The organism is Gaetbulibacter sp. NE (assembly GCF_025548475.1).
Lineage (GTDB): Bacteria > Bacteroidota > Bacteroidia > Flavobacteriales > Flavobacteriaceae > Gaetbulibacter_B > Gaetbulibacter_B jejuensis.
Window position 1 is genome coordinate 1 of the sequence record NZ_JAOQHY010000001.1, and the last position, 57,671, is coordinate 57,671.

At 33.4% G+C, this 57,671-nt stretch carries 55 protein-coding genes (1 of these 55 running past the window's edge); 23 read left to right on the top strand and 32 right to left on the bottom strand.

What is annotated here, in order from left to right; translation table 11 throughout:
* Positions 1 to 1,955 (bottom strand): PKD domain-containing protein (locus tag OD803_RS00005; protein ID WP_262731911.1); only part of this gene is annotated, 1,955 nt, incomplete at its 3' end.
* Positions 1,956 to 1,964: 9 nt separating this feature from the next.
* Positions 1,965 to 2,432 carry a hypothetical protein gene (locus OD803_RS00010; protein WP_262731912.1) on the bottom strand — a complete coding sequence of 156 codons (468 nt, stop codon included), beginning with the start codon at positions 2,430 to 2,432 and terminating at the stop codon, positions 1,965 to 1,967.
* Between the two features lie 194 nt (positions 2,433 to 2,626).
* Here OD803_RS00010 and folE point away from each other — a divergent pair, with 194 nt between their 5' ends.
* The 5 genes from folE to OD803_RS00035 all read left to right on the top strand — a co-directional run bounded on the left by folE (position 2,627) and on the right by OD803_RS00035 (position 6,433).
* Positions 2,627 to 3,304, top strand: a complete 678-nt coding sequence (gene folE / locus OD803_RS00015; protein ID WP_129758972.1) for a GTP cyclohydrolase I FolE — start codon at positions 2,627 to 2,629, stop codon at positions 3,302 to 3,304.
* 23 nt (positions 3,305 to 3,327) lie between these two features.
* Complete coding sequence (cysS, locus tag OD803_RS00020; protein WP_262731913.1) at positions 3,328 to 4,809, top strand: cysteine--tRNA ligase; 1,482 nt, start codon at positions 3,328 to 3,330, stop codon at positions 4,807 to 4,809.
* Between the two features lie 2 nt (positions 4,810 to 4,811).
* A complete protein-coding gene (gene yidD / locus OD803_RS00025) occupies positions 4,812 to 5,045 on the top strand; it encodes a membrane protein insertion efficiency factor YidD (protein WP_131505695.1) in 234 nt (77 codons plus the stop codon).
* A gap of 66 nt (positions 5,046 to 5,111) precedes the next feature.
* Positions 5,112 to 5,936 (top strand): prolipoprotein diacylglyceryl transferase, encoded by an 825-nt coding sequence (lgt, locus tag OD803_RS00030; RefSeq protein WP_129758975.1) that lies wholly within the window; start codon positions 5,112 to 5,114, stop codon positions 5,934 to 5,936.
* Positions 5,936 to 6,433 (top strand): DUF192 domain-containing protein, encoded by a 498-nt coding sequence (locus tag OD803_RS00035; RefSeq protein ID WP_262731914.1) that lies wholly within the window; start codon positions 5,936 to 5,938, stop codon positions 6,431 to 6,433. Before lgt ends, OD803_RS00035 begins: the two co-directional genes overlap by 1 nt.
* 94 nt (positions 6,434 to 6,527) lie before the next feature.
* On the opposite strand, the gene secDF is transcribed toward OD803_RS00035, so the two are convergent.
* The 8 genes from secDF to asnB form a co-directional block, all read right to left on the bottom strand.
* Positions 6,528 to 9,524 (bottom strand): protein translocase subunit SecDF, encoded by a 2,997-nt coding sequence (gene secDF / locus OD803_RS00040; protein WP_262731915.1) that lies wholly within the window; start codon positions 9,522 to 9,524, stop codon positions 6,528 to 6,530.
* A 179-nt stretch (positions 9,525 to 9,703) separates the two neighbouring features.
* On the bottom strand, positions 9,704 to 10,354 hold the full coding sequence (locus OD803_RS00045) for a hypothetical protein (protein WP_262731916.1): 651 nt from the start codon (positions 10,352 to 10,354) through the stop codon (positions 9,704 to 9,706).
* 41 nt (positions 10,355 to 10,395) lie between these two features.
* Positions 10,396 to 11,322: a malate dehydrogenase gene (gene mdh / locus OD803_RS00050; protein ID WP_129758979.1), complete on the bottom strand. Its 927-nt coding sequence runs from the start codon at positions 11,320 to 11,322 to the stop codon at positions 10,396 to 10,398.
* A 122-nt stretch (positions 11,323 to 11,444) separates the two neighbouring features.
* Complete coding sequence (locus OD803_RS00055) at positions 11,445 to 12,458, bottom strand: DUF6588 family protein (protein ID WP_262731917.1); 1,014 nt, start codon at positions 12,456 to 12,458, stop codon at positions 11,445 to 11,447.
* Between the two features lie 162 nt (positions 12,459 to 12,620).
* Positions 12,621 to 14,558 (bottom strand): DNA topoisomerase (ATP-hydrolyzing) subunit B, encoded by a 1,938-nt coding sequence (gene gyrB / locus OD803_RS00060; RefSeq protein WP_131505702.1) that lies wholly within the window; start codon positions 14,556 to 14,558, stop codon positions 12,621 to 12,623.
* Positions 14,559 to 14,849: 291 nt separating this feature from the next.
* A complete protein-coding gene (locus OD803_RS00065) occupies positions 14,850 to 15,569 on the bottom strand; it encodes a CPBP family intramembrane glutamic endopeptidase (RefSeq protein ID WP_262731918.1) in 720 nt (239 codons plus the stop codon).
* 23 nt (positions 15,570 to 15,592) lie between these two features.
* The gene (locus tag OD803_RS00070) at positions 15,593 to 16,162 is read right to left on the bottom strand and encodes a helix-turn-helix domain-containing protein (RefSeq protein WP_262731919.1); all 570 of its coding nucleotides are present in this window, start codon (positions 16,160 to 16,162) and stop codon (positions 15,593 to 15,595) included.
* 232 nt (positions 16,163 to 16,394) lie between these two features.
* Positions 16,395 to 18,056, bottom strand: a complete 1,662-nt coding sequence (asnB, locus tag OD803_RS00075) for an asparagine synthase B (protein ID WP_262731920.1) — start codon at positions 18,054 to 18,056, stop codon at positions 16,395 to 16,397.
* A 168-nt stretch (positions 18,057 to 18,224) separates the two neighbouring features.
* On the opposite strand from asnB, the gene OD803_RS00080 reads away from it, so the two are divergent.
* Both OD803_RS00080 and OD803_RS00085 read left to right on the top strand, forming a co-directional pair.
* Positions 18,225 to 19,493, top strand: a complete 1,269-nt coding sequence (locus OD803_RS00080; protein WP_262731921.1) for a YCF48-related protein — start codon at positions 18,225 to 18,227, stop codon at positions 19,491 to 19,493.
* A 93-nt stretch (positions 19,494 to 19,586) separates the two neighbouring features.
* A complete protein-coding gene (locus OD803_RS00085) occupies positions 19,587 to 20,120 on the top strand; it encodes a DUF2911 domain-containing protein (protein ID WP_262731922.1) in 534 nt (177 codons plus the stop codon).
* A gap of 50 nt (positions 20,121 to 20,170) precedes the next feature.
* Here the strand turns inward: OD803_RS00085 and OD803_RS00090 are convergent, their stop codons facing one another.
* Positions 20,171 to 20,800, bottom strand: coding sequence for a 7-carboxy-7-deazaguanine synthase QueE (locus OD803_RS00090; protein WP_129758985.1), 630 nt, complete (start codon positions 20,798 to 20,800; stop codon positions 20,171 to 20,173).
* A 104-nt stretch (positions 20,801 to 20,904) separates the two neighbouring features.
* Here OD803_RS00090 and OD803_RS00095 point away from each other — a divergent pair, with 104 nt between their 5' ends.
* The 6 genes from OD803_RS00095 (at position 20,905) to rluF (ending at position 26,068) form a co-directional block, all read left to right on the top strand.
* Positions 20,905 to 22,440, top strand: coding sequence for a helicase HerA-like domain-containing protein (locus OD803_RS00095; protein WP_134198838.1), 1,536 nt, complete (start codon positions 20,905 to 20,907; stop codon positions 22,438 to 22,440).
* A gap of 50 nt (positions 22,441 to 22,490) precedes the next feature.
* Positions 22,491 to 23,045: a hypothetical protein gene (locus tag OD803_RS00100; protein ID WP_129758987.1), complete on the top strand. Its 555-nt coding sequence runs from the start codon at positions 22,491 to 22,493 to the stop codon at positions 23,043 to 23,045.
* Positions 23,046 to 23,070: 25 nt separating this feature from the next.
* Positions 23,071 to 24,045, top strand: a complete 975-nt coding sequence (locus OD803_RS00105; protein ID WP_131505710.1) for a YitT family protein — start codon at positions 23,071 to 23,073, stop codon at positions 24,043 to 24,045.
* 68 nt (positions 24,046 to 24,113) lie between these two features.
* Positions 24,114 to 24,473 carry a cupin domain-containing protein gene (locus OD803_RS00110; RefSeq protein ID WP_262731923.1) on the top strand — a complete coding sequence of 120 codons (360 nt, stop codon included), beginning with the start codon at positions 24,114 to 24,116 and terminating at the stop codon, positions 24,471 to 24,473.
* Entirely contained in the window at positions 24,474 to 25,301 is an 828-nt protein-coding gene (locus OD803_RS00115; protein ID WP_262731924.1) for an alpha/beta hydrolase, read from the top strand.
* 20 nt (positions 25,302 to 25,321) lie between these two features.
* Positions 25,322 to 26,068 carry a 23S rRNA pseudouridine(2604) synthase RluF gene (rluF, locus tag OD803_RS00120; RefSeq protein WP_129758991.1) on the top strand — a complete coding sequence of 249 codons (747 nt, stop codon included), beginning with the start codon at positions 25,322 to 25,324 and terminating at the stop codon, positions 26,066 to 26,068.
* Here the strand turns inward: rluF and OD803_RS00125 are convergent.
* From OD803_RS00125 to OD803_RS00135, 3 genes are all read right to left on the bottom strand, one after another.
* Positions 26,065 to 26,943 (bottom strand): bifunctional 5,10-methylenetetrahydrofolate dehydrogenase/5,10-methenyltetrahydrofolate cyclohydrolase, encoded by an 879-nt coding sequence (locus OD803_RS00125; protein WP_262731925.1) that lies wholly within the window; start codon positions 26,941 to 26,943, stop codon positions 26,065 to 26,067. The two genes, rluF and OD803_RS00125, sit on opposite strands and share 4 nt — an antisense overlap.
* Positions 26,944 to 26,998: 55 nt before the next feature.
* Positions 26,999 to 28,327: a signal recognition particle protein gene (gene ffh / locus OD803_RS00130; protein ID WP_129758993.1), complete on the bottom strand. Its 1,329-nt coding sequence runs from the start codon at positions 28,325 to 28,327 to the stop codon at positions 26,999 to 27,001.
* 197 nt (positions 28,328 to 28,524) lie between these two features.
* Entirely contained in the window at positions 28,525 to 30,519 is a 1,995-nt protein-coding gene (locus OD803_RS00135; RefSeq protein WP_262731926.1) for a hypothetical protein, read from the bottom strand.
* A gap of 96 nt (positions 30,520 to 30,615) precedes the next feature.
* Here OD803_RS00135 and OD803_RS00140 point away from each other — a divergent pair, with 96 nt between their 5' ends.
* The 6 genes from OD803_RS00140 to OD803_RS00165 all read left to right on the top strand — a co-directional run bounded on the left by OD803_RS00140 (position 30,616) and on the right by OD803_RS00165 (position 36,024).
* Positions 30,616 to 31,131: an RNA polymerase sigma factor gene (locus OD803_RS00140; RefSeq protein ID WP_129758995.1), complete on the top strand. Its 516-nt coding sequence runs from the start codon at positions 30,616 to 30,618 to the stop codon at positions 31,129 to 31,131.
* A 52-nt stretch (positions 31,132 to 31,183) separates the two neighbouring features.
* Complete coding sequence (locus OD803_RS00145; RefSeq protein ID WP_262731927.1) at positions 31,184 to 32,083, top strand: FecR family protein; 900 nt, start codon at positions 31,184 to 31,186, stop codon at positions 32,081 to 32,083.
* Between the two features lie 37 nt (positions 32,084 to 32,120).
* A complete protein-coding gene (locus OD803_RS00150) occupies positions 32,121 to 34,388 on the top strand; it encodes a TonB-dependent receptor plug domain-containing protein (RefSeq protein ID WP_262731928.1) in 2,268 nt (755 codons plus the stop codon).
* Positions 34,389 to 34,461: 73 nt separating this feature from the next.
* On the top strand, positions 34,462 to 34,884 hold the full coding sequence (locus tag OD803_RS00155) for a DoxX family protein (protein WP_262731929.1): 423 nt from the start codon (positions 34,462 to 34,464) through the stop codon (positions 34,882 to 34,884).
* Between the two features lie 19 nt (positions 34,885 to 34,903).
* Positions 34,904 to 35,467, top strand: coding sequence for a hypothetical protein (locus OD803_RS00160; protein ID WP_262731930.1), 564 nt, complete (start codon positions 34,904 to 34,906; stop codon positions 35,465 to 35,467).
* An 11-nt stretch (positions 35,468 to 35,478) separates the two neighbouring features.
* The gene (locus OD803_RS00165; RefSeq protein ID WP_262731931.1) at positions 35,479 to 36,024 is read left to right on the top strand and encodes a YfiT family bacillithiol transferase; all 546 of its coding nucleotides are present in this window, start codon (positions 35,479 to 35,481) and stop codon (positions 36,022 to 36,024) included.
* Between the two features lie 2 nt (positions 36,025 to 36,026).
* On the opposite strand, the gene OD803_RS00170 is transcribed toward OD803_RS00165, so the two are convergent.
* From OD803_RS00170 to OD803_RS00205, 8 genes are all read right to left on the bottom strand, one after another.
* On the bottom strand, positions 36,027 to 36,254 hold the full coding sequence (locus OD803_RS00170) for a DUF3820 family protein (RefSeq protein ID WP_129759937.1): 228 nt from the start codon (positions 36,252 to 36,254) through the stop codon (positions 36,027 to 36,029).
* Between the two features lie 3 nt (positions 36,255 to 36,257).
* Complete coding sequence (locus OD803_RS00175; protein ID WP_262731932.1) at positions 36,258 to 36,806, bottom strand: DUF922 domain-containing protein; 549 nt, start codon at positions 36,804 to 36,806, stop codon at positions 36,258 to 36,260.
* A 42-nt stretch (positions 36,807 to 36,848) separates the two neighbouring features.
* Positions 36,849 to 38,759, bottom strand: coding sequence for a LysM peptidoglycan-binding domain-containing protein (locus OD803_RS00180; protein WP_262731933.1), 1,911 nt, complete (start codon positions 38,757 to 38,759; stop codon positions 36,849 to 36,851).
* Between the two features lie 59 nt (positions 38,760 to 38,818).
* A complete protein-coding gene (gene guaA, locus OD803_RS00185) occupies positions 38,819 to 40,354 on the bottom strand; it encodes a glutamine-hydrolyzing GMP synthase (RefSeq protein WP_129759002.1) in 1,536 nt (511 codons plus the stop codon).
* A 57-nt stretch (positions 40,355 to 40,411) separates the two neighbouring features.
* Entirely contained in the window at positions 40,412 to 42,013 is a 1,602-nt protein-coding gene (gene bshC / locus OD803_RS00190) for a bacillithiol biosynthesis cysteine-adding enzyme BshC (RefSeq protein WP_262731934.1), read from the bottom strand.
* A 78-nt stretch (positions 42,014 to 42,091) separates the two neighbouring features.
* A complete protein-coding gene (locus OD803_RS00195) occupies positions 42,092 to 44,215 on the bottom strand; it encodes a hypothetical protein (protein ID WP_262731935.1) in 2,124 nt (707 codons plus the stop codon).
* Between the two features lie 17 nt (positions 44,216 to 44,232).
* A complete protein-coding gene (locus OD803_RS00200; RefSeq protein WP_131505727.1) occupies positions 44,233 to 44,880 on the bottom strand; it encodes an outer membrane beta-barrel protein in 648 nt (215 codons plus the stop codon).
* Positions 44,881 to 44,884: 4 nt separating this feature from the next.
* Positions 44,885 to 45,382 (bottom strand): T9SS type A sorting domain-containing protein, encoded by a 498-nt coding sequence (locus OD803_RS00205; protein ID WP_131505728.1) that lies wholly within the window; start codon positions 45,380 to 45,382, stop codon positions 44,885 to 44,887.
* Positions 45,383 to 45,612: 230 nt separating this feature from the next.
* On the opposite strand from OD803_RS00205, the gene OD803_RS00210 reads away from it, so the two are divergent.
* The 3 genes from OD803_RS00210 (at position 45,613) to OD803_RS00220 (ending at position 49,199) form a co-directional block, all read left to right on the top strand.
* Positions 45,613 to 47,541, top strand: a complete 1,929-nt coding sequence (locus tag OD803_RS00210) for a tetratricopeptide repeat protein (RefSeq protein ID WP_262731936.1) — start codon at positions 45,613 to 45,615, stop codon at positions 47,539 to 47,541.
* 228 nt (positions 47,542 to 47,769) lie between these two features.
* On the top strand, positions 47,770 to 48,708 hold the full coding sequence (locus OD803_RS00215) for a cadherin repeat domain-containing protein (RefSeq protein WP_262731937.1): 939 nt from the start codon (positions 47,770 to 47,772) through the stop codon (positions 48,706 to 48,708).
* 152 nt (positions 48,709 to 48,860) lie between these two features.
* Positions 48,861 to 49,199, top strand: a complete 339-nt coding sequence (locus tag OD803_RS00220; RefSeq protein ID WP_262731938.1) for a hypothetical protein — start codon at positions 48,861 to 48,863, stop codon at positions 49,197 to 49,199.
* 75 nt (positions 49,200 to 49,274) lie between these two features.
* Here the strand turns inward: OD803_RS00220 and rimO are convergent, their stop codons facing one another.
* A complete protein-coding gene (gene rimO, locus OD803_RS00225; protein WP_131505731.1) occupies positions 49,275 to 50,579 on the bottom strand; it encodes a 30S ribosomal protein S12 methylthiotransferase RimO in 1,305 nt (434 codons plus the stop codon).
* A 116-nt stretch (positions 50,580 to 50,695) separates the two neighbouring features.
* Here rimO and OD803_RS00230 point away from each other — a divergent pair, with 116 nt between their 5' ends.
* Positions 50,696 to 51,784, top strand: coding sequence for a serine hydrolase domain-containing protein (locus tag OD803_RS00230; RefSeq protein ID WP_262731939.1), 1,089 nt, complete (start codon positions 50,696 to 50,698; stop codon positions 51,782 to 51,784).
* On the opposite strand, the gene OD803_RS00235 is transcribed toward OD803_RS00230, so the two are convergent.
* The 9 genes from OD803_RS00235 to OD803_RS00275 all read right to left on the bottom strand — a co-directional run.
* A complete protein-coding gene (locus OD803_RS00235) occupies positions 51,781 to 53,436 on the bottom strand; it encodes an amidase family protein (RefSeq protein ID WP_262731940.1) in 1,656 nt (551 codons plus the stop codon). The two genes, OD803_RS00230 and OD803_RS00235, sit on opposite strands and share 4 nt — an antisense overlap.
* A 43-nt stretch (positions 53,437 to 53,479) precedes the next feature.
* A complete protein-coding gene (locus OD803_RS00240) occupies positions 53,480 to 53,833 on the bottom strand; it encodes a hypothetical protein (RefSeq protein ID WP_262731941.1) in 354 nt (117 codons plus the stop codon).
* A gap of 30 nt (positions 53,834 to 53,863) precedes the next feature.
* Positions 53,864 to 54,817, bottom strand: a complete 954-nt coding sequence (ftsY, locus tag OD803_RS00245; protein WP_262731942.1) for a signal recognition particle-docking protein FtsY — start codon at positions 54,815 to 54,817, stop codon at positions 53,864 to 53,866.
* A 139-nt stretch (positions 54,818 to 54,956) separates the two neighbouring features.
* The gene (locus tag OD803_RS00250; RefSeq protein WP_129759011.1) at positions 54,957 to 55,109 is read right to left on the bottom strand and encodes a DUF4295 domain-containing protein; all 153 of its coding nucleotides are present in this window, start codon (positions 55,107 to 55,109) and stop codon (positions 54,957 to 54,959) included.
* A 7-nt stretch (positions 55,110 to 55,116) separates the two neighbouring features.
* Positions 55,117 to 55,299, bottom strand: coding sequence for a 50S ribosomal protein L33 (rpmG, locus tag OD803_RS00255; RefSeq protein ID WP_091426518.1), 183 nt, complete (start codon positions 55,297 to 55,299; stop codon positions 55,117 to 55,119).
* A gap of 27 nt (positions 55,300 to 55,326) precedes the next feature.
* Complete coding sequence (gene rpmB / locus OD803_RS00260; protein ID WP_129759012.1) at positions 55,327 to 55,563, bottom strand: 50S ribosomal protein L28; 237 nt, start codon at positions 55,561 to 55,563, stop codon at positions 55,327 to 55,329.
* Between the two features lie 89 nt (positions 55,564 to 55,652).
* Positions 55,653 to 56,891, bottom strand: coding sequence for a competence/damage-inducible protein A (locus OD803_RS00265; protein WP_262731943.1), 1,239 nt, complete (start codon positions 56,889 to 56,891; stop codon positions 55,653 to 55,655).
* Positions 56,891 to 57,232 carry an Hpt domain-containing protein gene (locus tag OD803_RS00270; RefSeq protein ID WP_131505737.1) on the bottom strand — a complete coding sequence of 114 codons (342 nt, stop codon included), beginning with the start codon at positions 57,230 to 57,232 and terminating at the stop codon, positions 56,891 to 56,893. Before OD803_RS00270 ends, OD803_RS00265 begins: the two co-directional genes overlap by 1 nt.
* Positions 57,233 to 57,671, bottom strand: the 3' portion of a protein-coding gene (locus tag OD803_RS00275; RefSeq protein WP_129759015.1) for a fumarylacetoacetate hydrolase family protein. Its footprint extends 173 nt past the window's final position; the window shows 439 of its 612 coding nt (coding positions 174-612); the start codon falls outside the window, past its right edge; its stop codon occupies positions 57,233 to 57,235.

The window sequence follows — 57,671 nt, forward strand, 5'->3', positions numbered from 1 at the left end:
ACAAAATCTGTAGAAGGTTGTGCGCCTAAAATACCTAAATCTTGAACCGTTAAATCAAAATCCTCAAATCCATCATTGCTGTCATCATCGCAGACTTCTAGGTCTAAAACTGGATTAATTATAGGCTGACCTGAAACATTTAAAGTGAAAGTCAATATTTCATAACAATCTGATGTTAAATATTCAATTCTGATGTAAATAACTTGTCCATCAGTACCAGAATATGCTCCAGGGTTTGCAATTGCATTTGTATCATCATCGGCATCAAAAGCGGTTTCATGATAAGTGACAACCATATCTCCTGGTATTGGAGAGGAAGCTAGAACAACAGGAGTATTAGAACTTAAATCAAATATATATGGAGGAACTCCTGTATCACAAATGAATAAATCATTTGGTGGATCTGTAACTATTTCAGGTAGTACATTAATACAAACTTGCTCAGTATATTCACATCCAAAGTCATCAGTAACTCTGTAAGTATAACAATGTGTACCTTCAGTAGCAGGTTGAACTGTTATAACATTTCCTGCTGTATTAGTAATTGATGGATCTGCATCCCAAGCTTCAGAAGTAATTACTGGAGTAAATGATAATTCAGGAGGTTGAATATTTGGGTCAAAATTCATTCCCCAAGAAAACACATATCCATTATCTATAGCTAAATTATCTACAATTCTAATACACCAATCTCCATTAAGTGGGCTACCAACTAAACTTGCAAAAGATTCTACAGGTAAATATGTACCTGGTGCCCATGAGTTTCCTGGAGGGTTAGATCCTGCTGTAATAGTTGGAGCATTTTCTAATAAAACAGTTCCTGACATTGAAAAACAATAATCCGCTCCAACACCAGGCGTATTACTTCCATCATCATTAGCACCTCCAAAATAGGTGCCTCCTCCTGCTTGTGTAAATAAGTCAGCTTCTTGACCATTAGGTGAAATTATAGTTATATCTAAATCTCCAGAATATGAGTGCTCCATATTAACACAGACATTCAAAAGCTGATTTGGATCTGTTAATGTTTGAGCTGAATCAAAACAATCTACAGTGATACAAGTTTCATAAACAGCACCAGAGCCATCTGGTAAGAATGTTGTACCACTTACTGGAGGCGTACAGTCGTTTATAAAAGGTACTGCATTTACCACACCTTCGATAGTAGTAGATTCTCCAAAACAAATTGTACTTTCAGCAGCTTGAGTACCTGTAAAATCTGGCTCAGTAGCTACCTGAATAACTTGATTTATTAAATTAGTATTTGGACAACCATCAGGATCAACACTTGTATTTGCATCTCTAATATCAAGATTTACAATATACACTCCTGGTGTTGCATACGAAAACGTAGCTGTCTGTCCTGCAATAGTATTACCATCTCCTAAATCCCACTCGTATGTTGCTCCTGTACCATCAAACTCAAAGTTACCACTACCTGTAAGTGTAATTTCCTCATTAGGACAAACTCTTATATAACCATCTCCATTTGGAGCTGGCGTAGCTGAATCAATTTGAGAGGTAATAACCTGACAAGGTGTTAAACAAGAAATATCTGCAGCCCAACCTGTTGTTGTACCAGATCCATCTGAAGTAAACTCAATTGTAAGACACCCTGTAGGGTTAGATTCTGTAGCACTTACAAAACCTGGGTTATTAACTCCATCAAACGACCCAAAAGCAGGAGATGCTGTACTATCTCCATTATAAATAGTCATTATATCTGCACCTAACTGGGTGTTAAAAGCTGTAAAGTTTAATTGAACTAATTGACCTGGATTTTCAGGACAAATAGTGAACACCAATGTTTCATTACTTGAATAAGGCCCAGATGCACCTCCTGAATCATAAAACGTTCCAGAGCATTGGCTTACTGTACCATTCTGCATTGAAACATCTTGAGAGTATGCTGTAAAAGAAAATATAAACAGTATTAAAAATGTAATTTTTTTCATTGCAATTTTTTATTGGAATTGAGACTTAATTATGATAAAGTAATTAGTGTTATCTACTCGGTACATTTCACCAGACAGACCATTAACATTGAATAAGTACTTTAAAGGATTAAACTTTTGAGGATTAAAAACCGTATCTCTTCGTAAATCACTAACATAATAGTTTAACAATGGTACTTCTGAAAGTAATGGACATTGTTTTTGGTCGTTAGGATTAGAAATAAGTTTTATTTCAATTCTATTCCTTAATAAGTTTTTAATGTCCTTTAATCTTTGAGGTCTGTTTAACACATACTCATTAGACTTATCTCCATAAACTTCATTAATTTGTTTTAACTCTTTACTATTTAAAGGAGCATTTACATTATCATTATACTTAATGAGCGAAATTGAAGGTTTAATGTTTTGAGAATTTGCTGAGTAAAATGTCATAAAACACACACATACAGCAAGTAGAAACGGTAATTTAATTTTCATTGCTTTATCAATTTTTAAAAGACGTGAAATTTAAGAATTTTTTAATAAAGACTATGTTAATATGTTAATGAAATTAACTTTTACACAGCTTATTTATATAACAACTGAAATTAAAAAACACCTACCTTGTGTTCAATTTTTTTAATTGCTTATCTTTGCCTTCTGTTTAAATTGACCTTATTTTTAAAATTGTAATGAAAATAGAAAAAGACATAGAAGATTTTGATTCTATTGGTAATGACCACATTGGCACTTCTGCCGACACTCCAATGAGATCTGATGCTTTTAACCTTACTAATGATGAAAAAATAGACATTATTAAGGATGACGTTAGACACATAATGGAGACTTTAGGTCTAGACCTAACTGATGACAGCCTTAGCGGCACACCTATGCGTGTTGCTAAAATGTTTGTGAAGGAAATTTTTGGAGGTTTAAACCCTGATAAAAAACCTAGCGCGTCAACCTTTGACAATAAATATAAATATGGTGAAATGCTAGTAGAAAAAAACATAACTGTTTATTCTACTTGCGAACATCACTTATTACCAATTGTTGGTAGAGCTCATGTAGCCTACATATCTAACGGTACAGTTGTAGGTCTTTCAAAAATGAATCGTATTGTCGATTATTACGCAAAGCGACCTCAAGTACAAGAACGTCTTACCATACAAATCGTAAAAGAACTTCAAAGTGTTTTAAATACTGAAGATGTAGCTTGTGTTATTGATGCAAAACACTTGTGCGTTAACTCTAGAGGGATTAGAGACATAGAAAGCAGCACAGTCACTTCTGAATTTGGAGGAAAATTTAAAAATGAAGAAACTCGTAGAGAATTCTTAGATTATATTAAATTAGACACTCAATTTTAGTTTAAACATCACACAAAAAGCAAATGCATCTTTACGACCAGCAAAACATTAAAATTTACAACTCATTAAGCGGACAAAAAGAACCTTTTAAATCTATTACCGAAGGATATGTAGGTATGTATGTTTGTGGACCTACAGTTTACAGTAATGTACATTTAGGTAATGTAAGAACTTTTATGTCTTTTGATATGGTTTTTAGATACCTAAAGCATTTAGGGTATAAAGTACGTTATGTAAGAAATATTACTGATGCTGGTCATTTAGAAAACGATGCTGATGCTGGTGAAGACAAAATCACAAAAAAGGCGCGTTTAGAGCAAGTTGAACCTATGGAAGTTGTGCAACGCTACACTGTAGACTTTCACAACATTTTAAGTATTTTCAATTTTTTACCACCAAGTATTGAACCTACAGCTACAGGTCATATTATTGAACAAATTGAACTTATTAGTACCATAATAAAAAACGGTTTTGCTTACGAAGTAAACGGATCGGTATATTTTGATGTACACAAGTTTAATGAAACGAATGATTATGGCAAGTTAAGTAAACGTAAGTTGGACGATTTAATCCACAACACACGTGAACTTGATGGACAAAGTGATAAAAAAAATCCGCAAGATTTTGCCCTTTGGAAAAAAGCCGAACCACAACACATTATGCGTTGGCCTTCTCCTTGGAGCGATGGTTTTCCTGGTTGGCACTTAGAATGTACAGCAATGAGTACCAAATATCTTGGTGACCGTTTTGATATTCATGGTGGTGGTATGGACTTAAAATTTCCACATCACGAGTGCGAAATTGCTCAAAACGAAGCTGCTAAAGGACAATCGCCTGTTAACTACTGGATGCATGCTAATATGCTTCATCTTAATGGACAGCGTATGTCTAAATCTACAGGAAACACTGTAAACCCTGACGAGTTACTTTCTGGTGACAACAAATTTTTTAGTAAAGCATATTCACCAAGTGTTATACGTTTTTTTAATGCTCAATCGTCTTACAGAAGTGTATTAGACCTTACTGACGATGGCTTATTGGCTAGCGAAAAAGGGTTTCATAGATTAATGGATGCTATTAATTTACTAGATAACATATCGTCTGCTTCTACATCTACATTCAATGTTTCTGAATGGAAACAGAACTGTTATGATGCTATGAATGATGATTTTAATTCTCCAATATTAATAGCTCATTTATTTGACGCTGCTAAATACATCAACCAAATAAAAGACGGTAAAGCCTCTATTACTTCTGATGATTTAAAACTTCTAAAACAAACTATGTACGCATTTACATTTGATGTTTTAGGGTTACAAAACGAATCAAAGAAAGAATCTGGTACTGATAAATTATCTGCTGCTGTTGATATTTTAATTAAATTACGACAAGAAGCCAGAGCTAATAAAGACTTTGCTTTATCTGATAAAATACGTGACGAATTAGCTGAAGCTGGAATTCAGCTTAAAGATGGTAAAGAAGGAACTACTTTTACGACAAACTAGTCATGAAAAAAATTATAATAGCTCCTTTTTTATTTTTAATAAAGGTCTATCAAACATTAATTTCACCTTTTCTACCTTCAACATGTAGATACCAACCTACTTGTTCTTACTACACAAAGGACGCATTATTAAAACATGGCTTATTAAAAGGTGGAAAACTGGCAATAAAAAGGATTTTTAGTTGTCATCCTTGGGGAGGTTCTGGTTTTGACCCTGTTCCTGAAAAGGAAAACTAATTTTCAAAAATACTTAACACTTAGTCACACTCAAAGTAGTATATTTACCTTTGAAAAAATAAACACATGCATTTTTTACATATAGACTGGAACCCATCAAAAGGAATAGACTTAAGCTTTTTTACACTACATTATTACAGTATGATGTGGATAGTAGCTTTTATACTTGGTTTCTACATCATGAAACGCATTTATAAAAATGAAAACGAAAGCAACGAATCTTTAGACTCGCTCTTTATCTATTCTGTAGTAGGTATTATGCTTGGTGCTAGATTAGGTCATGTTATTTTTTACCAACCTGAACTTTTTAAAGAAGATTTTTGGAGTGTCTTTTTACCTTTTAGCTTTAAAGGAGGTATTCATTTTACAGGGTTTCAAGGACTAGCAAGTCATGGTGCTGCTATGGCTATGATTGTCTCAATGTATTTATACAATAAAAAAGTGCTTAAAAAATCGGTGCTTTGGATATTAGACAGAGTTGTAATTCCTGTAGCTTCTGGAGCTGTTTTTGTTCGATTTGGGAACTTTATTAATTCTGAAATCATAGGAAAACCAACCAACTCTGATTACGGAGTAGTTTTTACAAAATTAGGTGAAGATTTTCCAAGACATCCAGCACAACTTTATGAAGCAATCTGTTATGTGTTCGTGTTTTTTATACTATTCTATTTCTATTGGAAAACTAAGAAAAGTGAACAAGAAGGGTTTTTATTTGGCTTGTTTTTAGTGTTATTATGGACTGTTAGATTTTTTGTTGAGTTTGTTAAAGAGGCACAAGTTGAAGAACGTGCTACATGGGCTTTAAACACAGGTCAATGGTTAAGTATTCCTTTTATTTTAATAGGACTATACTTTATGTTTGTTTACAAGCCTAAATCAAAGCTTTCTTAATGAGAAAGAAAATTTACAACATAGTATATGTTGCTAGTTTAAGCATATTTTGTTTAGCAAACACATCTTGTAAAGAAGACAAAAAAGCGATTAAACCAGTAGTTATTTCCTTTAAAAAAGAAGGTGAACTAACACTTTACAAAGGCACTTCAGACTCTATAGTTAAAAGCTTAGATATAGAAATAGCTGATGATGATTACCAAACACAAACTGGTTTAATGTATAGAGATAGTATGAAAGATTCTCAAGGGATGCTATTTATTTTCCCTGATGAGAAATACCATAGTTTCTACATGAAGAATACCAAAATTCCTTTGGATATTATTTTTTTAAATGCTGATAAAACCATTATCAATATCCAAAAAAATGCTAAGCCTTATGACGAAACATCGTTACCGTCAAAAGCGCCTGCTAAATATGTTCTTGAAATAAACGCAGGTTTAAGTGATGAATGGAAACTTACTGCTGATGATAGCATTTCATTCACTACTTTATAAATTTCCAAACTATAAAATAAAAACTTAAACAACTATAAAATAAAAAGCCACTCTTTTAGAGTGGCTTTTTATTATTCAGAATAGTATATAATTCTTACTCTTTATCTTCAGCTGTTTCTCCTTTGTTTTTTAAAGTATCATACATAACTGGAGTTGCAATAAATACAGAAGAATATGTACCTACAACCACACCAACTATAAGTGCAAATAATAAACCTCTTAAAGAATCAGCTCCAAAAATAAACATTGCCAATAATACCACTAACGTTGTTAAAGAGGTATTCAATGTTCTACTTAAAGTGCTGTTAATTGCAGAGTTAATATTTTTTCCACCTTTAAAACCAGCTCTTTCTGCTATCACTTCTCTAATTCTATCAAACACAACTACTGTATCGTTTAGAGAGTAACCAATTACGGTTAAGATAGCTGCAATAAACGCTTGGTCAATTTCCATACTAAATGGCATAAATGAATAAGTAATAGAGAACACTCCTAATACAATAATAATATCATGGAAAACCGCAGCAACTGCTCCAGTTGAGAATTGCCATTTTTTAAATCGTAATAAGATGTATAAGAATACAACTACTAATGACCCAAGTACAGCCCAGAAAGACTCTTTTTTGATATCATCGGCAATTGTAGGACTTACTTTACCAGAGAATACTTTACCTACATTGTTTTTAGCTTTAGAGAAATCGTCATACGATGTTCCCTGTGGTAAGTATTTGCTTAGTGATTCGTATAATTTAGTTTGAACGATAGAATCTGCTTCAGCTGAATTTTCATTTACCATGAACTTTGTAGATATTTTCAATTGGTGAGAATTACCAATTGTTTTTACCTCAGCACTTTCAAAAACGCTTTCTACATCAGCTTTAACCTCTTCAGGATTCACATCTTGGTCAAAACGTACTTGGTAAGTTCTACCTCCAACAAAATCAATACCTTGATCTAATCCTTTAGTAGCTAAAGAGCCAATACTAACAACAATTAAAATTGCTGAAAACACATAAGCCACTTTTCTCTTACTAATAAAATCGATGTTCAAGTTTTTAAATAATCCTTTTGTTAACGCAGTAGAGAACTCTAGTTTACCACCTCTGTTTACATACCAATCAACTAATAATCTAGTGATGAATATTGCAGTAAACAAAGACGTAACAATACCAATTAATAATGTTGTAGCAAATCCTTTAATTGGACCAGTACCAAACACAAATAATATAATTGCAGTTAAACCTGTTGTAATGTTAGCATCTAAGATAGAAGACAATGCATTAGCAAAACCATCTTTTACAGCTTCTTTTTGTCCTTTACCTTTTGATATTTCTTCACGCACACGTTCAAAAATAAGTACGTTGGCATCTACCGACATACCAATTGTTAATACAATACCTGCTAAACCAGGAAGCGTTAACACAGCTCCTAACCCTGAAAGCACTCCAAATATTAAAAGAATGTTGAATAACAAGGCAATATCAGCAAAAATACCTGACTTACCATAGTATAGTATCATCCATAATAATACTAATGACAATGCAATTAAGAATGATTTAATACCACTATCAATAGCTTCTTGTCCTAAAGTTGCACCAACTTCTTCAGCTTGAACAATATCAGCCGAAGCAGGTAACTTACCAGCTCTTAATACGTTAGCTAAATCTACTGCCTCGTTTAATGTAAATGAACCAGAAATTTCAGAGTTACCTCCAGAAATTGGACCAGTTGTTACACCAGGAGCAGAATACACAATATCATCAAGAACAATTGCTATTTGGCTTTGTTGCTGATACGCTTTTCCTGTCATTTCTTCCCAAATCTTAGCTCCTTTGCTATCCATTTGCATACTTACAGATGGCTTACCTGTTTGGCTATAAGATTGACGTGCATCAGAAATAACAGCTCCACTTAAAGGTGGCTGATTTTCTCTGTTTCCTACAAGTGCATATAAATCTACATAGTCGCTATCTTTTGGTTGGATTCCCCAAACAAATTTCACATAACGTTGTTCAGCTGGCAATAATGCTCTTACCTGTGGATTGTTTAAGTATGAAGTAACAAGTTCTTTATCTTTTGCTTCAAAAGTTGCTACTACAGGTCCTCCTGAACCATAACCTCTTAATAAATCAAAAATTGGGTTTACTGTTACATCTGTAGAATCAGTAGTTGTTTCACCTACTAAATCATCAATTAAACTATCAGTTTTTTCAGCTACAGTAGAATCAACAGCTACCTCAGTATCTTTTTCAGTATTAACTATAGGCTTCAAAGTTTCATTAGCTTGCGCTAAGAATGGAAGAAATTGCTCTCCTCTATACGCATCCCAAAACTCTAACTGTGCAGTACTTTGTAAAAGTTTTTTAACACGCTCAACATCTTTAGCTCCTGGAAGTTCTACTAAAATACGTCCTGAGTTTCCTAAACGCTGAATATTTGGTTGAGTAACACCAAACTTATCAATACGCTTACGTAATACCTCAAATGCAGAAACGATAGACTCATCAACTTTAGTTTTGATAATGCCTTTAACGTCATCGTCAGACATATCGTTTGTAATGTCTGGGTACATTGTTCTGTTAGCAAAAATATCAGGAGAAGCTAATTTTTGGTCTCCTTTTATAGCATCAAAAGCTTTGTAGAAAGACTCTAGATATGGCTCTTGAGCGTCTTTTTGAATTTCCTCAGCATCACTTAATGCCTTGTTAAAAACTGGGTCTTTAGAGTCGTTTGCTAATCCTACTAAGATATCTTTTACAGATATTTCAAGGATAACGTTAATTCCTCCTTTAAGGTCAAGACCAAGGTTCATGGCCTTGTCTTTTACCTCGTTGTACGTGTAGTCGGCAATTCCTATATCGAAAACTTTAATGCTTTCTTGTTTTCCGTCTACATCAACTTTGTTTGTTTTAAGAGAGTCTAGGTATCTTACCTCTTCGGCTGCTCTTTCTTCTGGTGTATCAAATTTACTTATTGCTAATTCTTCAGCAGTACTGTCAATTTGATTAGCTTTGAATGTAAATGATAATTGGTATATACTTACCAAACCAAATAACACTGCAAATAGCTTTACTAATCCTTTGTTTTGCATTACTTTATTTTTTGGTCAAATTTTTTAAAACGAGCAAATATAGAATTTACTCAGAATTTGACAATTATTTTTTATGATTATAAGTGGTTTTAAATGCGCTTTTCGATAAAACACGAAAAACTATCTTTAATAGGAGTGATAAGCTTTTGGGTATAGAAAACTTATCTTTTAATAACTGATTAAGCTAAAGGTCCTGCTCTAACTTCAGGAATTTTGTAGGAATACTTGTCTATTGCGTTAGCAATATATCTTCTAAACACATAACCAGACGCTCTTAAATGCTCAGTGGCATCAATATTAAGGTAATATGAAGGCGCAAATACATTTGGGTTTATTAATCGGTCGTGGTCAGATTTTAATTCTACAGCAAGTTTACCGCTTAATCCAATGTCGTAGTTACTATGAATTTCGTAAACATCAACATTGTAGTCAATTGATGTATTACTTGATGGAAGTTTATTACTGTTCGATTTGTCATCAAAAGCAGTAACACCTAAATCTAGAACATTATCTTGAGATAATTGCTTTTTAATATTGGTAACGTCAGAAGTACTGTAATAGGTAATTTTTAGTTGACCGTTATCTTGCTCTACAACCTTAATATTTTCAGCTCCTGCATGTTGCAACTGCTGCTTTACATTAGCTATAGCATTTTGTGTATCTTCATGACTTACATGTTCTCCTGTAAATTGTAAAACAACTTCCTGATTAGGTACAGACGATTGCTGCTGGCTAGAAAAACCACCTAATACAGATAAAATGATTACCAGAGTACTAATGTACCATCTCAAATTCATGCGCCAAATATATGAAAAAAATAAAGACTGCATATAGCAGTCTTTAAGTCTATTTTAATTGTGAAAGCTAAGATTTATAATTCTAACAATCCGTTAGTTTTACTTACACCTTCAGCACTTTCTTGCATGTGTGCTTTTTCGGCATCACTAAGCTCAATGTTTACAATTTCTTCAATACCATTACGTCCTAAAATTACAGGAACACCAATACATAAATCGTTTAATCCGTACTCACCTTCTAATAAAGCTGAACATGGGAACATTTTCTTTTGATCGCAAGCGATAGCTTGTACCAATCCACTTACTGCAGCTCCTGGAGCATACCAAGCAGATGTACCTAATAATTTTGTAAGTGTTGCTCCACCAACTTTAGTATCTTCTTTTACTTGGTCTAATCTTTCTTCTGATAAGAACTCAGATACTTTAATACTGTTTCTTGTTGCATGTGCAGTTAAAGGCACCATACCTTTATCGCTATGACCTCCAATTACCATTCCGTCAACATCACTAATAGGAGCTCCTAAAGCTTCAGCTAATCTGTATTTAAAACGAGCAGAATCTAAAGCTCCACCCATTCCTATAATTCTGTTTTTAGGTAAACTAGTAGTTTTGTGTACTAAATACGTCATAGTATCCATAGGGTTACTTACAACAATCATTATAGTGTTAGGAGAATGCTCTATTAAACTAGATGAAACCGATTTTACAATACCAGCATTGATACCTATTAACTCTTCACGAGTCATTCCTGGTTTACGAGGAATACCTGAAGTAATTACACAAATATCACTATTAGCTGTTTTGCTATAATCGTTAGTTACACCTGTAATTTTTGTATCAAAACCGTTTAAAGATGCGGTTTGCATTAAATCCATAGCTTTACCTTCGGCAAAACCCTCTTTAATATCTAATAATACAACTTCAGATGCAAAGTTTTTAATTGCAATATATTCTGCACAACTTGCACCTACTGCTCCTGCTCCAACTACTGTTACTTTCATATATAAATAATTTTTAAAATTGTGTTGATTTTTAAGACTGCAAAATTACAAATTATTATACTGTAAATGAAAAAAGCACAAGAATAATCTTGTGCCTTTGTTAAATCTATTATTAACCAAGTTTAAAACGAAAAATTAAGACCTAAACTTGCGCTATCAAACTCTGCTACTGTATAATCGGCATTGATACCAAAAAAACCTAATTTTAAATTGGCTCCAACAGTTGCTCTAATTCCTGATATATCTTGTTCAACCGAAAATGGGTCAATTATTTCTTCTGAAAATAAAACACCATCGGTTACTCTATAAGTTCCTAATAAATCGGTTGTTGATGTTCCTGTAATATACCCTAAACCACCATAAAAGTTGATTACTTTTAATTTAGTACCAACTATTAATTCAAAAAGCATTGTGTTAACTTCAGTATCTATTTTTTGGTTTTCTCCTTCTACATATTCACCATCAGTAAAATCATAGCTTCCATCTAAATGCGTATAGGCTATTAAACCAGAAATAGCAACAGGAAATACTTTGTCTGCTGGTAACCATGATGTAAATTCTTGTTGTATACCAAAACCATAGAATCCTACTTTAACATCATCAGTATCTACCTTAGGAAAAAAGCGTCCTTTTAGCTGAGTACCTTTAAAAGGTGAAAAACTAGCTTGTAAAAATGCTGTTGGTATTAAGTTTATGTTTTCTGAACCAATACCTGTAGGTAAGGTTATTTCCACTTCTTGTGCTCCAAAAATAGGATCGTCATAGGTTGCAATAACTGTAATATCAGGATCATTATGCCCTAAAGCTGTAGCTACAGTTTTTGTTGGACTATTATCAGGAAATCTAATATTTTCATAATCTGCTACATTCATTTCAAAAGATTTTTTTTCATCTTTAATCAAAGAAGCATTTCCCACAATAGAAATTTCAAAGCCAAAACGTTTTGGTGCTTTTGCATTGTTAAACCAACCATTGTTGATTCCAAAAGCCACTCCTTCAGAAGCTGGAGCTATATAATCTGCCGTAAATCGTTGGGCATCCTCAACACCTGCTGTTAATAGGTCATTTACGTTTTCTTGTGCATTTGTAATTGTAACTGCAATTACAAACAGCATGAACAGAACACATTTTTTCATAATACTAAGTAGATTAAATTTTTGGTGAAAATAGTAAAATTTATGATTATAACGTATTTTATCGTTAAAAAATTGCACTTTATCGATGTTTTATTTTTTTCAGCACAAAAAAAAGCGAATACAAAATGTATTCGCTTTTAGTATAATAATAGCTACTATTAATTACGCATCAATATTAGCGTAAATAGCATTCTTTTCAATAAACTCCCTACGAGGTGGTACTTCGTCTCCCATTAACATTGAGAAGATACGATCTGCTTCTCCACCATTATCAATATTTACTTGACGTAGTGTTCTAAACTCTGGATTCATTGTTGTGTCCCAAAGCTGCTCAGCATTCATCTCTCCAAGACCCTTATAACGTTGTACACTTACACTACCTCCAAATTCTTCGGCAATTGCATCACGTTCTTTATCAGTCCAAGCATAGCTTTTCTTTTGACCTTTCTTAACCAAATATAAAGGTGGTGTTGCAATGTAAATATGACCGTTCTCAATAAGTTCTTTCATGTATCTAAAGAAGAACGTTAAAATAAGTGTTGCAATGTGGCTACCATCAATATCCGCATCACACATAATAACTACTTTGTGATAACGTAATTTCGATAGGTTTAACGCTTTACTATCTTCCTCAGTACCAATGGTAACTCCTAGTGCTGTGAAGATGTTTTTAATCTCCTCGTTTTCAAACACTTTGTGCGTCATTGCTTTTTCAACATTCAATATTTTACCACGTAGTGGAAGAATAGCTTGAAATGCTCTGTCACGACCTTGTTTTGCAGTTCCACCTGCCGAATCTCCCTCTACAAGGAATACTTCACATTTTTCTGGGTCTTGCTCTGAACAGTCACTCAGTTTTCCTGGTAAACCTCCAATGCTCATTACAGTTTTACGCTGTACCATTTCACGTGCCTTTTGCGCTGCATGACGTGCTTGAGCTGCAAGAATTACCTTTTGAACAATGGTTTTAGCGTCTTCAGGATGTTCTTCTAAATAATCAGTTAACATTTCAGAAACCGCTTGACTTACTGAAGCAGATACTTCTCTGTTTCCTAGTTTAGTCTTTGTTTGCCCTTCAAATTGAGGCTCTGCAACTTTTACAGAAACAATAGCTGTTAATCCTTCACGGAAATCATCTCCTGCAATATCAAACTTTAGCTTATCTAACATTCCTGATTCGTCAGCATACTTTTTTAAAGTATGTGTCAAACCACGACGGAAACCAGAAAGATGCGTTCCACCTTCGTGGGTATTAATATTGTTTACATACGAATGTAAGTTTTCTGCATACGACGTATTGTAAACCATAGCAACCTCAACAGGAACTCCGTTCTTTTCTCCTTCAAAAGAAATAACATCGTTCATTAAAGGCTCTCTGTTACCATCTAAAAACTTCACAAATTCTGAAAGTCCTTCTTCTGAATGGAATGTTTCCCCTTCAAAACTTCCGTCTTCTTTTTTGTGACGTTTGTCAACTAAATGTACTGTAATACCTTTATTAAGGTATGCCAACTCACGCATTCTACTAGCTAAAGTATCGTAATTGTACTCTAGTGTTTGTTGAAATATTTGTGGGTCTGGTTTAAAAGTTACAATGGTTCCTGTTTTATCAGAATCACCAATAGTTTTTACAGGGTATAATGTTTTACCTCTTTCGTATTCTTGTTCCCAAATTTTTCCTTCTCTATGAACTGTGGCTTTTAAGTGTTCAGATAATGCATTAACACAACTTACACCAACACCATGAAGTCCACCTGATACTTTATAAGAATCTTTATCAAACTTACCTCCAGCTCCAATTTTAGTCATTACAACTTCTAGTGCCGAAACACCTTCTTTTTTGTGTAATCCAACTGGAATACCACGACCGTCATCCTCAGTGGTAATTGAGTTATCCTCATTTATAGTTACTGTGATATTATCACAATGTCCTGCTAAAGCTTCATCAATGGAGTTGTCAACTACTTCATAAACCAAATGGTGTAAACCTCTTACACCTACGTCTCCAATGTACATCGATGGACGCATACGCACGTGCTCCATTCCCTCAAGGGCTTGGATACTGTCTGCACCATACTGTTTTTTGTTTTCTTCGCTCATTTTTATTTTAATATGATTTAGTTCTTATTTTACAGAAAAAAAGACGCTAACTGCGTCTCTTTTGAGATACTAACAAAGATAACAAATTATCATGCCTTTTAAAAGTATTTTAACGAGTTAGTTAATAAATTATCAACATTTGTTAATTACTCAAAAGTGCCTTAAAACGTCTAAAAAGCACCTTAAATTTGATTTTGGGATTTTTTTAGGCTCATTCAAAATCAATAAAACACAAAAATGCATTAGAGCGGTTTTAATGCGTTTATAATTTATTAGAATTACCTTAATAAATCATGATTTTGAGTTGTTGTTCCTTAAATTAATTACACAACTTGATTTAATCAAATAATTAACAAATACCAATGTTATGATAGATGGAAATAATCCTTTAAATAAATTAAAGAAAATCCAATTCCAATCTTGCGGAGCGGTTTTTGATTGTTCTATAAACATCAATTCGCCATACGGATAGGATTCATAAAAGAACGTCATTAAAAAGTTATAGCCTAAGTGAAATCCTAAACCTAACATAATTGACTTTGTATTATAAAATGTATAGGCCCAAACATAGCCTGTAAATCCTGTTACTAAAATCACATACACGATAGGTATTATTCTTTCTCCCATCATACCATACGAGAATACATGGTAAACTCCAAAACACAATGCTGATAGCAGAATAGCCTTTTTTGACCCAATTCTTTGAATTAGTACATATAGCAACGCTCCACGAAAGACTAAATCTTCGGTCAAAGCTGATTTGATGTGATAGAAGAAAGATTGAAATATTAAACTGAAGTCAACAGTCTCTTTTAGTTTCCACTTCACATTTAAAATATATGTTTCAGCAGCTACCATCAAAAAACACAGAAGCATCATAAACACAAGTCCTATGAAGAATTGAAGCACTCTATTTGAATAAGGAATGACACCTAAAACATCAATATTTTTTTTCTCAATAAAGCGTAAGAGTGCCCATGAGATTACTAGTATTATTAATAATCCTAACATTTGAAATTACGTTTAAATTAAAGTTATGCTTCTTTTGGTTTCAAAAAAGGGATTGAAAATGGATACTTAAAAGTTCCCGTTTGTAGCGATCTTGAAATATTATATATCGTAGTGATAATAGCAAAAAGCACAATCGCTCCTGAAATAAAAAAATTGTAACCAGGAATAATAAAAAAAGATAGTAACGACAAAAAGAACAGCAAGGTAATTGTCCCATGAAAATTTACAATTGCTCTACCATGAACATCATACACCTTACTATCTTCAGCTTTATGAATCCAAAGAAACAATGGAAACAAAATACTTCCAAACGGAATAATCAATCCTAAAAAAGGAGAACCATGAAGCAACAACATCCATTTGCGTTGTATGACTTCCTCCTTTGGGTCATCAAGAATTAGTAATTCATCAATCTCTATTTCAAGACCTGCTGCCAACAGTTTTACCGTTTGAAGATGTGGCTGTACATCACCTTTTTCTATACGCTGAATGGTTCTAACCGTAACAGTAGTTTTATCAGAAAGTTGCTCTTGCGTATACCCTTTTAGCTTTCGCTGATAGGTTAAATTTTCGCTTAAAGAATTTTTATTCATTTTGATTATTATTTCTGATGCAAATCTACTTCAGGTTATTGGATTTTAACACGACATTTAAATGTCACCTATATGTCATTGTTAGGTTTTATAAGGGTTTTAAGCCTTCATTAAGCGATCTTACTTGAAAACTCAAAATAATACATTGGGTTAGCCTAGTGTTTAAAAGTAATTATTTTTAAAATAAAAAAGCCGGTTTTTAACCGGCTTTCCTTCTTATAGATTATTAAAATTAATATGCATCAGTATGTACTTTTGCAACTGCTCTTCCACTTGGGTCATTCATGTTTTTGAATGCTTCATCCCACTCTAAAGCAATTTTTGTACTGCATGCTACACTAGGTTCTTGTGGTACGCTTAATGCAGCTGCATCACTTGGAAAATGCTCTTCAAAAATAGAACGATAATAAAACTCTTCTTTATTTTGAGGTGTTTGTATCGGGAACCTAAAATGCGCATTCTTCATTTGCTCATCGGTTACTTCTTCATTCACTACTTCTTTCAAAGTGTCAATCCAACTGTAACCAACACCATCACTAAACTGTTCTTTTTGTCTCCAAGCTACGCTCTCTGGCAGCATATCTTCAAAAGCTTTTCTCACTACCCATTTTTCCATACGCTCTGGTGTTATCATTTTATCTTGCGGGTTGATACTCATTGCCACATCCATAAATTCCTTATCTAAAAATGGCACACGACCTTCAATTCCCCAAGCTGCTAAACTTTTATTTGCTCTCAAGCAATCATACATATGCAGTTTACTCAACTTACGAACCGTTTCTTCATGAAACTCTTTTGCATTTGGTGCTTTATGAAAATACAGATAACCACCAAATAATTCGTCAGCACCTTCACCAGACAACACCATTTTTATTCCCATAGACTTAATAACTCTTGCCATTAAATACATAGGTGTACTCGCGCGAATAGTTGTAATATCATAGGTTTCTAGCTGATAAATTACGTCTCTTACCGCATCTAAACCTTCTTGAATGGTAAACTTTATTTCGTGATGAACAGTTCCAATATGGTCTGCCACTTTCTGTGCTGCAGCCAAATCTGGAGACCCTTCTAGTCCTACTGAAAAGCTATGCAATTGAGGCCACCAAGCATCAGAAGTGTCATCACTTTCAATACGCTTTTGAGCATATTTTTTTGCAATTGCTGAAGTCACCGAAGAATCTAATCCTCCTGAAAGCAAAACACCATAAGGTACATCACTCATTAACTGCCTGTGAACAGCTGCTTCAAGCGCTTCTTTTATTTTTGAAATACTTGTTTCGTTGTCTTTTACTGCATCATAATCAGTCCACTCACGTTTATGCCATTGCACAAACTCACCATCTTTACTAGACATATAATGACCTGGAGGAAATAGCTCAATTTTTGTACAAACACCTTCAATTGCTTTCAATTCTGATGCTACATAAAAGGTTCCGTTTTGATCCCATCCAATGTATAATGGAATGATTCCCATGTGGTCTCTAGCTACAAAATATTCGTCTTTTTCAACATCATAAATTGCAAAACCAAAAATACCATTAAGTTCATCAACAAAATCAGTTCCTTTTTCTTGATACAACGCCAAAATAACCTCACAATCACTTTCAGTTTGAAACTTATAATCAGGAAATTGTTTACGTAGCTCTCTATGGTTATATATTTCACCATTAGCCGCTAAAACAAACCTCTTATCTTCTGAAAACAAAGGTTGTTTTCCTGAAGCAGGATCAACAATCGCTAAACGCTCATGCGCCATAATCGCTTTGTCATTATCAAAAATTCCGCTCCAGTCTGGACCACGATGACGGATTCTTTTTGACATTTCTAATATTTGAGGTCTTAAATCTTCTGTTTTCTGCTTTAAATCAAATGCACATACAATTCCACACATAATTTCTCTTTTTTATATCAATTGTTACATATTATGAAGCAAATATTCATTTAACATTACAAAATAAAAAATATAATCAACATTTCAATTACAAATTAAAACTAAAAACCATAAATTATAATTATTAGAAAAGTTATTGAACTGTATTTTGTTATTTATATTTACAAAATGAAACACTTAAGCCTGCTCGTTTACCTTTTGCCATTTATACTATATAGTCAAACATGGCAACCTACTTCAATTACTCCAAACACAAATGGACAACGTTTTGATGATGTTTTCTTTATAAACGACAATATTGGTTGGGCTGCGAATGGTTATTATGCAGCAGTTTTTAAAACCACTGATGGTGGCAACACTTGGACAGAACAAGTTAGCTCTAGTGATTTAGGTGGCAGCTACTACTTTAGAAACATTGAATTCATTAATGAAAATATTGGTTTTTTAGGGACTTTAAATGGTAAATTTTTCTCAACAAATGATGGTGGAACAACGTGGACTGAAGTCACCAACATCTCTCCAAATCCTCAAGCTATTTGTGGTTTGAATGCTGTAGGCAGTTCAACAATTTATGGTTGTGGAGCCTATTTTACTCCTGCTTACATTATAAAGTCCACTGATAGTGGTTTAAATTGGCAATACATTGATATGTCTGCTTATGCTAATGCACTAGTAGAGATTAAGTTTATTAATGAATTGATAGGTTATGCTTGCGGAAGTAATGCAAATGGTGCCTGTGTACTTAAAACCACTGATGGAGGAAGTACTTGGACAGAACTATTTAATTCTAATATACCTGGAGAATATGTTTGGAAATTTCAGATTTTAGAAAATGCACCTAATGTATTTTTTGGAGCGATTTCTTCTATAGCTCCCAATCCTGGAAAATTGATAAAATCCGTTGATAGTGGAACCACATGGAACAGTTATGACGCACCTGAAACCGATGTTCAAGCGGTTGGTTTTATCAATGAAAACAAAGGATGGATGGGAGGACATACTACTGGTTTTTATGAAACAGTAGATGGCGGACAAACTTGGACAAACCTTAATGTAGGTTCTAATTTAAATAGGATTTTTGTAATCAGTCCTACTTTAGCTTATGCCTCAGGAACTTCTATCTATAAATTTACCGATGCCTCTTTAAATATTAGCGAAGTAGAATCCAACTCAAAAACACTTGATACTCATATTAAAAATAATCCTGTAGATACAACACTAGAGTTTAGTATTTACTTTCACAACAATGACAATCTTTTAATTGAGTTGTATGATAGTAAAGGAACTTTCATAAAACAACTTTCAAGGGAAATTATCACTGCTACTGGAATTGAAAAACACTATGCCTTTGATGTGAGTGAACTTTCATCTGGGACTTACTTTTTAAACTTGCACAACAATTTTCAGAGAGAGTCCATAAAATTCATTAAGCAATAAACTTAGCACGATTTTTGTTTAACAAAAATTAACAATTCAAACTCTATTTTTTATAAGTGAAATCTTAAATTTAGAATCTTAATAAAAAAACGTATGAAAAAAGCAATGAATTTATCCAAGCTAGCATGTTTAGCAATTTTATTAGTCTCATTTAGTATGAACGCTCAAGATTTTAAAGATCTTGACAAAAGCCCTATGGATGCAGCAGCATTTCCAAGTAGCCATAGAGTATCTGAAAAAACTGTCAAAGTTATTTACAGCAGACCTCAACTAAAAGGCAGAACAGTTCAATCTTTAGCTCCAAATGGAGAAGTTTGGCGAACTGGAGCCAACGAAGCAACTGAAATAACATTTTACAAAGATGTTACTGTAGGTGATAAAAAGGTTAAAGCTGGCACTTACTCACTGTTTACTATTCCTGGTGAAAAATCTTGGACTATTATTATAAATTCTGATGTTGATGTTTGGGGAGCTTACAGTTATAACAAAGACAATGATGTAGCAAGAGTTGAAGTTCCTGTTAACGAAGGCAAGAAAAGCCTTGAAGCTTTTTCTATAGCATTTGACGACGAAGGTAGCATGCATTTAGCTTGGGGAACTCTAAGAGTTGCTGTTCCAATGAAATAAAAAAATATGAAACACTAAAAAAGCCTTGATTTCTCAAGGCTTTTTTTTATTTATGGTATGTTCAAATATTTATGCGTTTGTAACGACACTTTCCATTTAGGATTTTTCATTACATAATCAACAATTTCAGGAACAACTTTATCGCGTTTGCTCCACTCAGGTTGTAAGTACAAAATACAATCTTTATTTACTTTTGCTGCTTGCTCCTCAGCAAAACGAAAATCGTCTTTATTATAAACAATCACTTTTAACTCATTAGCATTATCATACACTTCTTGAGTTGGCAATTTCAATTTTTTAGGAGATAAACAAATCCAATCCCAAGTACCTGTTAGCTTATAAGCTCCAGACGTTTCAATATGCACCTGCAGTCCTTTTGCTTTAAGCTGCGATGTTAAAGCAGTCATATCCCAAGTTAACGGTTCACCTCCTGTAACAACTATAGTGTCACTATACTTAGCGGCATTTTCAACAATTTTAGACGTTTCAGTTGGCGGATGAATGTCTGCATTCCAACTTTCTTTCACATCACACCAATGGCAACCAACATCACAACCTCCTACTCTAATAAAGTAAGCAGCTGTTCCTTTGTGATAACCTTCTCCCTGAATAGTGTAAAATTCTTCCATTAAAGGAAGCATCTCACCTTTATCAACCAATATTTGTGTCTCTGTCTTCATTGCCGCAAAGATAAGTTACTATTAGAAGTTTAGTGTTAAAATGTTAAAAAGATTTTCTGTAGGATTAATTCTAGATTAGTATTTTTATAGAAATTTTTTGAATAATGAGCAGAAACGAAGAATTCTTTAACCACATTACCGAAGGAAACACCAATAAAGGTGAATTCATTACACTTGGCTCTGCCATGTTGGATGGTGAAACTATAAAAAACGCCTATGTAAATGTTCCGCTTAAAACCATGAATAGACATGGACTTATTGCTGGAGCTACAGGTACTGGAAAAACAAAAACACTACAAGTTTTAGCTGAAAATCTTAGCGAAAAAGGTGTTCCTGTGTTATTGATGGATATTAAAGGAGACCTAAGTGGCTTAGCACAACCTAGTCCTGGACACGTTAAAATTGACGAACGTCATGAGGCTATTGGTTTACCTTTTGAGGCTAAATCGTTTCCTGTTGAAGTAATGACATTATCTGAACAAGATGGTGTGAGACTAAGAGCAACCGTTAGCGAATTTGGACCTGTACTTATTTCAAGAATTTTAGATGTAACAGAAACCCAAGCTGGAATAATTTCGGTTATTTTTAAATATTGTGACGATAATAAACTTCCGCTTTTAGACTTAAAAGACTTTAAAAAAATACTACAATATTGTACTTCCGAAGGTAAAGAAGAATTTCAAGAGGAATATGGCCGAATTTCAACAGCATCTACAGGAGCAATTCTTAGAAAAATTGTTGAACTAGAGCAACAAGGTGGCGACTTGTTTTTTGGAGAAAAATCTTTTGACACCCAAGATTTACTTAGAATTGCTGATGATGGTAGAGGCTACATAAACATTATTAGATTGACTGATATACAAGACAGACCAAAACTGTTTTCAACTTTTATGTTGAGTCTTTTGGCTGAAATCTATTCTACTTTCCCTGAACAAGGCGATACTGGACGACCAGAATTAATCATGTTTATTGACGAAGCACATTTAATTTTTAATGAAGCTTCTGACGCTTTATTAGATCAAATAGAAAGCATTGTAAAATTAATACGAAGTAAAGGTGTTGGATTATATTTTGTAACACAAAACCCTACTGATGTTCCTGAAGCTGTCCTAAGTCAATTAGGTTTAAAAGTTCAGCATGCATTAAGAGCATTTACAGCTAAAGACAGAAAAGCCATTAAGCTTACAGCTCAAAATTATCCTGACACAGAATATTACGATACCGCTGAAGTATTAACCTCTTTAGGAACTGGAGAAGCATTAGTTTCAGCATTAAATGAAAAAGGAAGACCAACACCACTTGCAGCAACCATGATGCGTGCACCTATGAGTAGAATGGATGTGTTAACCGATTCTGAATTGAGCAACTTATTGTCTAGCTCTAAAATGGTTAAAAAATACAACGAAACTATCGATAGAGAAAGTGCTTATGAAATATTAAATGAAAAAATTGAGCGTGCTGAGGCTGAAGAAGCTAAGGAAAAAGCTCGAAAAGAAAAAGAAGCGCTTAAAAAAGCTGAGTCAAAACGAAGAACTTCGAGTACAAGAAGCAATAGAATGAATCCTGTTGTAAAAGTACTTACAAGTGCAACGTTTATTAGAAGTGTTTTCGGCATCCTTACTAAAGTGATGAAAAAATAATCTTCAATACCAATACATAAAAAAAACACTATAACATTAAAATAAAAACCATGAACAAATCCCTGCTTTACCTTATTATTTTCACTTTAGTTCTAACAAGTTGTAAAAAAGAACAAGACCCTTTTCAAGTTAGTAAACAACATATTGGGTTACTAACCGACTCTACACAAGTCAAAGATTTGGAAGCTTTATTTGTAAATGACTCCATTGTAAACTATATAAAAGGTGATGAATTTATTGAAAACAAAAGTGATATTGAAGTGTTTGAAAAAGGTGGTAAAAAACTATTGATTTTATCTCCTAAACAAGTTTTAGATTCAACATCAACTATTGGTAGTGTTCAAATTATCGATTCTAGATTCAAAACAGATAAAAACATTTCAACACTAAGTACTTTTAAAGATATACAAGACAATTACACTGTATCAAGAATTAATAATTTAATTAATTCTATTGTGATTTCGGTTGATGAAATTAATGCATCCTTTACAATTGATAAAAAAGAATTACCAGCTAATTTGAGATTTGATATGAACTTAAAAATTGAAAAATCTCAAATCCCTGACACAGCAAAAATTAAATACTTTTTTGTTCATTGGAATTAGGATTTAAATAGGTTTACTTTAATTAATGAATCCATTTTTTTCCAAAATATTAGTTGATATTGCTCGCAAACGACTCAAAGCTAGCCAAAAGACTACTACCGAGTTTAGTAAACGACAAATTGTACCTGTAGTAAGAAATCTTCAGGTAGAGTTATCTCATGCCATTAAAGAGTATATTTTTATCATTATTGGTGTGTTTTCAGCAGGTTTTGGACTTAAAGGGTTTTTACTACCTAATCGTTTTATTGATGGTGGTGCTACAGGTATTTCATTACTTTTAGAAAACATCACTAACATAGAATTAAGTTTTCTGCTTATACTGGTCAACATCCCTTTTCTTATCTTAGGAGCAAGAACATTAAGCCTAAAGTTTGCCATAAAAAGTATTATTGCCATTGCTTTTCTAGGGTTTGTAGTGCATTATATTGACTATCCTACCATTACTGAAGATAAACTACTAATTGCTGTTTTTGGTGGCTTTTTTCTCGGTTTAGGAATAGGAATGTCCATGAGAGGCGGAAGCGTTATTGATGGTACTGAGGTATTGGCAATTTATTTAAGCAGAAAATTATCCCTAACAGTTGGTGATGTTCTTTTGCTTATTAATATCATCATCTTTTCATTTGGTGCTTACGTACTATCTATTGAAACTGCATTATACGCCATTTTAACCTATTTAGCAGCTGCTAAAACTGTAGACTTTGTGGTTGATGGTGTTGAGGAATATGTTGGCGTTACTATTATTTCTGAAAAGCATGAAGAATTAAGAACAATGCTCATTGAAAAGTTAAGACGTGCCTGCACTATTTATGCTGGAAAAGGCGGTTATGGAGGAAAAGGGCAAAGTTATGACAAAGACATTATTTATACAGTAGTAACCAGATTAGAACTCGCCAAACTACACACTGAAATTGACAAAATAGACAAAGATGCTTTTATCATAATGGGATTGGTAAAAGACTTAAAAGGAGGTATGATAAAACGAAAACCCCTAAAATAGCACCTAAATAATTAACAATAGCACATAACTATATAAGCAACGCTATATATGGTTAACTTTTTACACAAATGAAAAATTACACAGTACAAAACTCTCCTTTTGTAGTTCCCACTACCGATGGAAAAACAATTAAAGAACATTTTGGATTAGCAACCGATGGCAATTCACAACTAAGTATTGCACACATGACAGCTCCTCCTGGTTGGAGCGAACCTTTTCAAACACCTGAGTTTGACGAATACACGTTTATAATTAAAGGGCAAAAACAATTTATAATTAAAAATGAAGTTGTAATTTTAAAAGCAGGTCAATCCATAAAAATTAACAAAAACGTAAGAGTGCAGTATTCTAATCCTTTTACTGAACCTTGTGAATATTTAGCTATTTGCTTACCAGCATTTTCTATGGATTTAGTAAATAGAGAATAAATGAAACAACTTCTTGCAAAATTTTTAGGATTTAGCTTAAACATGCTAAGTTACATATCGAAGTCTTTTGCTGCCAATAGAGCTTTGGCTTTATTTTCTATGCCTTTAAAAGGAAAAGCAACTGAAGAGCAAACAGAATTTTTAGAAACATCATTTAGAGAAGAATTGATGTACGACAACATCCCAATAATGACTTACCGTTGGGTTGGAAAAAACAAAACGATACTTTTATTACATGGTTGGGAAAGCAACTCTGCACGTTGGAAAAACCTTATACTTAACCTAAAAAAGAAAGACTATAACATTATTGCTATAGATGCTCCAGCACATGGAAAATCTGGAGGCACAAGTTTTAACGCGATTTTGTATTCTGAGTTTATTAATGTAGCAGTATTAAAGTTTAAACCTGAGATTATCATTGGGCATTCGGTTGGTGGTATGGCTTCTATTTTCTTTCAGTACAAATATCAAACTCCTTTTATAAAAAAGTTTATCTTGCTTGGAGCGCCTTCAGAGTTTAAAGATATTCTTGGTAGGTATACAAAAATGATGGGTTACAACCAACGTATTAACACCAAGATTAACTCAATAATTCTAGAACGTTTTGGGGTAAAACCTGAAGAATTTTCGTCTTCAGAATATATTAAACAAAACAATTCCGAAGGATTAATAATTCATGATGAACAAGACCAAATTATCCCTTACAAGGATGCTTTGCTCATAAAAAGTAGTTTTAAAAACAGTAAATTAATTACTACGCAAGGCATGGGACACTCTTTAAACAACGATACTGTTACTTCGTACATTAATGATTTTATTGATGCCTAATCTTGTTTTATCTTTGCACTATGGAAGATAATCTTAAACGTCTTAATAAATACCTAAGTGAAGTAGGCTATTGCTCTCGTAGAGCAGCCGATAAACTTATTGATGCAGGTAGAGTTACTATTAACGGTAAAGTACCTGAAATGGGAACAAAAGTTAGTCCTGATGACGAAGTACATGTTGATGGTAAACTTGTAGAAAACAAAAAAAAGTCTTTTACTTACCTAGCGTTTAATAAACCTGTTGGTATTGTTTGTACTACAGACACTCGTGTTGAAAAGGATAACATTATCGATTTTATCAACTATCATAAACGTATTTTCCCGATTGGTCGTCTGGACAAACCCAGTGAAGGATTAATACTACTTACAGATGATGGTGATATTGTAAACAAAATATTAAGAGCTAGCAACAACCACGAAAAAGAGTATGTTGTTACGGTTGATAAACCTATTTCTCAAACTTTTATTAATAGGATGTCTAATGGTGTACCAATATTAGATACAGTTACTAAAAAATGTAAGGTTACTAAAGTTGGCACCTACGAATTTAAAATTATTCTAACACAAGGTCTAAATAGACAAATACGAAGAATGTGTGAATATTTAAATTACGAAGTACAAACCTTAAAGCGTACACGTATTATGAATATAAAGCTAGATATGCCTATTGGGAGTTATCGCGAACTTACTCAAAATGAAATGGATGAACTTAATGAGTTATTAGAAGGTTCAACCAAAACATTTCAATCTAAAAAAAGGAGACCTTAACCTACGTGTCTTTCTCTAGCTAATAAAGTATTTTTAAGTAGCATAGCAATAGTCATTGGACCAACTCCACCAGGAACAGGTGTAATATAACTTGCTTTTTTACTTACATTTTCAAAATCGACATCACCAGTAATCACATACCCTTTTGGAGAAGACTCGTCAGGAACTCTAGTAATACCAACATCTATAATAACAGCGTCGTCCTTAACCATTTCAGCTTTTAAGAAATTAGGAACTCCTAATGCTGAAATGATAATATCTGCTTGAGAAGTAATTTGTGTAATGTTTTTTGTATGACTGTGTGTTAATGTAACTGTTGAGTTTCCTGGGAAACCTTTACGTCCCATTAAAATACTCATTGGTCTTCCAACAATATGACTACGACCAATTACAACTGTGTGCTTTCCTTTGGTTTCAACACCATAACGATCGAGCAATTCTAAAATACCAAAAGGTGTAGCAGGAATAAAAGTACTCATATCCAATGCCATTTTACCAAAGTTTGCAGGATGGAATCCATCTACATCTTTATCAGGATCAACAGCTAAAAGCACTTTTTGAGTATCAATTTGTTTTGGTAATGGTAACTGAATGATAAATCCATCAATATCTGGATTTTCATTTAATTCTTCAATTTTATCTAACAATTCAATCTCACTAGTTGTATTTGACATTCTAACCAAAGTAGACTCAAATCCAACACGTTCACAAGCTCTTACCTTACTTCCTACGTAAGTTAAACTTGCTCCATCGTTACCAACAATTACAGCTGCTAAATGAGGTACTTTTTCTCCTTTAGCTTTCATTTTTTTTACTTCAGCAGCAATTTCATCTTTGATATCGTTACTAATCTTTTTTCCGTCTAGAATTGTCATATTATTAGTTGTGTTGTTGTTATTTGTAATCTTATTTGAAATAAAAAAACATGAGTTACCTCATGTTTTTCATAGCTTGCATCATACGTTTGCCGCCACCACCTTGCATCATTTTCATCATCTTGCTCATTTGGTTAAACTGCTTAAGCAATTGGTTAACTTCTTGTACCGAAGTTCCTGAACCTTTACCTATACGTTTTTTTCGGCTTGCATCTATTATTGATGGGTTAGTTCTTTCAGCTGGTGTCATAGAATGAATAATTGCTTCAATACCTTTAAAAGCGTCATCATCTATATCAACATCTTTCATCATTTTTCCAGCTCCAGGAATCATTCCAATAAGGTCTTTCATGTTACCCATTTTCTTGATTTGCTGAATTTGTTTTAAGAAATCATCAAACCCAAATTGGTTTTTTGCAATTTTCTTTTGAAGTTTTCTTGCTTCCTCTTCGTCATACTGCTCTTGAGCTCTTTCAACAAGCGACACAACGTCTCCCATTCCTAGAATACGATCTGCCATACGAGAAGGATAGAACACATCAATAGCTTCCATTTTCTCACCTGTACCAATAAACTTAATTGGTTTATTCACTACAGACTTAATTGAAATAGCTGCTCCACCACGTGTATCACCATCTAACTTGGTAAGAATTACACCATCAAAATTTAAAACATCATTAAAGGCTTTAGCTGTATTAACAGCATCTTGACCTGTCATAGAATCTACAACAAATAATGTTTCTTGTGGCTGAATGGCTTTGTGGATGTTTGATATTTCGGTCATCATCGCTTCATCTACAGCTAAACGACCAGCAGTATCTATAATAACCACATTATGTCCATTAGCTTTTGCGTGAGCAATACCAGCTTGCGCAATAGCTACAGGATCTTGGTTACCTTTATCACTATATACCTCAACATTTATTTGTTCACCTACTACATGCAACTGATCTACTGCTGCAGGACGATACACGTCACAGGCTACTAACAAAGGCTTTTTGGTTTTTTTATTTTTTAAATAATTGGCAAGTTTACCAGAGAAAGTTGTTTTACCTGAACCCTGTAAACCTGACATTAATATAACACTTGGTGTTCCTGAAAGGTTAATACCTTCGGCATCTCCACCCATTAGTTCGGTTAATTCGTCTTTAACGATTTTAACCATTAACTGTCCTGGTTGTAACGTTGTTAATACGTCTTGACCTAATGCTTTTTCCTTTACTTTGTTAGTAAATTCTTTAGCAATTTTAAAATTGACATCGGCATCTAAAAGCGCTCGTCTTACTTCTTTAAGGGTTTCAGCAACATTAACCTCAGTAATACTACCATGACCTTTTAATACGTGTAGCGCTTTATCTAACTTATCACTTAAATTATTAAACATATATCTCTCTATTTTTTAAGTACATATCGGTAAAAAACTTCAATGCATTTTAGAAAGTTGCAAAGTTAAGAATTTGTAGTGTATTAAGGAAGTATTAGCAATAATTCTGTACGAAAAAAGGATTGTAAAATTATTACAATCCTTTTTAACTAACCTAAAAACTAAAAAACACGAGGTTTTTCAACATGTATAAAGACTCAATCACATGTTCTTTCAATAACCATTACATCATTTTCTCGATGTAGCTGCAACCTATCTTCCTCACATTCTACTACAAGCCATTGGCCTGTTATAGCTTGAATATCTGATCCTGCTACATTAGAAAACTCAATAATAACTCCATCGTTTGTTTGAGAGGTCGTCCACGTTGCATCTATAGTTGCAGTTTCAGTATAAATAACCACAATATTATTTGACGACTCAAAATCAAAATTCCAAACTATTAAATTATCACTACCATTGTAGTTTACTACATTCCAAGTACAATCTAAAAGAAATGCATCTACATCTTGCTCTGAGCAAGTTTGACCACAATCTTCAACGACAAGATTAACTTCAAAAATTTCAAATGTATTTCCTCCTGCCAATGTTGCTGATACATATATTGTTTGTGAAGAACTTACAACATTGCTATAAGGCGAGGTTAAAGCATTTACTCCAGTTTCTGCATCCATTAATGTTTCATGGAATGTCATTTCTATATTATCATTACTACAATTTGGGAAAATATCATATAAATCAAAAGTTGCTATTCCGTCGTTAAAAGGCTCTTCATTATCACAGATTACATATTCTGTATTTGAAAAACATTCAAACGGATTGTCACTTGTACATTGCTGGGTCAACACTAATACATCTTCACCTTGCTGTAATACTAACGAATCTTCATTACACTCCACAACAGCATATTCTCCATTGTAATCCTCAAGTCCGTTAAAGTTTATAAATACCTTTAACTCCCCTTCAATCATGGCGATATCCCAAGTACCAGAATATAAAAGGTCATTTTCGTATAGAGTAGATATTTCATTTGAGTCATGAAATGTAAATGTTGTAAATGATGGAGTATAACCATTTAGAGCTGGTATTTGTGGACAAGCCACTAAGTAATCTCTTACATCTTGAAAATCGCAGCTAACTTGATCATCATCACAGTTGATTTCCATAACAATTTCGGTAGTTGTGTTTTCAACTGTTCTAACAAGTTCAAATCTGTCATCAGCACAATCAACAACTAACCAATCTCCTCCTAAATCTTGTGAAAAAGCTGTAAGTTGCTCTATTGACAATACAATACCTTGGTCTGTAGATTCTAGATTCCAGCTACCTAGCACAACTTCGGCTAAATCGCCTTCACTAATTTGTAAGGCTCCACCACCTCCAAATACTAAATCAAAATCTATGAAATTATCATCTCCATTGTAAGACACAATTTCCCAGTGACAATCTTGTAGTGCTTCAGACACTTCTTGTAGTGTACAATCCTCATCATCATCATAATCGCACTCTTCCTCAGCAGCATTTATAGCAGCTTCAAGTTCTTGATTACTATTAACCTCAACTGTATCTCCATTAGCATAAACCATTGTAACTGGAAAGTTTAAACTTGCAAGAACAACAGCACTATTAGAAGTTTCTAAACTTTGTAAAAACACATATAATTCAAAATCGCTACCAATAACAACTGTATCTATAACCTGAAAGTTTGTATCATACATTGAAAATGAAATTGGATACTGAAAATCTACACATTCAATCACGTCTTCATCAGCAGTACACTCATCAATAAACTCCTGCAACTGCTCTTGGTTTTCAATTGTAATTTCGGTGTAATCGTTTAAAATAATAGTTATTGGAAAAATATATTCCAACACATCATCATCATTATCAAACTCATTGTAGATGGCTTCAATAAGACCTAAATCTTCAAGAGTGTTTATTGTAATTGTTATACCATTTACTACAACTGTTACAGGTAGATTAACAGATAAACAATTGGCTTCATCCATAACATCATCTACTGAGCAGTCATAAGCCGAAGTAGATTGCATAAGGCTTATAAGAGCTATTTCAGAGTTGATAATGTTATCGTTTTCTGGGTTTGGTTCAATTTCTTCATCCTGACAAGAAGTAACCATAATTGGGGCTAATAGGACAAAAAAGGCTAAAACTAATAAATGTTTAATTTTCATAATTCTATAGGTTGTCTTTATTTATACAACAGATGATTTTAAAAAACACCTACCATATATTTTAATTTTATAATTTTATGATCTTAATTTTTCTGTATGCCCAAACCATTACATGACAATATTTGTGACGAGACATTATTTACTTCACTATTTGAGAAGCATGCTAAAAATCTGCACAACTTTTTACACTATAAATTTGGCGAACAGTTAAACCCAAAAGACAAAGTACAAGAAGCTTTTATTAAACTTTGGCAAAATTGTGGTAAGATTCCTTCAAATAAAGCAAAGAGTTTTTTATTTACGACTGCAAATAATTTAATGCTCAATGAAGCTGCTCATCAAAAAGTAGTATTAAAGCATCAGCAAATTAAACCTAAGCATTATACAAATGAGTCTCCTGATTTTGTAATGGAAGAACAGGAATATTTACAAAAACTAGAAAAAGCCATCGCCAACTTAACCGAAGCACAACGCACTGCCTTTCTACTAAACAGAGTTGAAGGAAAACGTTTTAAAGAAATTGCTGAATTACTAGATATTTCGGTAAAAGCTGTTGAAAAACGAATTTATGGTGCACTAAAAAAACTTAGAGAAGATATAAAAGAATTGTAATTAAGGGTAGGATATTTTAACACCTAACTGTTATATAGTTGTAATTGAAGACATGAAACGAGAAGATTTAATACAAAAATGGCTAGACCATAACTTAACCTCTGATGAACTTGAAGCTTTCAAACAGCTTGAAGATTATGATGATTTGGTGAAGTTATCAAATGGCATGCAGCATTTTAAAGCTCCTGAATATAACACTTCTGAAGCTTTAAGCAATGTTATGCAACACATTAACACCTCAAAGCAACCTCCACAAAAAAAGTGGTTATCTATTGCTATGAGTATTGCAGCTGTATTTGTTATTTCTTTTGGGATTTATTTTTTCACCATTAACCAAGACACATTGGTTAACACGCAATTAGCTGAAAAAACTACAATTGAATTACCTGATGCGTCTTCGGTGGCTTTAAATTCACTTTCTGAAATAACATTCAATTCCCATAAATGGAATAAAAACAGAACCGTAGACTTAAAAGGAGAAGCTTTTTTTAAAGTGGAAAAAGGAAGCAGTTTTAACGTTAACACAGCTTATGGAACCGTAACCGTTTATGGTACTCAGTTTAATGTTAAGCAAAGAGAAAACTATTTTGAAGTAATTTGTTACGAAGGTCTTGTTGGTGTTACTTACAAAGGAAACGAGACAAAACTACATGCTGGCGAAAGTTTTTTACTATTAAATGGAAAACTAATTGAAAAAGAAAAAGAACTTAAAACACAACCATCTTGGTTAAACAATGAAAGCTACTTTAAAAGCATGCCTTATAAAGAAGTTATTGCAGAGTTTGAGCGTCAATACGATGTGAATTTTCATGTTATTAACTTAGACAGTTCTCAATTATTTACAGGAAGTTTTACTCACAATAACATTGAAAATGCATTAAAATCTATTACCTTACCTTTACATTTAACTTACAAAAAAACGGATAATACGATTACACTAAAGCGTGAGTAAAAAAGGTGTTTTTTATCTTTTCATACCTTTATTTTTTTTGAGTGTTATTGGCATTAAGGCTCAAAACAACTCAAAAGAAACTCAATCGCTTGTTTATATTTTAAGTGCTCTAGAACAGCGTTACAACATTCATTTTAACTATATAGATCAAACTATTGAAGGTGCAACTGCTAGCTTACCAGACGAAACACTTTCACTCGCACAAGCTTTAGACCAACTAAAGCGCGAAACACAATTAGATTTCATTGTTATTGATGATTACAGTGTAGTCATTTCAAAACCATCTAGCCCTTTTAGTAATATCATTACCCAAAAACTAGAAGAAATAGTCATCAATAATTACCTTACTAAAGGTATTTTGAAAAAGAGTGATGGTAAAGTGGTTATTGAAACCGAAAAATTTGGTATTCTACCAGGATTAATCGAACCTGACATTTTACAAACCATACAAGCGCTTCCTGGTATTATAAGTGTTGATGAAACGGTATCAAACATTAATGTTCGTGGTGGTTCTCATGATGAAAATCTTATTTTATGGGATGGAATTAAAATGTACCAATCAGGTCATTTTTTCGGATTGGTTTCTGCATTCAATCCATATTTAACCAAAACCGTTAATGTATCTAAAAATGGTACTAGTGTTATGTTTGGTGATGGAATTTCTAGCGTTATAGACATTCAGCAATCCAACTCATTAAGCCATAAATTTAAAGCAGGAACAGGTTTTAACCTTATAAGTGCTGATGGTTTTGCCAAAGTACCTTTAGGTAAAAAAACCGAACTTCAGGTTTCAGCAAGACGATCGATAACCGATTTTATTTTTACACCAACCTACGATCAATACTTTAAACGTGTATTTCAGGACTCTGATTTATCAAATAACCAATCCAACAATACACTTACCAGTAATGAAACCTTTTATTTTTATGATATAAGTACAAAACTGCTATATGATATTTCAGATACTGATCAACTTCGTTTTAATTTTTTAACCATAAACAACAATTTAAGCTATGACGAAGAGACCATGACTGACGATATGAATGAGACATTACGCAGTAGCTTAAAACAGAATAATCTAGCTTTTGGAGCTGAATATTTAAAATACTGGAACAGTTCATTAACCACAACAGCTCAACTTTATCTTTCCAAATACAACTTAAACACCACTAATTATGATGTGGCAAACAACCAACGTTTACTTCAAGAAAATGACGTTAGCGATCTTACTTTAAAAATAAATGCCACCAACCATATTGACCCAAATTTAAAAATACATGCAGGCTACCAACTTAATGGTGTTGTGGTAAGTAATTCAGAGGACGTTAACAACCCTGAATTTCATAATTTCACGAAACAAATTAATCAAACGCATAGTATTTATGGTGAAGCTGAGTTCACTTCAGGAAACAAAAACACCTATGCCAGAATTGGTATAAGAACCAACTATATTGATAAGCTTTCAGAAGTATTTACTGAACCACGTTTAGCAGTAAGCCATAAACTTAGTAATCTTTTTCGTTTAGAGTTTTTGGCAGAATTTAAAAGTCAAACCATGTCACAAATTATCGATCTTCAAAACGATTTTTTAGGCATTGAAAAAAGACGTTGGGTACTCTCAAACGATATTGATATTCCTATTATAAAAAGTAAGCAAGGTTCTGCAGGAATTCATTATAACAAAAATAAATTACTGATAAGCGCTGAAGCTTTTATTAAGGATGTTGATGGTATTACAAGCAGAAGTCAAGGGTTTCAAAACCAATATCAGTTTACTGATGCAATTGGAAGGTATCAAGTAAAAGGTATTGACTTTTTAATAAACAAACAGTTTACAAATACAAGTGCTTGGTTGAGCTACTCATTTAGTAAAAACGATTACACTTTTGACGACTTAAACAATGGCAACACATTTCCAAACAACCTTGATGTAAGACATTCTTTAACTTTCGCAGGAACTTACCAAATAAACAACATAAAACTCGCTTTAGGTGTAAATTGGCACTCAGGAAAACCAGTAACTTTACCTGATGCTATTCAAAATACTTCTAACAATATTATTGAATACAATTCACCTAACGCCTCAAACCTTGAAGACTATTTACGTGCTGATTTTTCTGCTAATTACACGTTTAAAATGGGCAACACAACCAATGCTATTATTGGTTTGTCTATTTGGAATGTATTGAATAAAGTAAACACTATCAACAGCTATTACATCATTGATGAAAACGATGAAATTTCTGCTATAAAAAATAGGTCGTTAGGCATTACTCCTAATGTTAATTTCAGAATTCATTTCTAGCGTTTATTACTTTAATTTTAAACTTATTGACAAGTAATTTCATTATCTTGCTCATGCTAACGACGCAACATTTATGAATACTAAAATCATTAAGCTTTTTCTTCGGTTTGCAATTTCTGCAGGTTTTTTATCAGCTTGTTTTGACAGGTTTGGGTGGTGGCCTGAGTCTATTTCTACTTGGGGAAACTGGAACAATTTTTTAGAGTACACGCAACTTATCAACCCTTGGCTTCCTGAAGCAGTAATTCCTGCATTAGGAACACTTGCCACTGCTTTAGAAATTATTTTTGCCATCTTACTAATTATTGGTTTTAAAACAGAACTTATAGCCAAGTTTAGCGGAATACTATTATTAGTTTTTGCCTTATCAATGACATTTTCAACAGGAGTTAAAGGCGCATTTGATTATTCTGTATTTAGTGCAGCTGCAGCAGCTTTTGCATTAAGTCTTATTAAAGAAAAATATTTTGAATTAGACACACTCATTTCTAAATAACACCCAATACTATAAACAAATGAAACAAGCTTTACTTATTTTAACCTTTTTTACTATTTCACTCTCAACACAATCCCAAACTACTAGTGTAGAAAAATCTACCTTTGGTGTACAAACTGGCTTTTTAGGTATTTGGGTACATAATGAATCTAGGCTCTCAAACAGTATTGCTTTACGAAGCGAAATAGGTTTAGATGCTGGTATTTGGGGAAATGACATTTATGATTCTTATGGCTTTTTACTTGCGCCTGTAATCACTTTAGAACCTCGTTGGTATTATAACTTAAATAAAAGAGCTGATAAGTCTAGACGAACTGATGGCAACAGCGGAAATTTTGTTTCAATAAAAACAAGCTATCATCCTGATTGGTTTATCATTGCTAATGAAGATAACATTAACTTTATTAGTGATATTTCAATAATTCCTACTTGGGGAATAAGACGTCATCTTGGAAATCATTTTACCTATGAAGCAGGAATAGGTGTTGGGTATGTTCACTATCTTGAAGATTTTGATCGTGGAATACTTGAAACTAGCGATGTAGCAGTTAATTTACATTTAAGAATTGGTTACCGATTTTAATTTTTAATCTTATGACTACTGAAGCACTTCAAAAACTAAAATATCCTATTGGGACTTTTAAAAAGCCCGAACTAATTACCCAAGATCATATCACATCTTGGATTAATGATATTGAACAACTACCAAGCACTCTTGAAGCACTAACTAAAAACCTAACTAAAGAAGAACTTAATTGGGTTTACAGACCAGATGGTTGGACTATAAAACAAGTGGTTCATCATTGTGGCGACAGCCATTTAAACAGCATTATTCGTTTTAAGCTTGCCCTAACCGAAGACGCTCCAACCATAAAACCTTACCTCGAAAACCGTTGGGCTGAATTACCGGATTCAACTGATGATGACCTTTCCAACAGTATAACACTCTTAAAAGGAATACATAGCAAACTCGCTAAGTTACTTAAATCATTAAACAACGAAGAATTGAAGCGCGAGTTTATTCATCCTGAACATGGAAAACGTTTTTCATTAGAAGAAACAATTGGTATTTACGCATGGCATAGCAACCATCATACAGCGCATATTAAGCAAGCATTAACGCACAAAGGTGAGTTTTAAAACTACTTAGGATATTGCTTTTTAATATTCCTAATTAGGTCTTCCAATCCATTTATTTTTAACTCATAAACGGTTTGAAGCATCTCTCCTAGCTTCCCTTTTGGAAACCCTTTATTATGATACCAAACCACATAATACTCAGGTAAATCAATAAGGTCTCTTCCTTCATATTTACCGTAAGGCATTTTGTAATGTGCTAGTTTTATAAGAAAATCTTTATCAGGTTGTATCACTTAATCTGCAGATTTATAAGCTTCGTATTTATCAAGTTCTTTAGCAACAAACTTTTGCCATTTAGTTTGAGCTTCGGTGTTTATGGAATTATGACTTTCAGTATCGTAACGCTTTTGCATTTTAGCTAATTCTTCATTGCTGTTTTGGTGCAATCTATCCAGTGTTTTCTTGAGAAAATTATTAATCTTAACTTGACTTATTTGATGTCTTAATTTTCTAACATGCAACTCAGTTATATCAAAATGCAATTGCTCATGAGCCAAAATATATTGATTGGCTCGCTCTTTTATGTACCAGGATTTTTCAGGATAAAAATGTGCTTCAACATTGGCTGTAAAATCAATTACTTCAGAATTTCTATGTTTTAAACTATAAGAAAATGTAATTCCTGACGCAGTTACAGCAACAGCATCAGTATTTTTTTGAGGTTGACCTTTAAAGTGTTCCCAACTTAGTTTGTAGTTATTTCTCCAAGAGATTGTAACCTCGTTTGAAGTAGACAATAACACAATACTTAAAAATAAGAATATGGATTTAAGCTGTAACATGTTTTTAAAACGCTGGTTACACTCTAAATAGTATAAAGTATTTTACTTAGCCTCAACAATTGTTAAATCGTCGTACTTAACAATATAAACCGCTTCATTAAAGTAACCACCAAAAAGTTTTTTAGAATAACGGAATTTATTTTCAACATACTCTGTTTCTATCTCGCTTCCTGAAGCGTCAAATAAGTCTTCTTCAGACGCTAATCGCATTAGCACATCTAGAGTTAAGTCAAAACCTCTTACTGCATATTTGTTAGGTTCAACACCATTATGGTCTCTCTTATAAGCATTCACAAATCCATTTGTAGTTGAAGAGCTAAATGTTTTATTAGCTGAAGGATAATGAAACTTTAAGTTAGACAAATGGTAGTTTGAAATATTTTCACCTTCAAAAGCACTATTTTTATTAGTAGTCATAAGTACTATTTGTTGCTCATCGTTATGAATACCATTAAGCATACTTATAACATTAGATGCAAAAGCTTCGTTTGAGGTTTCTAGAAAAACAATATTTCTTCCTGGTTTAAAAACACCATCCAAATCAGAAATTAAAATATAATTTGAGTCTTTTCCGTCTTTATCCTTTCTTGAAAAGATTTGTTTTGATGCAGCGAGTTCAGATCTTATCATGCTACTAACCGCTTTATTTTTGGCATCAGAAATGATAACAATGTGTTTTGGTAATGTGTCTAACTTCACAAAGTTAATCATTGCTTTTTGGAGCAAATCAGAAGACGGTACAGTTTGATACACGTTATCATATAAGTTTTTTGGTGTTGTAAATGGCGAAATCACAGGAATGTTATCGCGTTTTAAATCTGAAGCTACACGATCAAAATTATCTGGCATTAATGGACCAATTACAGCATCATAATCTGAAAAGTCATTTGAATTTAAAATTTTAGTAACCTCACTAGCATGATCTCTAGTATCAAACACTTTTAAATACGTAGAAATTCCTAATCGTTTAGCCGAATCTAAAGCATACAGCATTCCTGCATGAAAATCTAATGAGATAGACAAACGACTGTCTGTTCTAATCGCTCTTTTCACATCAGCAATTGAGTCAATATCTATTCGATTCAATCGGTAAGGCATCATTAAAGCAATACGCTTAGTATTGAAGTTTTTAAGATGACTAGTCAAATTGGTATTTGCTACATCATTAGCTGATATTGTAGTATCAACATCTGCTGGCACTTTTAACACCATTCCTAGTTTTAAACCGCTTTCTTTAAGCTCAGGATTTAGAGTTTCTAACTGCTCTTGTGTTAATCCTAACTTTCGGTTTAAAGCCATATAACCTTCGCTCTTTAAAACCGTATAGTAATTGTAATTTTCCTCAATTACTTTTTCTTCATTATTAGAAATATTAGGAACATTAAGCTCGTCTCCAGGTTGTAAAACCTCATTCATATTAGGGTTTAGAGCTTCTAACTGTGGTACAGTTATTCCAAACTTATAAGCTACACGCCATTTACCTTCCTTTGGTAAAACCTTATACTTTTTGATACTATTATCAATAGTAACTTTAGATACTACAGTTTTATATCTAGGAATTTTTAGCTTATCGCCTTTTCTTAAATTATTGGCATATAAAAAGGTATTGTGTTTTTTAATCTCATCAATTTCAATATCGTATTCCTTAGAAATACTGTAAAGCGTTTCTTTTCGCTTGGTCTTATGAGTTCTAAAACCAATAATTTCTTTAGTTTCGGTAGTGAGATCTTCTTCTTTTACTTTTGAAGTAGGAATTATTAAAACCGTATTAACCTTTAGGCCTTTTTTAGCATCAGGATTTAAAGCATAAATATCAAAAGGTGTTACCAAATATTGTTTGGCAATGTCTTCAATAGTTTCTCCTTGTTTTACTTTGTGTGTTTTAAAATCTTGTGCAAATGCTGTAATACATGTTGCAAAAAAAATGATGGCTATTAAAACAAGTTTCTTCATATAATTTACTTTAAAATCCTAATCCAAAAGATTAAGGATTCCTGCTTAGCAGGACGTTGTTATTCCCATTCAATAGTAGCAGGCGGTTTTGAACTAATATCGTATACTACTCTATTAACGCCTTTTACTTTGTTTATTATTTCATTAGAAGTTTTTTGTAAAAACTCATAAGGTAAATTTACCCAGTCGGCAGTCATACCATCAGTACTTTCTACAGCTCTTAGCGCAACACATTTTTCGTATGTACGCTCATCTCCCATAACACCTACACTGTTTACAGGCAACAAGATTGCACCTGCTTGCCATACCTTATCGTATAAATCCCAAGCTTTAAGATTATCTATAAAAATAGCGTCTACCTCTTGTAATATACGAACATTTTCTCTGTTTAGACTTCCTAAAATACGAATTGCTAATCCTGGACCTGGAAAAGGATGACGACCTAAAATGTCTTTATCCATTCCCATTGAAGCACCTACACGACGAACCTCATCCTTAAATAAAGCTTTTAATGGCTCTACTATTTTTAGCTTCATAAAATCTGGTAATCCTCCAACATTATGATGACTTTTAATTGTTGCACTTGGACCTCCTGTTGCAGAAACACTTTCTATAACATCAGGATAAATAGTCCCTTGCGCTAACCATTTTACATCCTCAATAAGATGTGCTTCATCATCAAAAACTTCAATGAACACGCGACCAATAGCTTTACGTTTAAGCTCAGGATCGCTTACATCTTCCAAAGCATCCAAAAAGCGTGCCGAAGCATCAACGCCTTTTACATTAAGTCCCATGCCTTCGTATTGCTTAAGTACACTTTCAAACTCATTTTTACGTAGTAATCCGTTGTTTACAAAAATGCAATACAGGTTTTTACCTATGGCTTTGTGTAATAAAATTGCAGCTACCGAAGAATCTACTCCTCCTGAAAGCCCTAGTACAACTTTATCATTACCTAACTGTGCTTTAAGTGCATCAACCGTTTCTTCAACAAACGATTGAGGAGTCCAATCTTGTTCTACATTAGCTATAGTTACTAAGAAGTTTTCTAATAACTGTTTCCCATCTGTACTGTGATATACTTCAGGGTGAAATTGAATAGCGTAGGTTTGTTCTCCTTCAATTTTATAAGCCGCATTTTCTACATCGTGAGTACTAGCTAATAAAACACCATTAGTTGGTAATTGCTTTATAGTGTCGCTATGACTCATCCAAACCTGACTTCCTTTTGATATTCCAGAAAAGAAGGCTTCATTGTCTTTAACGAAACTTAAATTTGCTCTTCCATATTCCCTAGTGTTAGAAGGTGCTACTTCTCCTCCAGAAAAATGAGCCAAATATTGCGCACCATAGCATACTGCTAGAAGTGGCTTTTTTCCTCTAATTTCTGAAAGGTCAGGATGTAGAACATCTTCTCCTCTCACAGAGTTTGGACTTCCTGAAAGAATTACAGATTTAAAACTGTCTAAATCAGTTGGAATTTTGTTGAATGGATGAATTTCACAGTAGATATTCAACTCTCTAACGCGACGCGCAATAAGTTGTGTGTATTGCGAACCGAAATCTAAAATAAGTACTTTGTTGTGTTGCATGTGCAAAAGTAACAAGGTTTTTAGAATTTCGTTTTAGGAAACCAAGTTTTTTTTCAACTAAAATTCAAGGATCAAAAACTCACCTTTTAATGGTTGCAATTCGCTTATTAGTTTTGAAATAAATGTATTTCCGTATTCTAAGTAAAATTCAGAAAAGTTCATGTTACGCTCTTGCAAACTATGATTAGGAAATAACTCATTTTGAATTTCCTTTACACGCTCTAAGTGGTCGTTTAGTTTTCGCTTTTGGGCTTTAAGCAATCGCTTTTCTAAATTCTCAAGACCTTTTATTTGTTTGCGCTCTTGTGCTGCAACTGCACCTTTAAACGATTTGTCAGTTGCTTCAGCTAATGCATACAGGGCTTCAAACTGTTGTTGTAAATGTGATTTTTGCGAAGAAAAATCGATATCCACTTTCGAAATAGCTTTGGTCACTTTTGTCATTAAATCGTCTTGATTTAAAAACAAATCGGTTACAGAAACATCAAGCTTTTTAAGCTTTTCTTTTTGCTTTTCGGTAGTTATCAATACTGAGTTACGCAACAACAACATTGGAAACACCACGTTTTGCGCTTCAAAATTTAACTTGAGTTGTAACCAGTATGCTAACTCTCCGCCTCCACCAATGTAACAAAGATTAGGCAAAATAACTTCTTGGTATAACGGTCGCATAATAACGTTTGGCGAAAAACGCTCAGGAAACTCGTTAAGCTCTTGTAATATTTCGGTTTGGTTCCATGTAATGTTAGAATTGTGAACTCTAAAAACGCCTTCTTGCTCCACAATTCGCTCTCTTAAACCTTGTTTAATGTAAAACAGATTAATCTCTCTTGGATTAACTTGAATTTTATAATTGCCATCCAAAGCATTCAACTGCTCATTAGCCAAAGTTACCTTAGTAAAAGAGGTTTGCTGCGTGAGTTCTGTTTCTATATAAGGAATAAACAATCGCTTTAGTGCTGCATCATTTCCATCAACAATTACAAGTCCATACTCCTTAAACAAAGCATTCACCAAATAACGCATCGCTTGGGTTAAATCTTGATGCTCTAAATAGGCTTCTTTGAATAATTGTTTTAAGGTTTCTGCATTGGACGACGTGTTCAACTGACTTGCAAACGCTTCAAAAACATGGTCTAAATCGTCTAAATCCAATTCGCCTACAGCTCCTGATGCTGTTCTGTTCCACTGTACCTTTTTTCCTTTAAAATTGAAATAGTTTATTTCTTCAAAATCATGGTCTTCACTCGCCATCCAATATATAGGTACAAAATGCTGCTCAGGAAATTGTTGTTTCAACTCCTTGCACAAATTGATAGTTGAAATGATTTTATAGAAAAAATAAAGTGGTCCTGTAAACAAATTAAGCTGATGACCTGTAGTAATTGTAAATGTATTATCGTGCTCAAGTAACTGAATGTTCTGTTTTGTTAACTGAGATGTTGAAACACTTTCATACTGAGATTGCAGAGCTTTTACTAAAACAGTTCTCGATTGAGATGAAACCGACAACCGCTTTTCATCGATTTGCGCTTTGAAATTTTCTAGCTTCGGAAATCGGTTATAAAACGGTTTTAAAGGCTCTTGCTCCTCTAAATAGTCACAAATTAGACCTGAAAAATAATGGGTATCTCTAAACGGAATACAGTCAGTTGGCATAAATACAATTCAATTGAAGTGTAAATATACAGTTATTCCATTTTTTAGAATCTAAAAATTAAGTTAAGAGTTTCTCCATCATTCCTTATTCGGCTTAATCGCTTCTAATCGTTCAATGACTTTTGAATAGTATGCTACTAGTTTTTCGCCATTCTCCTTAGTAGGATTTTGTATGGTTTCCATTAAAAACGGAAATCTTGAAAAATCAAAGTCACTATTTTTAAACTGATTGAATGTTTTTTGCGACAACTTCTCCAATCTTTCTCTTTGGTTTTTACCTTCGACCATATAAGTATTGTTGATATCTACTAAAGTTACTTCAGTAAGTCCGTCTTCAAAATCGTCTTCAACCTCGAAGAAATAAGGTTTATAATTGGTATCTAATTTTGCTAAACTTAATTGCATATTATTCATTAATCCTTGCATTTGCGAAACCACTCCAGCCATATCGTTTGTATTAATTCCTACAGCTGTATTTACATAGGTAAACAGTTTTTCTCCTGAAGATTCTTCCCAAGACACTCCTATAATTCTTTTGTAGTCATTTATTTTCATATCGTTAGGACGCACAGCAATTGCTAAACCATCTCCATGACCAGATGGTAGAATATAATCACCTTTATTTGCTTTTCCTATAACCTTTACAGGAACTTGACCCATAAACGCAATACGCTCATACAAATGGGTTTCGTCTTCTTTTGGCATTGCTCCACTTATTAAAGGATTTTGAGAAACAATCATGTAGTTTTCAGCAGTAACAAACGACTTTGAAATTAATCCGCCTTTTACACCTACTACATCTCCAAAAGCAAAAACTTCGTTTTCATCATATTTCTTAAGCCATTCCGCATAATCGGCACTTCCAGATTCAAAAGCAACTCCAATGTTTATCGCATTATACAAGTACCATTCAGCCAATTGCATACCATCAACAGCCATATCAATAAATGACCAAATAGCATCATCGCAATCACCCGTAGCGCAAAACCCTGTAGCAGCTACCAGATTAACTCCTAAACGCTGAATAGACACTACAAAGTCCATTGTATAATGATAGGCTGTAAATGAAAAATCATTTTGGTAATACTCATTTTCAAATACATCTTCAATTAACTCTTCTGGGTCAAAACCAAATTCAGGTTCTGGAGTAAAATCGATAAATAAGTCAATTAAATCGGTTACTCCTGGTGGATCTATAATATCAATTAAAAAATCAAAAGCCACAGGTTCTAAGTAGTTGTTACCTTCTATTCGTCCTCTAACCTGATTATTTCCTGCCCAAAACGACAAATAGTTTTTAGTTCTATCAGGATTATTAGCATTGAGTTTTATGGCAATTCCTTGTTCACTTCCTTGAACTTGTAATGGGTAAGATCCATATTGGTTTTCATCGGTTTGTATTGTAGTTGCGTCAATTCGCACCACATCTTGTAAATGAGAAACACCTGCTACGTCAAGGCTTCCTGTAAGTTCAGTTGGACTTTCATTATTAACTTTAAATGCATTATTGATATTGGTTTCTCCATCAGCAGTTAACGTGTTTAAAGCTGAATGTTCATTAACCGTTATATTATCAAAAACACCATCGGTAAAATGTGCTGTCCCTTCAACATACAAATCGCCTGAAAGTGTTGTTGTTGCTTGATTATTTACATTGAGATTGTTGTTTAAGTTTGTTTCTCCATCAACTATTAAACTTCCTGTAAGGTGTGAAGGACTTTCATTATTAACCGTAAAACTATTGTTTAGGTTTGTTGCTCCATCAACATCTAAGGTTGAAGTCGCAATAATTTCTCTATGCTTTACATAAGGAATATAGGTAAGCTCTTGATAACTGAACTCCACAAAACCATTTCCATCAAACAAATCGATATCTACTTTAAGGTATTTGGAATTATTCCAATAGATTTCATTGAACTCACCAATACTTGAAGCTCCTTGACCAACCATTAAATTTATCATGCCATAAGGATCTGTTGTGGTATCATGAGATTCTTTATATTCAATAGCATTAGTGTTATCAATTATTGAAAACTGAACTCTCAATGGCACATTAGGCAAGTTATTTGAAGGAATATCTACACCAGGAATTTCCTGCGGATTATTGTCTATTATAACTGCTTGATAACTGATTCCGTCGGTTTGTGCTGTAACAATACAAGCTAAAAAGCATGATATTAAAAGAAGTGTAATTTTTTTCATAACTGTTGGGTTTTATTTTAATATGGACAATTACAACTTGGTAAATTGATGATAATACCAAAACCAAATTGATGTGACATAAATTTTAATTCTTCATTATCGGTGGAGTTGTCTTTATCAAGCAATGCTGTTTTTCCTAAGGTGTAATTTGCAGTGATCAATGTGTTTTTTGCAATAGGATAGGTCATCATTACACCTCCTCTTAAAAAGAAGATGGTGTTATTAAATTCTTCTTCACCAACCAGATTAAACACTTGGTTATTTACGGTTTGTGTACCTTGGATCATAAACTCAACTGAAGCCAATCCTTTTAGATAAAAAGAAAATTCTCTCATCCTAAACAACCTATAATCCAATCCTGCTTCAAAACCCAAATAGGTTACATCCCATTCAAAAAAATTATCCAAAGTTCGATCGCTTCCTATTGCACCATAACCATTATAAGTTGCTCCAAGTGTTATATGTAATGTTTCATCACTATTCAACACATCTCTATAACCCATTTTCATATAAAAATTAGGTTTAGACAGTAAATTATCTAAAGGTTCTCCTAAAGAATTTTTGTAATCAAAAGCAGACATAGCTTTACCAAATTCGGTAAACAATTGCTGACTTTTGCACTGCCATGACATCACAAAACACAGTATGATTATTATGTATTTCATGACCTTATTTTCTTATCAGTTTTGCAATAAGTACTTCTGTTCGCATTTGAATGTGCAGCAAATAACCTCCTGAACTCAAATCACCAAAATTGATGGTTAATGTTTGAATAGGGTTAAAGCTTTTGCTGTACACCAATCGTCCTAAAATGTCATGCATAGTCACTGAAATGACATCATATACTGGTTCATCAAATCTTACATAAACTCTATCCTCAAAAGGATTGGGATAAAAATATCCTAGTAGGTTGGCATCTAAATGGTCAGAAATAACAGTTGCCGAAATGGGTTGTAAAAACCCCTGTCTTAAGCTATAATTATTAGTATTAAATGTTCTTATTACACTGGCTTGCCCAATGCTTTCTTGTAAAAAATAACTTTTGTTATTAGCATACACAAAATGTGATGATCCTTGTGATGCCAATGTTTCCTTTTTTAAAATCTGTCCAAATCCTGAAAAAAAAGTGAGCAGAAAAAATGTAATTATCCAGTTTTGTTTTGACATGGCTACCTAGTTTTGTTTCAACTAAAGTATAGTGCAGAATGCGGTTAAAAAAGGAAAAAACGTCGTGTCCACCCTTTGTCCACCACCTTAAAAAACAGATGTTTAATAATTTGAAGATATTTATAACATAAATAAACAACTAATAAATAATTTTTCAAAACACTGATTAACAGTTTCTTACAAGTTAAAAATAAATGTTAGTATCTTACCTAATCTAACCACCACAAAACATGGAGTCTAAATATTACACTAAAAATGTCCCTGTCTTTAAAATTGCAAAAGGTGTCCGCAGTATGGTGGACAAATTAGTCGTTCTGTATTTTGCTATAGGAATTTCTCTATTGTCATTTTCGCAAAATCAACAAAAAATTGATAGTCTTTTAAAAGACTTTAGCTCACAAAAAACTACTATTGATAAAGTTAAAACGCTTCAAAATTTAGTTGAAGCTTACAAATATTATGATTTAAATAAAACTGAGTATTATGCTCACAAAAGCTTAAAACTATCAAAAACAACAACTGACACTCTTAGTATTGCTGGTTCACTATACCAACTAGGATCATTAAAAAAGAGTATGTCATATTTAGATTCTTCTGAGTATTATTTTAATAATGCTCTTAAACTCTGGAAACTTACCGATGATAAAAAATGGCTAGCTTCTTGTTACATTGGACTTTCAGATGTATATCGTCTCGAAGGCGACTACGATAAATCTATTGCTGCTATAAACCAATCCATTGTTTTAAGCAAAAGTATTAAAGACACTTTTAGCGAAGCTCTTGCTCTTGGCAATTTAAGTAGTATTTACAGAAATAAAGGTAATTACACCTTAGCATATACCAATATTATTAAATCTCAAAAACTGTTTGAGGACATTGAAGGCAAAACGTTGTACAAAGCTGACACATACAAATCTATTGGTGAAATTGAATATCACAGAGAAAATTACTTCGAAGCGATTAAAAATTACAAAATTGCGCTAGGCGTGTATAAAAAAGAAAACGATTATAATTTCCAAGGTTTAACGCTTAATAGGATAGCCAATGCATACATTAGTTTAAAACAATACGAATCGGCTAAAACTTATGCCACAGAAGCACTAAACCTTGCTATAGATAAAAATTTTGAAAATGTCATTTCAAGTTCTGAATTCCTTTTAGGCGAAATAAACTACGAAACAAAAAACTATAAAACAGCAGATTTTCTGTTAAATGAAGCACTAATAAAATACCGTTCCAGTAAAAACATTAACAGTATTTACACCGCTTTATTGGTACTTGGAAAAACCGCCACAAAAACAAAAAACTACAACGCAGCCAAGACCTACTTTAACGAAGGATTACTAATTGCTGACACCATAAATGCTCCAAGAGAATCGCAAGAATTTTATTACTACTTGTCCATACTTAATCTTGAGGAAAAAGATTACCAAAACGCTCATAACAATTTAAAGCGCTATTCAATTATTAAAGATAGTCTTTCAAAAGTTAACAATGCTAGAGATATTGCAGAACTAAAAACCATTTATGAAACTGAGAAAAAAGAAAAAGAAATTGCACTAAAAGCTGCCGAAATAGAAGTACTCAAACAAAAAGAAGCTATTGCAAAAAACCGTCAAATACTTTTGGGTATCATCATATTTTCAATTGTATTGCTTGCAAGCGCTTTGTTTTATGGGTTACGACAAAAAATGAAACGCAACAAAGTAGAACGCGAAAAACTGGATGCTTCGCTTCAGTTTAAAGAAAAAGAACTCACTACACACGCGTTACATTTAGCTCATAAAAACGAAGTATTGCTCGATTTAAAATCGCAATTGAAGGAACTTAAATCTGGTACAGACAATTCTAGAAGCTTCCAAAAAGTCATAAATGCCATCAACCTTGATATTAACAATGATAACAATTGGGAACAGTTTAGAACCTATTTTGAAGATGTGCATAAAGATTTCAACTCTAAGGTAAAACGCACCTTTCCTGAAGTGACTTCTAACGACCTTAGATTGATGTCTCTACTTAAAATGAATCTATCTTCAAAAGAGATTGCAAACATCTTAAATATTTCATCCGAAGGTGTCAAAAAAGCACGCTATCGTCTACGCAAGAAGTTAAGTCTATCCACCGAAGAATCGCTCCAAGAATTGATTATAGAGCTATAAACCAATAATTTACACATACCTTGTCCACCTTTTGTCCTTTAGGCAAAAGTGATTTGTCCGCTAATTGTCCACACTCAAAATTTTAGCTCATAGCAACTTGACATTATGTTTGTTATGTCATTAATATGACAAACCAGTTTTGTGGTGTCTTGCTCTGGTGAAGGCTGCAGACTCAACCAGTTGCAAGTCGCTGCAAAAACTCAATACAAACCACAAAACAAAAGTATTATGAACACAAAAATTAAACTTTCAACTCTTTTATTGGCTTTCATTTTAGTGTCTTGTTCCAATGAGGACGACACTTCTGGAGAGGCACCAACAAACAATACTATTGAGGTTTCCATAAACGAATATCCTACAAGTGGCGATTTAGTTACGACCATAACCTCTAACTTAATAGGCGACCTTAGCTTTAGCATTGCCTCACAGTCTGTTTCACAAGCTATGGGAATTGACTCCAATAGTGGAGAAATACGTGTATTGGCATGGCAAGAATTTGATTACGAAACTACAACTGAAATCACGCTTACTGTTTCCATTACTAACGGAACAGACACTGAAGAAAAAAATGTTATCGTATCCATTATTAATGTAGATGATATTTGGGCGTTCTTGAATAGCTCCAGAAACGCTTATGAAAATGCCGCAGACGGAACATGGGTTATGGTGACTGAAAGCGAATACAATGATTTGGCAAACTATATGGCTGAAGTCACCAAAAGTGGTGCAACCGATAGCGACCTTTTAAATTCTGCCAATATAAACGCAAACCCAGGACAAGCACTAATAGCAAATTTAAACGAAAGCACTATACCAGCATCTAGTTACGTATATGCCTTTAAGCATTACTCTTGGGCTAACAATGTTTCTGGAACTAAAGTAAAATTGTCTACAGGTACTGAACTAGGTGCTTATGAAGCATTAGGTGAAGCACTACCAGAACACAATGCAGAATACAACCATTTTGTACTTAAAGGTAATGCAACACCAACCACTAGTGTTGGTTATTTGGCGATATATGTCAATAATAGTATTGGTTATAAAAATATATCTGGTTCACCTTATGGCTGGGGAAGCGATGGTGACACCGACTTTTTAACTAATGGTAATGTTGGCGCTGTATTTTTATACCAAGGTTTAAGCACTACCTTAAAACAATGGGACTAGCTTAAACACTTCATTTACAGCATAAAGGGAAAACAGTTTTGTTTTCCCTTTTTTATTGGGTTTGTTAGAAAAATAGCCGAAATTAGTTGAATAACTATTAGTAATTAAAAGTAACCAAATATTAACCAACCCATTAAACATAAAAATTAAATATGAAATTAGTTACTCGTTGTCAATCTTGTAAAAAGGATATTAAAATAAAGTCTAACGCTCCAACTAGACCAGATTTACAAATGGAAAAAGGAGATGAGTTTAATGTGAATTGTCAAAATTGCGGAAAGATTGAAAAGAAACATGTAAATGACATACAAGCAGAACCTAATAATGCCTTAATTCTTATTGGAGTTGGAATTGGTATTGCATCTACCATAGTATTATGGAGTTTATTTGGAATTATTGGAACTGTAAGTGTTGTAATTCCTATTCTTTTTTGGTATCAACAAATGAATGCTACAAAAGGATTTAACTCCTATACAATTCGACGAAAATAAGATAATCTTTTAATAAAAAAACAACTCTTGAATACTATAGAGCATTATGATAATGAATAAAAAGACTACTACTCCTTAACCCACAACCTCAGCATAAAGGTCAAAATCTTCAGCTTCAATAATTTTTACGGTTGCAAATTCACCTGTTTTTAAATAGGTTGTGCTGGCATCAATAAGTACTTCGTTGTCTACATCTGGTGAGTCAAACTCTGTTCTACCTACAAAGTAATTACCTTCTTTTCTATCGATAACCACTTTAAACTCCTGTCCTATCTTTTCTTGGTTCAACTCCCAAGAAATTTGCGATTGTATCTCCATAATCTGGTTTGCTCTGTCAATTTTCACATCTTCAGGCACATCATCTTCTAGGTTGTAGGCATGAGTGTTTTCTTCATGTGAGTAAGTAAAACAACCTAAACGCTCAAAACGCATCTCCTTAACCCAATCTCTTAGAGTTTCAAAATCGTCTTCGGTTTCTCCAGGATATCCAACAATAAGAGTGGTTCTAATAGTCATTCCTGGTACTGCTTTTCTAAATTCTTTAAGCAGTTTTGTAGTTTTTTCTTTGGTAGTACCACGACGCATACTTTTTAAAATAGCATCAGAAATATGTTGTAATGGTATATCTAGATAGTTACAAATTTTTGGTTCTCTGTTCATAACCTCCAACACATCCATTGGGAAACCAGTTGGAAATGCATAGTGTAAACGTATCCACTCAATACCATCCACTTTTACAAGGTGTTCAAGCAATTCGGCTAGATTACGTTTTTTGTATAAGTCCAGTCCGTAGTAAGTTAAATCTTGAGCTATAAGTATCAATTCTTTAACACCATTGGCTGCAAGTTTTTCAGCTTCGGTAACTAGATCTTCAATAGGTGTACTTTTGTGTTTTCCACGCATTAATGGAATAGCACAAAAACTACAAGGTCTGTCACAACCTTCAGCAATTTTTAAATAGGCATAGTTTTTTGGTGTGGTCGTTAAACGCTCACCAATTAATTCATGCTTATAATCGGCACCAAGTGCTTTTAATAAATGAGGTAATTCGGTAGTACCAAAATATTGGTCAACATTAGGAATTTCCTTTTGTAAGTCTGGTTTATATCGTTCGCTCAAACAACCAGTAACAAATACTTTGTCAACTTCGCCAGCTTCCTTTTTTTGCATAAATTCCAAAATGGTATTCACGCTTTCTTCCTTTGCATTGTTGATAAATCCGCAGGTATTGATAACAACAACGTTACCTTCTTGCTCATGTACCACGTCTTTACCACTAGCTTTTAGCTGTCCCATTAACACTTCGCTATCGTACACGTTTTTACTGCAACCAAGTGTTACTACATTAATTCTGTTCTTTTTAAGCGATTTCGTTCTCATATGTATTTCCGCAAAAGCGGGAATCTTTTATACTTTACTTCTTTTTTAGTCCGCAAAGATACAATCTAATTTAAACCTTTAGTATATTTAATGGTCTTAAATACAAAGCTTTTATTATGAAATACCTTTTTTGCCTCTTTGTTTTAATAGGTTTTTATAATTGTTCATCCTCTGATGATGCAACCGATGACAGTCCTGAAGACCAAACTCCTGTTGATGAAATTTATTTTCCGCCATTAATTACAAGTACTGATAACCCTTGGGAAACGGTTAGTCCTTCGGAATTGGAATGGAATGAAAATGAAATACAACCACTTCTTGATTTTTTAGAAGAAAAAAACACCAAGAGTTTTATAATACTACACAACGGAAAAATTGCTCTCGAAGCTTATATGAACGAGCATTCTAGCACTACCAATTGGTATTGGGCAAGTGCAGGAAAAACCTTAACTGCAACGGTTTCAGGAATTGCACAAGATGACGGTTTACTAAATATTAATGCAAAAGTGTCTGATTATTTAGGTACAGGTTGGACGAGTGCTTCTCTTGAAAAAGAAAACCTAATTACTTGTAAACATTTACTATCAATGAGTAGTGGTTTGGACGATACAACAGGCGATGATGTTTCCCCTGAAAACCTACAATACATTGCTGATGCTGGTACACGTTGGGCTTACCATAATGTATATGTAAAAATGCAAGATGTGGTTGCTGAAGCGAGTGGACAAACATGGAATGATTATTTTAACGATAAGTTGAAAAACAGAATTGGGATGAATGGTTTTTGGACTAATTTGAACAGTCTTAGCGTCTACTGGAGTGACACTAGAAGTATGGCAAGGTTTGGGTTAATGATTTACGCAAATGGCAAATGGGAAAACCAACAAATAGTATCAGAGAATTACATTACCGAATCGACAAATACCTCTCAAGACATTAACAAAGCCTATGGTTACCTTTGGTGGCTTAACGGAAAAACTTCGTTTCACTTACCTCAAAGTCAACTAGAATTTTCAGGAGAACTGGTCCCTAATGCTCCAAGCGATATGGTTGCTGGTTTAGGTTTAAACGACCAAAAAGTATATGTTGTACCAAGTAAAAAACTGGTGATTATACGTATGGGAAATGAAGCTGATGAAGCTAATTTTGCACTCTCCAGTTTTGATAATGACCTTTGGGAAAAAATCAATGCTGTAATTAACTAGTTATAGTTTTTTGGAGCAACTCTCTTTTTTGAAGCTGCTTCATAAACATATGCCCAACTTAATAAGTTTTTTTCTGATAATGGTGTACTAATAAAGGTCAACCCTTTAGGAACACCATCTATTGTATAACCCATTGGCACTGTTAAAGCAGGATATTCAGCAACAGCAGCAAAACCTGCATGATAGTTGTTTATTGATAAAAATCCGTCGAGATCATGCGCTTTTTTTGGTACATCAAAATACAGCTTTCCATTAGTTTTTAGCGTTGCTTTAATACGTTCAAATTCACTATCAGTAGCAGAGTCAGCTACAATACCTTCAAACAATTTTTGTCCATAAGGCATTGTGTTTATAGAGTCTTTCTTGTTAAATTCGATAACATCTTGCACTGATGAAACTCCAACATTTGTATTGGAAAACGTTGATAAATATGTTGGCAAATCGGCTTTCATATCTAAATTCAATAAGCGAATAAAATCAGGCAGCTCAACCTCTTCTTCTTCAATTTCAATTATTTCAGCTCCTTGAGCTTTTAAAACTGAAAGTGCATTGACGTAAAGAGAATCTTCCATCAATCGTTTAAATGCACCAAAACGTTTTCCTTTTAAATCATCTTTACTAAAATCACCATCAACATAATACACTTTAGGCCATTTTAGAGTAAGCGACTTAGCATCTGCTTCATCAAAACCATACATGGCAGCAAGTAAAATGGCATTATCTATAACATTTTTGGTCATTGGTCCTGGAGTATCCAATGTTGAAGAAATTGGAACAATACCACTACGACTCAATAAACCAATAGTCGGTTTTAAGCCTACAATAGAGTTTTGACTTGAAGGTGATAAAATTGACCCTGAAGTTTCACTACCAACTGCAGCTACACAAAAATTGGCAGCAACAGCTACTCCACTTCCTGAACTTGAACCTCCAGTATCAATAATTTTTCGGCCATAAGGGTTTAAGGTTTGACCTCCAATAGCACTATAACCACTTGGACAATCACCACAGAAAAAATAAGCCCATTCACTAAGGTTGGCTTTCCCTAAAATAAGTGCGCCTTCACGCTTTAATTGCGAAACAATAAAAGCATCTTCAGTAGTATTGTTTTGAAGTGCAACTGCTCCTGCTGTAGTAGGCATACCTGATGTATTTATATTGTCTTTTAAAAGTATCGGCATACCATAAACCGAAAAATTAAACTGCTCTGTAATGTCCATATTTTTCAGTTGCTCGTCTTTAGCTTTAGCCTCAGCAATTACATTAGGATTTAATGCTATTACTGAATTGAGAGATAATTCGTTTTCTCTGTCAAATACTCTAATACGATATAAATAGAACTTAGTTAAAAGCTCATAAGTTAACTTCCCTTCTTGCACATTTTTATGCAATGTTGGAATATCCTGTTCAAGAATAAAAGGTTTTAGACTATTGTAAGTAGCTTCAGTAAAATCTTCTAACTCTGAATTGAAAACCTCCCAAAGTTCAGTAGTATTAATGTATTTTGAATCTAAGACCTTAAATTCTCTAAACTCTTTTGTGGAAATATCACTAATATCAGTAGATGGTGTCTTATCTGTTTTAACATTAGACTTTGACTCTTTACACGATAAAATCATACAAAGCGCAATAAGGGAAAGTATTAATCTCATGACTTCTATTTTTTAATAAAAATACAAAATCACTTGCATTAATTTAAGCAACATAAGGACTTTGTGACAATAAGAATTCATGAATTCGCCATCTAAAAAGGAAAAATAAAACCACAAGACCCAACAAGATATAAACGGTTTTATAGTTGTAATTACGTTTGATCATCATTCTTACACAAGTAAAAATGATAATGATGAAAAAAGGCAAAACAAAATAAGAAGGAAAAGCCATATAATATGGCAGATAGTCAGGAATTAAAGGATTATCTGGTATTATGAAAATCCCAAGAAATCGTTGTGTATATTCAAAAAACATTAAAGCCGAATACAATAGTATAATAATTGTAATCGGCTTTAAAACTTTAGTTTCTCTTAAATTGAAAGATTCACTTTTCATAATGAGATTCCTGTTTTACAGGACTATTTTTTACTTGAAGAACGAATCAACAAACTCATATTTATTAAATACCTGTAAGTCTTCAATACCTTCTCCTACTCCAATATATTTTACTGGGATTTGAAATTGGTCAGAAATACCAATTACCACACCACCTTTAGCTGTACCATCTAACTTGGTTACTGCCAGTGATGTTACTTCGGTTGCAGCTGTAAATTGTTTGGCTTGCTCAAAGGCATTTTGACCTGTAGAACCATCTAAAACCAAAAGTACATCGTGTGGTGCATCACCAACTACTTTTTGCATTACACGTTTTACCTTAGTCAGCTCATTCATTAAATTGACTTTATTGTGCAAACGTCCTGCAGTATCAATAATGATAACATCAGCATTTTGGTTAACACCAGACTGTAATGCATCAAAAGCTACAGAAGCTGGATCGCTTCCCATGTCTTGTCTTACCATAGGCACATCTACTCGATCTGCCCAAACCTGAAGTTGATCAATTGCTGCAGCTCTAAAGGTATCAGCAGCACCAAGTACTACTTTTAATCCTTGCTTTTTAAACTGATAGGCTAACTTACCAATGGTTGTTGTTTTACCAACACCATTAACACCTACTACCATTAACACATAAGGCTTTTTATCTTGTGGTATTACAAAATCAGTTTCTTCTCCAGAGTTGGTTTCACTTAGCAAACTAGCAATTTCCTCGCGAAGAATTTTATTTAACTCATCAGTACCTAAGTATTTATCTTTAGCTACACGAGCTTCAATACGTTCAATAACCTTAAGTGTGGTATTAACACCTACATCACTTGATACTAAAACTTCTTCTAGATTATCTAAAACTTCATCATCAACTTTAGATTTTCCGGCAACAGCTTTACTTAGCTTACCAAAAAAACTAGTATTGGATTTTTCGAGACCTTTGTTTAAGGTTTCTTTTTTTTCAGAAGAAAATATTTTTTTAAAAAAACTCATGACCTAAAATTTGTAATGTCTATGCAAAAATCTAGCCTAAAATAAATACTGCTATTCTGTCATAATAGGCTGTCAAATATAGACATAAAAAAACTGCTTTCAAATGAAAGCAGTTATAGAATTAAATATGATTATTTAATTATTTTGTCTTTAAAAAATCATCAACAAATTCTGGTGCCATAACTGACTCAACGAACATATAAGCTCCAGTTTTTGGTGATTTTACCATCTTTATGGCTTTAGTTAATCTTTTAGATCCTGTTTGTAACGATGCTACTGCTTTCTTTGCCATGATTCAATTATTTTATCTCTTTATGAATAGTCATACGCTTAAGGATAGGATTAAATTTTTTAATCTCCATTCTATCTGGCGTATTCTTTTTGTTCTTAGTTGTAATGTAACGAGAAGTTCCTGGTTGTCCAGACTCTTTGTGCTCAGTACATTCTAATATCACTTGTATTCTATTACCTTTCTTTGCCATTGTAACGTATCTTTATGCGTTATGCTTTTATTTTAAAAATCCTTTAGCTTTAGCTTCTTTTAATGCTGCTGTGATACCAATTTTATTGATAGTCTTTAACGCAGATGTAGAAACTCTTAAAGTTACCCATTTATCTTCTTCAGGAATATAAAAACGCTTTTTGATTAAATTCGCATCAAATTTACGTTTAGTTTTATTCATAGCGTGAGAAACATTATTTCCAACCATCGCTTTCTTTCCAGTAAGTTCACAAACTCTTGACATTCTTTCTAACTTTAAATGTTGTTATTTTAAAACAGGCTGCAAATTTAGTAAATCTTTATAATATCAACAAACTAATATCGTTACTTTTTTTAAATTTCTTTTTGAATCATTTCAAAAGCTTTGTTTACCGCCTTTTTAATGACTTTTGTTCTATGGTTTCCAAAGTTAAATTCTTGAGAATATACTTTGTCTTTTGTAGCTATTGCAATAAATACTGTTCCAACTTCTGCATCGGCATCTCCTTTTGATGGTCCTGCATTTCCTGTTGTAGCAATAGCATAATCGGTATTAAACAATTGTAAAACTGAGGTTGCCATTGCTTCAGCAACTTGCGCACTAACCACAGAGTACTTCTTAATTAAAGCTTCGTCAATCTTTAATACGTTTATTTTAGCTTCGGTAGCATAACTTACCACACTTCCTTTAAAATATTGTGATGCTCCTGCATTTGCAGTAAACGATTCTGCAATTTTTCCTCCTGTACAACTTTCTGCAGTTGCAATGGTTTTATTTAATTTTACTAAATGCTTACCTATAATTTCTTCTAGCAAGCCTTCATCTTCAAAGCCAACAAAAATATCTTCTATTTGAGGCAATAACTTATTAATTTCTTCTTGTATAGTGGTTTCCACCAACTCTTTATCTTGATGCTTAGCAGACAATCTTAAACGTACTCGACCTAAACTAGGTAAATAAGCCAGTTTTAAAAATTGAGGTAAGTTATCCTCCCATTCTTCAATTCTTTCTGCAAGAGTACTTTCTCCCAACCCATTAGTTAAAACCGTTTTGTGCTTTATATAAGGAAATTGAAACTGCTCTCTCAGTCTTGGCATCACTTCGTCTTTAATTAATGCCTTCATTTCAAAAGGCACACCAGGAAGCGAAACAAATACTTTTCCGTTTTTTTCCAACCACATTCCTGGAGCGCTACCATACTTATTCATTAGCACTTTAGATTTGGTAGGCACTAAGGCTTGGTCTATGTTAACCTGAGATAGTGGTTTTTTAATATAATGCTCCCAAAGAAACTCGATATTTTTTCTAACAGAAAGGTCTTCGAGCAATTCGTCATCAAAATATTCAGCAATAGTTTTTTTTGTAATATCGTCTTTGGTTGGTCCTAAACCACCAGTAATAATAATGATGTCTGCATTTTCTTCAGCTTCGGCTAAAGATTTTAAAATGTGTGCTCTATCATCTTGAACCGAAGTAATTTGATAGACAGACACTCCTATTTTATTTAATTGTTCAGCAATAAACGCTGAATTGGTATCAATAACCTGACCGATGAGAATCTCATCACCAATAGTAATTATTTCTGCTTGCATTATAAGTTGAAGTCCGTTTTTAACTCGGCAGTTGCATTTTCAACAGCGTTTAAAACAAGTTCTAGTTCTTTGGAAATATCATCTCCAGTTTTTTCAAACTTCCCCCAATCTTGTACTGTTATTAAATCTTGTAAAACACCAAGCTCAAAAAGATCTACTGTTGGTTTCATTTTATGAGCTGCTTGGTAAGTAGTATAATAGTCATTATCTGCTACAGCGTTCTTTAATCGCTCAGCATCTTCTGGTACTTCTTCGAGAAAAGCTTCGGCTAATGACTTTACAAAATCTTCGTCACCACCTGCTAATTCTCTTACTCTAAATAGTTTATAATGTTGTTCCATTTATTTAACAGTTATTGAAAACATTTGTTTGTTTTCCAAAAATCCATCAAGCTTATCGTTTGCAATTACCTTGCCAACACCTGATGGAGTTCCCGTAAAGATAATATCTCCAATCTTTAAAGTAAAATATTTTGACACATATTCGATGATTTCATCAATTTTCCACAGCATCAGGTTTGTGTTGCCTTTTTGTACTACTTCGCCATTTTTTTCTAAAGTGAAGGACAAATTATTAACATCTTTAAACTGCTGTTTATCAACCCAATTACCTACTACCGCTGCTCCATCAAAGGCTTTGGCTTTCTCCCAAGGTAATCCTTTAGCTTTTAATTGCGCTTGTAAATCGCGAGCAGTAAAGTCTATTCCCAAACCTATTTGGTCATAATATTTATGTGCAAATTTTTTATCAATATACTTACCTACTTTATTGATTTTTACC

Coding starts and splice junctions, on each gene's coding strand:
- ffh (WP_129758993.1), bottom strand. CDS start 28,327: ATGTTTAATAATTTAAGTGATAAGTTAGATAAAGCGCTACACGTATTA.
- OD803_RS00095 (WP_134198838.1), top strand. CDS start 20,905: ATGAGCAGAAACGAAGAATTCTTTAACCACATTACCGAAGGAAACACC.
- OD803_RS00220 (WP_262731938.1), top strand. CDS start 48,861: ATGAAATTAGTTACTCGTTGTCAATCTTGTAAAAAGGATATTAAAATA.
- asnB (WP_262731920.1), bottom strand. CDS start 18,056: ATGTGTGGAATTGTATGTGCATTTGATTTAAAGCAGAAAACAGAAGAT.
- OD803_RS00200 (WP_131505727.1), bottom strand. CDS start 44,880: ATGAAATACATAATAATCATACTGTGTTTTGTGATGTCATGGCAGTGC.
- OD803_RS00250 (WP_129759011.1), bottom strand. CDS start 55,109: ATGGCAAAGAAAGCAGTAGCATCGTTACAAACAGGATCTAAAAGATTA.
- ftsY (WP_262731942.1), bottom strand. CDS start 54,817: ATGAGTTTTTTTAAAAAAATATTTTCTTCTGAAAAAAAAGAAACCTTA.
- OD803_RS00155 (WP_262731929.1), top strand. CDS start 34,462: ATGAATACTAAAATCATTAAGCTTTTTCTTCGGTTTGCAATTTCTGCA.
- guaA (WP_129759002.1), bottom strand. CDS start 40,354: ATGCAACACAACAAAGTACTTATTTTAGATTTCGGTTCGCAATACACA.
- gyrB (WP_131505702.1), bottom strand. CDS start 14,558: ATGAGCGAAGAAAACAAAAAACAGTATGGTGCAGACAGTATCCAAGCC.
- OD803_RS00090 (WP_129758985.1), bottom strand. CDS start 20,800: ATGAAGACAGAGACACAAATATTGGTTGATAAAGGTGAGATGCTTCCT.
- OD803_RS00125 (WP_262731925.1), bottom strand. CDS start 26,943: ATGACAATTCTAGACGGAAAAAAGATTAGTAACGATATCAAAGATGAA.
- OD803_RS00160 (WP_262731930.1), top strand. CDS start 34,904: ATGAAACAAGCTTTACTTATTTTAACCTTTTTTACTATTTCACTCTCA.
- OD803_RS00080 (WP_262731921.1), top strand. CDS start 18,225: ATGAAACACTTAAGCCTGCTCGTTTACCTTTTGCCATTTATACTATAT.
- yidD (WP_131505695.1), top strand. CDS start 4,812: ATGAAAAAAATTATAATAGCTCCTTTTTTATTTTTAATAAAGGTCTAT.
- rpmB (WP_129759012.1), bottom strand. CDS start 55,563: ATGTCAAGAGTTTGTGAACTTACTGGAAAGAAAGCGATGGTTGGAAAT.
- OD803_RS00135 (WP_262731926.1), bottom strand. CDS start 30,519: ATGAAAATTAAACATTTATTAGTTTTAGCCTTTTTTGTCCTATTAGCC.
- OD803_RS00035 (WP_262731914.1), top strand. CDS start 5,936: ATGAGAAAGAAAATTTACAACATAGTATATGTTGCTAGTTTAAGCATA.
- OD803_RS00065 (WP_262731918.1), bottom strand. CDS start 15,569: ATGTTAGGATTATTAATAATACTAGTAATCTCATGGGCACTCTTACGC.
- OD803_RS00210 (WP_262731936.1), top strand. CDS start 45,613: ATGGAGTCTAAATATTACACTAAAAATGTCCCTGTCTTTAAAATTGCA.
- rluF (WP_129758991.1), top strand. CDS start 25,322: ATGGAAGATAATCTTAAACGTCTTAATAAATACCTAAGTGAAGTAGGC.
- rimO (WP_131505731.1), bottom strand. CDS start 50,579: ATGAGAACGAAATCGCTTAAAAAGAACAGAATTAATGTAGTAACACTT.
- OD803_RS00145 (WP_262731927.1), top strand. CDS start 31,184: ATGAAACGAGAAGATTTAATACAAAAATGGCTAGACCATAACTTAACC.
- OD803_RS00115 (WP_262731924.1), top strand. CDS start 24,474: ATGAAACAACTTCTTGCAAAATTTTTAGGATTTAGCTTAAACATGCTA.
- OD803_RS00265 (WP_262731943.1), bottom strand. CDS start 56,891: ATGCAAGCAGAAATAATTACTATTGGTGATGAGATTCTCATCGGTCAG.
- cysS (WP_262731913.1), top strand. CDS start 3,328: ATGCATCTTTACGACCAGCAAAACATTAAAATTTACAACTCATTAAGC.
- OD803_RS00140 (WP_129758995.1), top strand. CDS start 30,616: ATGCCCAAACCATTACATGACAATATTTGTGACGAGACATTATTTACT.
- OD803_RS00105 (WP_131505710.1), top strand. CDS start 23,071: ATGAATCCATTTTTTTCCAAAATATTAGTTGATATTGCTCGCAAACGA.
- OD803_RS00180 (WP_262731933.1), bottom strand. CDS start 38,759: ATGAAGAAACTTGTTTTAATAGCCATCATTTTTTTTGCAACATGTATT.
- rpmG (WP_091426518.1), bottom strand. CDS start 55,299: ATGGCAAAGAAAGGTAATAGAATACAAGTGATATTAGAATGTACTGAG.
- secDF (WP_262731915.1), bottom strand. CDS start 9,524: ATGCAAAACAAAGGATTAGTAAAGCTATTTGCAGTGTTATTTGGTTTG.
- OD803_RS00100 (WP_129758987.1), top strand. CDS start 22,491: ATGAACAAATCCCTGCTTTACCTTATTATTTTCACTTTAGTTCTAACA.
- mdh (WP_129758979.1), bottom strand. CDS start 11,322: ATGAAAGTAACAGTAGTTGGAGCAGGAGCAGTAGGTGCAAGTTGTGCA.
- OD803_RS00110 (WP_262731923.1), top strand. CDS start 24,114: ATGAAAAATTACACAGTACAAAACTCTCCTTTTGTAGTTCCCACTACC.
- bshC (WP_262731934.1), bottom strand. CDS start 42,013: ATGCCAACTGACTGTATTCCGTTTAGAGATACCCATTATTTTTCAGGT.
- lgt (WP_129758975.1), top strand. CDS start 5,112: ATGCATTTTTTACATATAGACTGGAACCCATCAAAAGGAATAGACTTA.
- folE (WP_129758972.1), top strand. CDS start 2,627: ATGAAAATAGAAAAAGACATAGAAGATTTTGATTCTATTGGTAATGAC.
- OD803_RS00085 (WP_262731922.1), top strand. CDS start 19,587: ATGAAAAAAGCAATGAATTTATCCAAGCTAGCATGTTTAGCAATTTTA.
- OD803_RS00175 (WP_262731932.1), bottom strand. CDS start 36,806: ATGTTACAGCTTAAATCCATATTCTTATTTTTAAGTATTGTGTTATTG.
- OD803_RS00215 (WP_262731937.1), top strand. CDS start 47,770: ATGAACACAAAAATTAAACTTTCAACTCTTTTATTGGCTTTCATTTTA.
- OD803_RS00270 (WP_131505737.1), bottom strand. CDS start 57,232: ATGGAACAACATTATAAACTATTTAGAGTAAGAGAATTAGCAGGTGGT.
- OD803_RS00165 (WP_262731931.1), top strand. CDS start 35,479: ATGACTACTGAAGCACTTCAAAAACTAAAATATCCTATTGGGACTTTT.
- OD803_RS00230 (WP_262731939.1), top strand. CDS start 50,696: ATGAAATACCTTTTTTGCCTCTTTGTTTTAATAGGTTTTTATAATTGT.
- OD803_RS00235 (WP_262731940.1), bottom strand. CDS start 53,436: ATGAGATTAATACTTTCCCTTATTGCGCTTTGTATGATTTTATCGTGT.
- OD803_RS00205 (WP_131505728.1), bottom strand. CDS start 45,382: ATGTCAAAACAAAACTGGATAATTACATTTTTTCTGCTCACTTTTTTT.
- OD803_RS00055 (WP_262731917.1), bottom strand. CDS start 12,458: ATGAAAAAATGTGTTCTGTTCATGCTGTTTGTAATTGCAGTTACAATT.
- OD803_RS00195 (WP_262731935.1), bottom strand. CDS start 44,215: ATGAAAAAAATTACACTTCTTTTAATATCATGCTTTTTAGCTTGTATT.
- OD803_RS00070 (WP_262731919.1), bottom strand. CDS start 16,162: ATGAATAAAAATTCTTTAAGCGAAAATTTAACCTATCAGCGAAAGCTA.
- OD803_RS00045 (WP_262731916.1), bottom strand. CDS start 10,354: ATGCAGTCTTTATTTTTTTCATATATTTGGCGCATGAATTTGAGATGG.
- OD803_RS00010 (WP_262731912.1), bottom strand. CDS start 2,432: ATGAAAATTAAATTACCGTTTCTACTTGCTGTATGTGTGTGTTTTATG.
- OD803_RS00240 (WP_262731941.1), bottom strand. CDS start 53,833: ATGAAAAGTGAATCTTTCAATTTAAGAGAAACTAAAGTTTTAAAGCCG.